This window comes from Pseudomonas sp. UM16, from assembly GCF_050312595.1.
GTDB lineage: Bacteria > Pseudomonadota > Gammaproteobacteria > Pseudomonadales > Pseudomonadaceae > Aquipseudomonas.
This window is the reverse complement of sequence record NZ_JBNPJT010000012.1, coordinates 55321-106045: the sequence shown is the minus strand read 5'-3', so window position 1 is coordinate 106045 and position 50725 is coordinate 55321. Positions and strand designations below refer to the sequence as shown.

Annotated in this window: 76 protein-coding genes and 1 tRNA gene (2 of these 77 running past the window's edge); 24 read left to right on the top strand and 53 right to left on the bottom strand. The window is 59.0% G+C overall.

Annotation, left to right across the window (positions count from 1 at the left end):
• The 21 genes from ACQRAX_RS16070 to ACQRAX_RS15970 form a co-directional block, all read right to left on the bottom strand.
• Positions 1-349, bottom strand: partial view of a C40 family peptidase gene (locus tag ACQRAX_RS16070; protein WP_412039448.1) — the start only. Its footprint begins 416 nt before the window's first position; only the first 349 of its 765 coding nucleotides appear in the window; it begins with the start codon at positions 347-349; its stop codon lies off the left edge, out of view.
• A gap of 8 nt (positions 350-357) precedes the next feature.
• The gene (locus ACQRAX_RS16065; RefSeq protein ID WP_412039449.1) at positions 358-1056 is read right to left on the bottom strand and encodes a phage minor tail protein L; all 699 of its coding nucleotides are present in this window, start codon (positions 1054-1056) and stop codon (positions 358-360) included.
• Complete coding sequence (locus ACQRAX_RS16060; RefSeq protein WP_412039450.1) at positions 1056-1394, bottom strand: phage tail protein; 339 nt, start codon at positions 1392-1394, stop codon at positions 1056-1058. Before ACQRAX_RS16060 ends, ACQRAX_RS16065 begins: the two co-directional genes overlap by 1 nt.
• A gap of 20 nt (positions 1395-1414) precedes the next feature.
• A complete protein-coding gene (locus tag ACQRAX_RS16055) occupies positions 1415-4390 on the bottom strand; it encodes a phage tail tape measure protein (protein WP_412039451.1) in 2976 nt (991 codons plus the stop codon).
• Between the two features lie 35 nt (positions 4391-4425).
• On the bottom strand, positions 4426-4638 hold the full coding sequence (locus ACQRAX_RS16050; RefSeq protein ID WP_203585062.1) for a phage tail assembly protein T: 213 nt from the start codon (positions 4636-4638) through the stop codon (positions 4426-4428).
• Positions 4635-5060, bottom strand: a complete 426-nt coding sequence (locus ACQRAX_RS16045) for a phage tail assembly chaperone family protein, TAC (protein WP_412039452.1) — start codon at positions 5058-5060, stop codon at positions 4635-4637. The genes ACQRAX_RS16050 and ACQRAX_RS16045 overlap by 4 nt, the downstream gene beginning before the upstream one ends.
• Positions 5061-5069: 9 nt before the next feature.
• Positions 5070-5798 (bottom strand): phage tail tube protein, encoded by a 729-nt coding sequence (locus tag ACQRAX_RS16040; protein ID WP_412039453.1) that lies wholly within the window; start codon positions 5796-5798, stop codon positions 5070-5072.
• Between the two features lie 63 nt (positions 5799-5861).
• Positions 5862-6230, bottom strand: coding sequence for a DUF3168 domain-containing protein (locus tag ACQRAX_RS16035; RefSeq protein WP_412039454.1), 369 nt, complete (start codon positions 6228-6230; stop codon positions 5862-5864).
• Entirely contained in the window at positions 6230-6715 is a 486-nt protein-coding gene (locus ACQRAX_RS16030; RefSeq protein WP_412039455.1) for an HK97-gp10 family putative phage morphogenesis protein, read from the bottom strand. Before ACQRAX_RS16030 ends, ACQRAX_RS16035 begins: the two co-directional genes overlap by 1 nt.
• Positions 6708-7046 (bottom strand): phage head closure protein, encoded by a 339-nt coding sequence (locus tag ACQRAX_RS16025; RefSeq protein ID WP_412039456.1) that lies wholly within the window; start codon positions 7044-7046, stop codon positions 6708-6710. The genes ACQRAX_RS16030 and ACQRAX_RS16025 overlap by 8 nt, the downstream gene beginning before the upstream one ends.
• Positions 7043-7372 (bottom strand): head-tail connector protein, encoded by a 330-nt coding sequence (locus ACQRAX_RS16020; protein WP_412039457.1) that lies wholly within the window; start codon positions 7370-7372, stop codon positions 7043-7045. Before ACQRAX_RS16020 ends, ACQRAX_RS16025 begins: the two co-directional genes overlap by 4 nt.
• Entirely contained in the window at positions 7369-7623 is a 255-nt protein-coding gene (locus tag ACQRAX_RS16015) for a hypothetical protein (protein WP_427867745.1), read from the bottom strand. The genes ACQRAX_RS16020 and ACQRAX_RS16015 overlap by 4 nt, the downstream gene beginning before the upstream one ends.
• Positions 7624-7659: 36 nt before the next feature.
• Positions 7660-8826, bottom strand: coding sequence for a phage major capsid protein (locus ACQRAX_RS16010; RefSeq protein WP_412039459.1), 1167 nt, complete (start codon positions 8824-8826; stop codon positions 7660-7662).
• A gap of 11 nt (positions 8827-8837) precedes the next feature.
• Positions 8838-9503: an HK97 family phage prohead protease gene (locus ACQRAX_RS16005; protein WP_412039460.1), complete on the bottom strand. Its 666-nt coding sequence runs from the start codon at positions 9501-9503 to the stop codon at positions 8838-8840.
• Between the two features lie 18 nt (positions 9504-9521).
• A complete protein-coding gene (locus ACQRAX_RS16000) occupies positions 9522-10793 on the bottom strand; it encodes a phage portal protein (protein WP_412039461.1) in 1272 nt (423 codons plus the stop codon).
• Positions 10793-12514 carry a terminase large subunit gene (locus ACQRAX_RS15995; RefSeq protein ID WP_412039462.1) on the bottom strand — a complete coding sequence of 574 codons (1722 nt, stop codon included), beginning with the start codon at positions 12512-12514 and terminating at the stop codon, positions 10793-10795. The genes ACQRAX_RS16000 and ACQRAX_RS15995 overlap by 1 nt, the downstream gene beginning before the upstream one ends.
• Positions 12514-12999, bottom strand: coding sequence for a phage terminase small subunit P27 family (locus ACQRAX_RS15990; protein WP_412039463.1), 486 nt, complete (start codon positions 12997-12999; stop codon positions 12514-12516). Before ACQRAX_RS15990 ends, ACQRAX_RS15995 begins: the two co-directional genes overlap by 1 nt.
• 150 nt (positions 13000-13149) lie before the next feature.
• A complete protein-coding gene (locus tag ACQRAX_RS15985) occupies positions 13150-13527 on the bottom strand; it encodes an HNH endonuclease (RefSeq protein ID WP_412039464.1) in 378 nt (125 codons plus the stop codon).
• Positions 13518-13697, bottom strand: a complete 180-nt coding sequence (locus ACQRAX_RS15980) for a hypothetical protein (protein ID WP_412039465.1) — start codon at positions 13695-13697, stop codon at positions 13518-13520. Before ACQRAX_RS15980 ends, ACQRAX_RS15985 begins: the two co-directional genes overlap by 10 nt.
• Positions 13698-13762: 65 nt before the next feature.
• A complete protein-coding gene (locus ACQRAX_RS15975) occupies positions 13763-13945 on the bottom strand; it encodes a hypothetical protein (protein ID WP_412039466.1) in 183 nt (60 codons plus the stop codon).
• Positions 13932-14264: a phage holin family protein gene (locus ACQRAX_RS15970; RefSeq protein ID WP_412039467.1), complete on the bottom strand. Its 333-nt coding sequence runs from the start codon at positions 14262-14264 to the stop codon at positions 13932-13934. The genes ACQRAX_RS15975 and ACQRAX_RS15970 overlap by 14 nt, the downstream gene beginning before the upstream one ends.
• A 417-nt stretch (positions 14265-14681) precedes the next feature.
• On the opposite strand from ACQRAX_RS15970, the gene ACQRAX_RS15965 reads away from it, so the two are divergent.
• Positions 14682-14942 (top strand): hypothetical protein, encoded by a 261-nt coding sequence (locus ACQRAX_RS15965; protein ID WP_412039468.1) that lies wholly within the window; start codon positions 14682-14684, stop codon positions 14940-14942.
• 244 nt (positions 14943-15186) lie between these two features.
• On the opposite strand, the gene ACQRAX_RS15960 is transcribed toward ACQRAX_RS15965, so the two are convergent.
• The 9 genes from ACQRAX_RS15960 to ACQRAX_RS15920 are packed head-to-tail and all read right to left on the bottom strand — an operon-like array spanning position 15187 to position 19326.
• On the bottom strand, positions 15187-15750 hold the full coding sequence (locus tag ACQRAX_RS15960; RefSeq protein ID WP_412039469.1) for a hypothetical protein: 564 nt from the start codon (positions 15748-15750) through the stop codon (positions 15187-15189).
• Between the two features lie 11 nt (positions 15751-15761).
• Positions 15762-16079: a hypothetical protein gene (locus ACQRAX_RS15955; protein ID WP_412039470.1), complete on the bottom strand. Its 318-nt coding sequence runs from the start codon at positions 16077-16079 to the stop codon at positions 15762-15764.
• Positions 16076-16276, bottom strand: coding sequence for a hypothetical protein (locus ACQRAX_RS15950; protein ID WP_274071672.1), 201 nt, complete (start codon positions 16274-16276; stop codon positions 16076-16078). Before ACQRAX_RS15950 ends, ACQRAX_RS15955 begins: the two co-directional genes overlap by 4 nt.
• A gap of 16 nt (positions 16277-16292) precedes the next feature.
• A complete protein-coding gene (locus tag ACQRAX_RS15945; RefSeq protein WP_412039471.1) occupies positions 16293-16724 on the bottom strand; it encodes a VRR-NUC domain-containing protein in 432 nt (143 codons plus the stop codon).
• A complete protein-coding gene (locus tag ACQRAX_RS15940; protein WP_412039472.1) occupies positions 16721-17017 on the bottom strand; it encodes a DUF1364 domain-containing protein in 297 nt (98 codons plus the stop codon). Before ACQRAX_RS15940 ends, ACQRAX_RS15945 begins: the two co-directional genes overlap by 4 nt.
• The gene (locus tag ACQRAX_RS15935; RefSeq protein WP_412039473.1) at positions 17014-17217 is read right to left on the bottom strand and encodes a hypothetical protein; all 204 of its coding nucleotides are present in this window, start codon (positions 17215-17217) and stop codon (positions 17014-17016) included. Before ACQRAX_RS15935 ends, ACQRAX_RS15940 begins: the two co-directional genes overlap by 4 nt.
• Entirely contained in the window at positions 17214-17882 is a 669-nt protein-coding gene (locus ACQRAX_RS15930; RefSeq protein WP_412039474.1) for a replication protein P, read from the bottom strand. Before ACQRAX_RS15930 ends, ACQRAX_RS15935 begins: the two co-directional genes overlap by 4 nt.
• Positions 17879-18649, bottom strand: a complete 771-nt coding sequence (locus ACQRAX_RS15925; protein ID WP_412039475.1) for a helix-turn-helix domain-containing protein — start codon at positions 18647-18649, stop codon at positions 17879-17881. Before ACQRAX_RS15925 ends, ACQRAX_RS15930 begins: the two co-directional genes overlap by 4 nt.
• Before the next feature lie 11 nt (positions 18650-18660).
• On the bottom strand, positions 18661-19326 hold the full coding sequence (locus ACQRAX_RS15920) for a phage antirepressor KilAC domain-containing protein (RefSeq protein ID WP_412039476.1): 666 nt from the start codon (positions 19324-19326) through the stop codon (positions 18661-18663).
• A 218-nt stretch (positions 19327-19544) separates the two neighbouring features.
• Between ACQRAX_RS15920 and ACQRAX_RS15915 the strand changes: the two genes are divergently transcribed.
• The 12 genes from ACQRAX_RS15915 to ACQRAX_RS15860 all read left to right on the top strand — a co-directional run bounded on the left by ACQRAX_RS15915 (position 19545) and on the right by ACQRAX_RS15860 (position 25802).
• Positions 19545-19790, top strand: coding sequence for a hypothetical protein (locus tag ACQRAX_RS15915; RefSeq protein ID WP_412039477.1), 246 nt, complete (start codon positions 19545-19547; stop codon positions 19788-19790).
• A 20-nt stretch (positions 19791-19810) separates the two neighbouring features.
• Positions 19811-20170, top strand: a complete 360-nt coding sequence (locus tag ACQRAX_RS15910) for a hypothetical protein (protein ID WP_427867744.1) — start codon at positions 19811-19813, stop codon at positions 20168-20170.
• A 43-nt stretch (positions 20171-20213) separates the two neighbouring features.
• Positions 20214-20870, top strand: coding sequence for a LexA family protein (locus tag ACQRAX_RS15905; protein WP_412039479.1), 657 nt, complete (start codon positions 20214-20216; stop codon positions 20868-20870).
• A gap of 35 nt (positions 20871-20905) precedes the next feature.
• A complete protein-coding gene (locus ACQRAX_RS15900) occupies positions 20906-21169 on the top strand; it encodes a hypothetical protein (RefSeq protein ID WP_412039480.1) in 264 nt (87 codons plus the stop codon).
• Entirely contained in the window at positions 21159-21479 is a 321-nt protein-coding gene (locus tag ACQRAX_RS15895; RefSeq protein ID WP_412039481.1) for a hypothetical protein, read from the top strand. The genes ACQRAX_RS15900 and ACQRAX_RS15895 overlap by 11 nt, the downstream gene beginning before the upstream one ends.
• A gap of 126 nt (positions 21480-21605) precedes the next feature.
• Positions 21606-21860, top strand: coding sequence for a DUF1654 domain-containing protein (locus ACQRAX_RS15890; RefSeq protein WP_412039482.1), 255 nt, complete (start codon positions 21606-21608; stop codon positions 21858-21860).
• Positions 21861-22187: 327 nt separating this feature from the next.
• On the top strand, positions 22188-22964 hold the full coding sequence (locus ACQRAX_RS15885; protein ID WP_412039483.1) for a hypothetical protein: 777 nt from the start codon (positions 22188-22190) through the stop codon (positions 22962-22964).
• Between the two features lie 206 nt (positions 22965-23170).
• A complete protein-coding gene (locus ACQRAX_RS15880; RefSeq protein WP_412039484.1) occupies positions 23171-23554 on the top strand; it encodes a response regulator transcription factor in 384 nt (127 codons plus the stop codon).
• 20 nt (positions 23555-23574) lie between these two features.
• A complete protein-coding gene (locus tag ACQRAX_RS15875) occupies positions 23575-23844 on the top strand; it encodes a hypothetical protein (protein WP_203585092.1) in 270 nt (89 codons plus the stop codon).
• A 226-nt stretch (positions 23845-24070) separates the two neighbouring features.
• A complete protein-coding gene (locus tag ACQRAX_RS15870; protein ID WP_412039485.1) occupies positions 24071-24529 on the top strand; it encodes a hypothetical protein in 459 nt (152 codons plus the stop codon).
• A gap of 88 nt (positions 24530-24617) precedes the next feature.
• The gene (locus ACQRAX_RS15865; RefSeq protein ID WP_028941592.1) at positions 24618-24965 is read left to right on the top strand and encodes a hypothetical protein; all 348 of its coding nucleotides are present in this window, start codon (positions 24618-24620) and stop codon (positions 24963-24965) included.
• A 21-nt stretch (positions 24966-24986) separates the two neighbouring features.
• Complete coding sequence (locus ACQRAX_RS15860) at positions 24987-25802, top strand: DUF2303 family protein (RefSeq protein ID WP_412039486.1); 816 nt, start codon at positions 24987-24989, stop codon at positions 25800-25802.
• Positions 25803-25849: 47 nt separating this feature from the next.
• Here ACQRAX_RS15860 and ACQRAX_RS15855 read toward each other — a convergent pair whose 3' ends face one another.
• Positions 25850-26374, bottom strand: coding sequence for a hypothetical protein (locus ACQRAX_RS15855; RefSeq protein ID WP_412039487.1), 525 nt, complete (start codon positions 26372-26374; stop codon positions 25850-25852).
• A 59-nt stretch (positions 26375-26433) separates the two neighbouring features.
• Here ACQRAX_RS15855 and ACQRAX_RS15850 point away from each other — a divergent pair, with 59 nt between their 5' ends.
• Entirely contained in the window at positions 26434-27357 is a 924-nt protein-coding gene (locus ACQRAX_RS15850) for a DNA cytosine methyltransferase (RefSeq protein WP_412039488.1), read from the top strand.
• On the opposite strand, the gene ACQRAX_RS15845 is transcribed toward ACQRAX_RS15850, so the two are convergent.
• Positions 27358-27534: a hypothetical protein gene (locus tag ACQRAX_RS15845; RefSeq protein ID WP_280042054.1), complete on the bottom strand. Its 177-nt coding sequence runs from the start codon at positions 27532-27534 to the stop codon at positions 27358-27360.
• A 35-nt stretch (positions 27535-27569) separates the two neighbouring features.
• Here ACQRAX_RS15845 and ACQRAX_RS15840 point away from each other — a divergent pair, with 35 nt between their 5' ends.
• Together ACQRAX_RS15840 and ACQRAX_RS15835 are read left to right on the top strand one after the other, a co-directional pair.
• Complete coding sequence (locus tag ACQRAX_RS15840; RefSeq protein ID WP_412039489.1) at positions 27570-28223, top strand: hypothetical protein; 654 nt, start codon at positions 27570-27572, stop codon at positions 28221-28223.
• Positions 28224-28329: 106 nt separating this feature from the next.
• Positions 28330-28689, top strand: a complete 360-nt coding sequence (locus ACQRAX_RS15835) for a hypothetical protein (protein ID WP_412039490.1) — start codon at positions 28330-28332, stop codon at positions 28687-28689.
• Between the two features lie 30 nt (positions 28690-28719).
• On the opposite strand, the gene ACQRAX_RS15830 is transcribed toward ACQRAX_RS15835, so the two are convergent.
• Entirely contained in the window at positions 28720-29430 is a 711-nt protein-coding gene (locus ACQRAX_RS15830) for a hypothetical protein (protein WP_412039491.1), read from the bottom strand.
• A gap of 111 nt (positions 29431-29541) precedes the next feature.
• Between ACQRAX_RS15830 and ACQRAX_RS15825 the strand changes: the two genes are divergently transcribed.
• Complete coding sequence (locus ACQRAX_RS15825; RefSeq protein ID WP_412039492.1) at positions 29542-29754, top strand: hypothetical protein; 213 nt, start codon at positions 29542-29544, stop codon at positions 29752-29754.
• Positions 29754-30860, top strand: coding sequence for a phage integrase Arm DNA-binding domain-containing protein (locus ACQRAX_RS15820; protein ID WP_412039493.1), 1107 nt, complete (start codon positions 29754-29756; stop codon positions 30858-30860). The genes ACQRAX_RS15825 and ACQRAX_RS15820 overlap by 1 nt, the downstream gene beginning before the upstream one ends.
• Before the next feature lie 90 nt (positions 30861-30950).
• Here the strand turns inward: ACQRAX_RS15820 and ACQRAX_RS15815 are convergent.
• From ACQRAX_RS15815 to thrS, 9 genes are all read right to left on the bottom strand, one after another.
• Positions 30951-31027 (bottom strand) — tRNA-Pro (locus tag ACQRAX_RS15815).
• A gap of 106 nt (positions 31028-31133) precedes the next feature.
• Positions 31134-31490, bottom strand: coding sequence for a MerR family transcriptional regulator (locus ACQRAX_RS15810; RefSeq protein WP_010222411.1), 357 nt, complete (start codon positions 31488-31490; stop codon positions 31134-31136).
• Positions 31471-31773, bottom strand: a complete 303-nt coding sequence (gene ihfA / locus ACQRAX_RS15805) for an integration host factor subunit alpha (RefSeq protein WP_412039494.1) — start codon at positions 31771-31773, stop codon at positions 31471-31473. The genes ACQRAX_RS15810 and ihfA overlap by 20 nt, the downstream gene beginning before the upstream one ends.
• 3 nt (positions 31774-31776) lie before the next feature.
• Positions 31777-34152: a phenylalanine--tRNA ligase subunit beta gene (gene pheT / locus ACQRAX_RS15800; RefSeq protein WP_412039495.1), complete on the bottom strand. Its 2376-nt coding sequence runs from the start codon at positions 34150-34152 to the stop codon at positions 31777-31779.
• Positions 34153-34188: 36 nt separating this feature from the next.
• On the bottom strand, positions 34189-35205 hold the full coding sequence (gene pheS, locus ACQRAX_RS15795) for a phenylalanine--tRNA ligase subunit alpha (protein WP_045184202.1): 1017 nt from the start codon (positions 35203-35205) through the stop codon (positions 34189-34191).
• Between the two features lie 104 nt (positions 35206-35309).
• Positions 35310-35666: a 50S ribosomal protein L20 gene (rplT, locus tag ACQRAX_RS15790; protein ID WP_045184205.1), complete on the bottom strand. Its 357-nt coding sequence runs from the start codon at positions 35664-35666 to the stop codon at positions 35310-35312.
• A gap of 29 nt (positions 35667-35695) precedes the next feature.
• Positions 35696-35890, bottom strand: a complete 195-nt coding sequence (rpmI, locus tag ACQRAX_RS15785; RefSeq protein ID WP_197874860.1) for a 50S ribosomal protein L35 — start codon at positions 35888-35890, stop codon at positions 35696-35698.
• Between the two features lie 60 nt (positions 35891-35950).
• Positions 35951-36502: a translation initiation factor IF-3 gene (gene infC, locus ACQRAX_RS15780; protein WP_177327787.1), complete on the bottom strand. Its 552-nt coding sequence runs from the start codon at positions 36500-36502 to the stop codon at positions 35951-35953.
• Complete coding sequence (gene thrS / locus ACQRAX_RS15775; protein WP_045184218.1) at positions 36502-38424, bottom strand: threonine--tRNA ligase; 1923 nt, start codon at positions 38422-38424, stop codon at positions 36502-36504. Before thrS ends, infC begins: the two co-directional genes overlap by 1 nt.
• A gap of 383 nt (positions 38425-38807) precedes the next feature.
• Between thrS and ACQRAX_RS15770 the strand changes: the two genes are divergently transcribed.
• Together ACQRAX_RS15770 and ACQRAX_RS15765 are read left to right on the top strand one after the other, a co-directional pair.
• Entirely contained in the window at positions 38808-39107 is a 300-nt protein-coding gene (locus tag ACQRAX_RS15770; RefSeq protein ID WP_412039496.1) for a hypothetical protein, read from the top strand.
• Positions 39108-39266: 159 nt separating this feature from the next.
• Positions 39267-39479: a cold-shock protein gene (locus ACQRAX_RS15765; RefSeq protein WP_003179963.1), complete on the top strand. Its 213-nt coding sequence runs from the start codon at positions 39267-39269 to the stop codon at positions 39477-39479.
• A 96-nt stretch (positions 39480-39575) separates the two neighbouring features.
• Here the strand turns inward: ACQRAX_RS15765 and ACQRAX_RS15760 are convergent, their stop codons facing one another.
• Together ACQRAX_RS15760 and ACQRAX_RS15755 are read right to left on the bottom strand one after the other, a co-directional pair.
• Entirely contained in the window at positions 39576-39887 is a 312-nt protein-coding gene (locus ACQRAX_RS15760; protein ID WP_412039497.1) for an I78 family peptidase inhibitor, read from the bottom strand.
• Positions 39888-40031: 144 nt separating this feature from the next.
• The gene (locus tag ACQRAX_RS15755; RefSeq protein ID WP_412039498.1) at positions 40032-40334 is read right to left on the bottom strand and encodes a hypothetical protein; all 303 of its coding nucleotides are present in this window, start codon (positions 40332-40334) and stop codon (positions 40032-40034) included.
• 190 nt (positions 40335-40524) lie between these two features.
• Between ACQRAX_RS15755 and ACQRAX_RS15750 the strand changes: the two genes are divergently transcribed.
• Entirely contained in the window at positions 40525-40731 is a 207-nt protein-coding gene (locus ACQRAX_RS15750) for a hypothetical protein (RefSeq protein WP_412039499.1), read from the top strand.
• Here ACQRAX_RS15750 and ACQRAX_RS15745 read toward each other — a convergent pair.
• The 7 genes from ACQRAX_RS15745 to ACQRAX_RS15715 all read right to left on the bottom strand — a co-directional run bounded on the left by ACQRAX_RS15745 (position 40703) and on the right by ACQRAX_RS15715 (position 47618).
• On the bottom strand, positions 40703-41677 hold the full coding sequence (locus ACQRAX_RS15745; RefSeq protein ID WP_412039500.1) for a nucleoside hydrolase: 975 nt from the start codon (positions 41675-41677) through the stop codon (positions 40703-40705). The two genes, ACQRAX_RS15750 and ACQRAX_RS15745, sit on opposite strands and share 29 nt — an antisense overlap.
• Before the next feature lie 78 nt (positions 41678-41755).
• Positions 41756-42160, bottom strand: a complete 405-nt coding sequence (gene rbsD / locus ACQRAX_RS15740) for a D-ribose pyranase (RefSeq protein ID WP_412039501.1) — start codon at positions 42158-42160, stop codon at positions 41756-41758.
• Entirely contained in the window at positions 42157-43065 is a 909-nt protein-coding gene (gene rbsK / locus ACQRAX_RS15735) for a ribokinase (RefSeq protein ID WP_412039502.1), read from the bottom strand. Before rbsK ends, rbsD begins: the two co-directional genes overlap by 4 nt.
• Before the next feature lie 13 nt (positions 43066-43078).
• A complete protein-coding gene (locus ACQRAX_RS15730; protein ID WP_412039503.1) occupies positions 43079-44101 on the bottom strand; it encodes a LacI family DNA-binding transcriptional regulator in 1023 nt (340 codons plus the stop codon).
• A 3-nt stretch (positions 44102-44104) separates the two neighbouring features.
• Positions 44105-45097, bottom strand: a complete 993-nt coding sequence (locus ACQRAX_RS15725; protein WP_412039504.1) for an ABC transporter permease — start codon at positions 45095-45097, stop codon at positions 44105-44107.
• Positions 45094-46644: a sugar ABC transporter ATP-binding protein gene (locus ACQRAX_RS15720; protein WP_412039505.1), complete on the bottom strand. Its 1551-nt coding sequence runs from the start codon at positions 46642-46644 to the stop codon at positions 45094-45096. Before ACQRAX_RS15720 ends, ACQRAX_RS15725 begins: the two co-directional genes overlap by 4 nt.
• A gap of 17 nt (positions 46645-46661) precedes the next feature.
• On the bottom strand, positions 46662-47618 hold the full coding sequence (locus ACQRAX_RS15715) for a sugar ABC transporter substrate-binding protein (protein WP_412039506.1): 957 nt from the start codon (positions 47616-47618) through the stop codon (positions 46662-46664).
• 333 nt (positions 47619-47951) lie between these two features.
• On the opposite strand from ACQRAX_RS15715, the gene ACQRAX_RS15710 reads away from it, so the two are divergent.
• From ACQRAX_RS15710 to ACQRAX_RS15700, 3 genes are all read left to right on the top strand, one after another.
• Positions 47952-49040, top strand: a complete 1089-nt coding sequence (locus ACQRAX_RS15710) for an asparaginase (RefSeq protein ID WP_412039507.1) — start codon at positions 47952-47954, stop codon at positions 49038-49040.
• Between the two features lie 168 nt (positions 49041-49208).
• Complete coding sequence (locus tag ACQRAX_RS15705) at positions 49209-49478, top strand: DUF1654 domain-containing protein (protein WP_045184252.1); 270 nt, start codon at positions 49209-49211, stop codon at positions 49476-49478.
• Positions 49479-49484: 6 nt separating this feature from the next.
• Complete coding sequence (locus tag ACQRAX_RS15700; protein WP_412039508.1) at positions 49485-50177, top strand: endonuclease; 693 nt, start codon at positions 49485-49487, stop codon at positions 50175-50177.
• Between the two features lie 3 nt (positions 50178-50180).
• On the opposite strand, the gene ACQRAX_RS15695 is transcribed toward ACQRAX_RS15700, so the two are convergent.
• Positions 50181-50606, bottom strand: coding sequence for a bifunctional (p)ppGpp synthetase/guanosine-3',5'-bis(diphosphate) 3'-pyrophosphohydrolase (locus ACQRAX_RS15695; protein WP_045184318.1), 426 nt, complete (start codon positions 50604-50606; stop codon positions 50181-50183).
• Positions 50607-50619: 13 nt separating this feature from the next.
• Positions 50620-50725: the end of a GNAT family N-acetyltransferase gene (locus ACQRAX_RS15690; RefSeq protein ID WP_045184320.1), read on the bottom strand. 410 nt of this gene lie beyond the right edge of the window; only the last 106 of its 516 coding nucleotides appear in the window; its start codon lies off the right edge, out of view; its stop codon occupies positions 50620-50622.

Genomic DNA, 50725 nt, shown 5'->3' with positions numbered 1-50725 from the left:
GGTACCCGGTTGGCTCGTGCACCAGGTGCGTCACCGGTTCACCTTCGCGCACTTCGATGATCACCCAAGGCAAGGCCGTGGCCTCCATCGCTGCACGATCGGCGGCGCTCAGCCGGGCAGGCTGACCGGGGTGGCTGTGCACCACGGCGACGATAGCCCCTTGATCCTCGGTGTCGGCCCAGTCTTCAGCGCAGATGCGGAACTCCTGCTCAGGCTTTACTGCTGTGTTGGCCAGTGGCAGGTAAACCAGCTTCCGCCCGACCCGTACCAGCAACCCGCAGCATTCCTCCGGCGCCCTTTCACGGGCGTGCACGTACATGGCCGCAATGACAGCCTGCGAAATTTTCATGGGAAACCTCAGTTGCCTGCGGAAGGGTAGCTGCCATAGCGCAGCGGGTTGTTCGCGCCGAATCGCAACTTGCAACCGGTCAAAGTCCCAGAGCACATATCCCGCTCAGGGTCGTCAGTTGCAACATCCTTATCGGTGGCGTAGTTGGAGCCGGTGTAGCCGCAGTAAACTCCGCGGTAGCCACCGATGGTCAGCCACTGGCAGCAGTTCGCCACAATCTGTCGGCCAGGAAGCTTTCGATCCGACGCGATCAGTGGTGACTTCAAGACGAACACAACCAGCTCCCCGTCAGCCGACTGTTTCTGGTCGATGGTGTATATGTCGTCTGCGAAGTGCTCCTGAGGGTCAGCCTCTGGGTTTCCGTCAGGGAAGTTCGCTGCATCGAGAAACCGCCCCAACGTTCGGTGCCGGACGATTTTGCCATCGACAAGATCGTCGTAGATCCGGCACAGCGCGGTGAGCAGGCCTGACACGTTGCCAACTGACAGCGTCGGACTGTTCTGCTGACCCTCGCCTGTCATGCCCATCCCCTCCACCTTGATCGGCCAGGGAGAGTACTCCTTACCCTGCCACAAGACAGGCCCAACCTGGGTATAGCCGTGGAAGTAATAGACATCGCCGCCCAAGGCGCTGAGGTCCAACTCGAACAACTCGACGTACTGGCCCGGCGCGAGCTTCTGGATATCCTCGTAAATGCTCTCGGCCATCAGGCTGCCCCAAAATATTGTTCGAATGTCGCGGTCAGGGTGAATATCCCGGCGCCGTGCGGGGTGACGCCCCAGGTTGTGCAGGTGAACAGCGATGCCGAGCCAAGCGGCGGGGTCCAGACAAAGGGGGTGAATCCCTTACGGCCCCGGAGAAAGCTCAGGATCTGCTGCACATAGGCCTCTCGCCCGCGAAAGGTGAGCGGCCAGCTCTGCACTTCATTATTGATGCCGTCCCCAGCGACCTGTCGGTAGCCGTTGCCGAACTGCGCGCTGCGAACGCGGAAGGTCCCAGTGCCCGTCGGTTCGATGTACGGGCACCAGTGAAAAGTGTCTGCCATGATTTCGCTCTGTCATTGTTTCAGCGGACGGGTCGATTGATGGCACTCCAGATCATGCCGCCACGTTGAAGCTGTTTGGCGATCTCCTGCTGCGCACCGTCCTTCGCTGCTTTCGCATAGGCCTGAGCTACTGCGCTCATATCGCTAGAGGCGGAGCCGCCTTGCCCGCCCGCCCCGTCAACCGATATATCCTGATGGATAGTCACCGACGAGCCGCCCCGAACTTGCCCTACCGCTTGCATTGCAGCGCTCGGATAAGACTTGCCAGCGGGGAGTACAAAGCCTCCATCCGCGTAACCTTTTGCGTTCAGGCCCTCTAGGAATGCGCGCATGCCAGGCTGGCCCACCACTTCCTTGCGCAGCACGAACTCCCCGGCATGGACGATCCCAGCTGGGTCAAATTTTCCGCCTGGGCCGGTGTACCCGCCATCCGAGAACCCGGAAGGGTTGTAAGTCATGCCTGATGAAGCGCCACCCAACCCGTAGTCGAAACCGCCAGGACCAGCTGCGGATGCATACGATCCGGCAGCGGCAGTGGCAAGGCTTGGGAAAATACTGGAGAACACGTTGGAAGCCGCTGCCTGCATTGCCATCTTTGCCACCATTTTCCCGAAGCTAACGGCCACGTCGCTGAATTTCTGATCAGCGCCAAATGCCCAATCAACAGCCGCATCGGTCAATCCGTCGAATAGCGAGGTAAACGCGCTGCTCATTTGGCCGGTGATGTCTTTCGCATGATCCATGTAGTTGTGCAGCGCATCGCTTGCGCCTGCTAGCCAATCCGATTGCGCTTCATCCAACTGGGAATAATAGTTTTGCTGGTCGGAGAGTCGCTCGGCCAGCGACGCTTTGAGCAAGGCTGTCTCTTTGCGAAACAACGATTCGCTTATATCGCCAGCGTTTCTCTGCGCCTGGAGATCGGCGAGTTTGTCGTTGTACTCCTGCTCAATTTGCAGGTTCTGGCGGAGGCGTTCCCTGGTTTTCTCACCTAACCCAGCGCCAGCAAGATCAATAGAAAAAGCGGAGCGGGCAGAGGCATTAGATGCAGCCAATGTCGCGGCGTAAGATGCAACCTTGGAATTTTCCTCATTCGCCTGTTTTAGCTGTTGAAGACCGTCCAGTTCGGCGGCAAGACTTTTGAGCCGCTCCTGCTGCTTCGCGTTGATTCCCACTAGCTTGCCGGACTCAATGTCGAACTGGAGCTTGGCGACCTCCGTCGCTTTCTTCCGGGCATCTGCACTGGTATTGATCAGCGCGATCTGCCGCTGATAATCGGTAACGGCATCCTCTCCCCGCTTGCGAGTTGCGGCTTCAGCGCTCGCCGCAGCTTTCTCAGCGCTTTTCGCAGCCTCCCCCCGCTTCTTCTCTGCATCAGCCGCAGCCTCGCTCGCGTCGAGGGTTTTGGCCTTGGCGATGAGTAAATCGCCCTCGCCCTCTTTAAGGCCGGTTACCAGGCCCGCGCCAATGCGCGCGGCCAGCTTGTCGGCATTTGTCTTCTTGTCGGCCAGGAGGATCTGCTCGTCGAGCGTCTTCGCCAGGTCCCGGTAGGCCTTGGACTGCTCCACGACTGGAGCAGCGGAGAGGATGCCGTTCAGGATGTTGATCTGGTCGCCAAAGGCCTCAACCTTTTGGCGGGCCGTATCGAGTTCACCCTGGGCGGCAATCAGCGATTCATTCCACTCACGTTGCCGTGCGTCGGTTGGGTGCTCGCGGAGCAGCCGCTGGTACTGATTGACCGCGCTTTCGGCATCGATTGCCCGCAACTGGGCGTCAAGCAGGTCCTTGTTTATGTCTTGAAGCGCGGCAGCGGCCTGGTTGCGTGTAAAGCCGTCAAAGGACTGGCTGAGCAAATCAACCTTGTTGCTCAGGGTCGCGGCCGACTCCTCCGCGTCATCGCCGCTGAGGGCAAAATAAGCGAGCGCGCTCGCTGCGAGTAGCGCCACCCCGGCAGGTCCGCCCAGCAATGCCATGGCGGCCGATGCGCCACGGGCGGCAACGCCGACACTGACAATACCCGCGGCTGCGCCAGGCGCGATGCCTGCCATGCGCGCCAGCGCCAGCTGGTACCGAACAACCTCTATCTGCCCAGCCACGAACGCCGCAGACGTGCCCAGCACGCTAGCGGCAAGCCTGGTGGCCAGGACTACTGCCAGCGCGGCAGCCGCTTGAGCAGTAAGATTGAGCGCCGCTTTTGCCTTCGGATCGGACAGAACTGCATTCAATCCTTCGATTGCAGCTTTGGCTGAATCGAGGCTGCCTTCGCCAGTCAGCAGTCCCGAGACGGTGTTGCGCAGGCCATCGAGCGCCCCTCCAAAGGTATCGCGCGCAGCTGCGGCAGCACCGTTGTACGACTCTTCCAAAGCATTGAGGATAATTCCCTGAGCGCCTGCCACGTCGCCGGTGGACTCAAACGCCAGAGCAAGTTTCTTCTGTTCCTCGGTGAAGCGAAAGCCCTGCTTGGTTAGTGAGCTCAGGCCTTGAGAGGGCACGTCCAAAGCCCGCCCGATTGTCTCGGAGGCCTGCTGAACAGTCATTCCGGTTCGCGCAGCCATGTCAGCTGATGTCTGCAAAGCGCGCGTGAACTGGTTGCCAACCACGCCGGTGAATGCAAGCAGCGCTGTCTGGGCCTGGTTGATGTCCCCGCCGGAGAAGGTGGTCGCCTTCTCCATGGCATCGGCCATGTCGTTCAGCTGGTCGCGACTGAAGCCTGCGGCCTCGCCAGTCGAGCGCAGCACGGCCGCCAGCTGGGCCTGCTCCTTCTCTGCTGCTTGGGTCTCGGCAATGAATGCGGTGAAGATTGCACCCACAGAAAGCCCGGCCAAGGCCCCCGCTGCCACTTCGCCCAGCGCCTCCCAAGCAAGTGCCGCCACGTCAGCCGACTCGGCGATAGCTTTGCCGGACTTGCGGGCCACTGCCTCGGCCTTGTCCATCGGGCCAGTGAATCCGCCAATCCTGGCGATGAGGTCGAGCGTGAGCGTTCCGAGTGTTGAAGCCATGGGCTACCCCAGCATTACTATGTTGATGGACAGCCTCAAGCCCAGCTTGCCATCGCTTCCTCAAGGGTCATTTCAGGTTCAGACTCGTGCGGCATGAAATCGAAGATCTTGTACTTGACCTTGTCTGTGTGGGTGTTGGCATAGAGCGTTGCCAGCAGTGCACACCCGCGCTCGATGCGCAGCCCCCAATTGAGCGAGCCGCGCTTACGCCGGTACTCCACCCAACGGCGGAACTCAGGAAGACTCAAGCGCTCTTGGGCTTCCGCGATCGTGCAGGAGAGCGTGATGGCGATTTCGTGCCAGACTTCGTCGAAGTCGCTGAGTTCTGGGTCTTTCCCAGATTGTTCACCTCACCGATGGCGGTGAGCAGCGCCGTAGTCAGGTTACGGTCCAGGGAGCCGCGCTCCGGATCGGCATCGCCAGTGATGTCGGCCACGGTGAAGACCGGCTCGCCTGCCTCGTTGCAGATGCTGGCCGCGATCCGCCCGGCAATGCCGTCCTGCATTCCCGCCGACGCGATCAAGTCGCTGACAGCGGCGCGGTAGCCCAGCGGGCGAACAAACACCTCGCCCTGAAGCTCCTCGCCTCCCTGCTGCCACTTGATGGTCTTTTTGACCGGGGCGCCGGTGAAGGCGCCCATTTCTTTGAGACTCTGGATGCTGAGGTTCATGGCCTGTCCTTACGCAGTCTTGCGGATCCAGGCGGAGCCGCCCGAACGTTGGATGGTCGCGGCGGTGGTCACCACGGTGTTAGCGGCGAAGTCGAACGGGAAGTCCGAAACATAGCCATCGAAGACGAACCAGGTGCGAGTGGGCGGCAACACGAAATCGTCACCATCACCGAGCACAGCAGCGGCAGAGGCATCAGCACCGCCACCGCCAGTCAGGGCAATGGTCGGCGCCGTGGTGTAGCCAGAGCCTGGGTTGGTGATGTTGAAACCGGTCACCTCGCCCCCGGAGACGATTGCAGTAGCAGCGGCCCCGGAACCGCCGCCGCCCGTGATAGCGACTGCCGGCGCACTGGTGTAGCCGCTGCCGCCATCGGCGAGGCTGATCGCCGCGAGCGAGCCCGAGGTGCCCACGGTGGGGGCAATGCCCTTGCCGTCTGACCAACCGACAACCCAGCGAATGCTTTCGATCGAATCGTCTTCGGAGAGCTGGTGCAGACGAACGTGCGAAGCGTTGCGCGGGTCAGCGTTCAGGCTGAGGGTTGCCTGGCCAGGGGTTCTCAGACCTCGCATGTAGCTGCGAACTGTCTCGCTGAGACAGGTGGTCTCGATCTGGTCAGCGGGGTTGCCGCCAGGACTGAATGCGGTAGCGCACTCGATCTCCATAACTTCAAAGATCGACGGGTTACCAGAAGTAGGCACCAGAGCGTAGATCTGGGTCCCTTGGGACAGAATCGACATGGCGTTCTCCAAATGTCGGGCAAAAGAAAACCCGCACTTGGCGGGCCTTGGTCGGGGTGGCAGTCAGCGCTGGACTATCCAATCGGCATCAAAGCCGGCTCGATAGTTCTTGGTAGTAGGGTCACGGCCTTCGACACCCCAGCGGGTGATGTAGGCGTGAGGCTCGATCGCATCACGCAAAGCATCGCGAACACGCCGGGCGGTGGTGCCCGTTGTTGCGTAAACGTCGACCTGCAGGGTGAAGCCGTCGACATCAGGGCGCCCAGCAAGGTAGTTCTCTGGGCTGCCAGCGATGACTTGCCAGACCGCGTAGGGCTTAACCACGCCATCAGGCGCTTCCCCGAAGGAATAGAGCCTGGTATCTACCCCGGTTCCTAGCAGAGCACCGACGCCTGCGTCCTTCGAGCAGATTTCGAAAATGGGAGCGCTCATCAGGCAGTTTCCCCTTTCTTCAGAGCTCGCTTGATGGCGCGATCAATAGCCTTTTCGTACTCGGTGATAAACGTGCCGGTTACCTCGCTGATGTTGTCAGTCAGTGCCGGACGCATGAAGGGAGCCGCGGGCATTTTCTCGGTACCGAACTCAAGCAACCGCCAGTGCGGGGTAGGCGCGTTCGGGCTCAGGTCACCGCCGTCGGCAAGTACCGCGCCATGCAGAACGCCAACCCGAAACCCAAGGTCTCCGCTGCGCTTGAATAGACGGCCATTCCAACGTACTGCAATGTTGTCGGATATCGCCCTGCCCGTCTCTTTGTTGTCGAGACGCTCAGCCCCTTGCTTGGCTTTTTCGGCGACTACGTTAGCAGCGCGCCGAAGTGCAGCCCGACCGCCTTTGCGCTTTGTTTCGTACTTCACAGCCTGGATCTTGCCGAGCAGGCTATCCAGCCCCAATAGGCTGAACTCGACTGTTTCAGCCATCCTTCACCCCCATCGAGACAAGGATGGTCAAGTAGTCGCGCCCGGACTTGGGGTCCTCCAGTGGTGGGCCTTCGATGCTGTACAGCTCGCCGCGGTGGACGATACGCATCGTCGGCAGCACGCCGGACCGGTAACGGATGACGACCCGAGCCGTCGCCTCTGATTGCGCCGCCTGGGCAGCAATAAGGTCACGTGCCGAGAGCGGCTCAACGGCAGCCCAGGTGCTAGCGAATGGCTGCCAGGATGGCTCGCCGAATTCGCCCGACCCTGGGTCGCGGATGGCAACTTTGTGCTGGATTTCAATCGGGTGGCGCAGATCGCCGGCCTTCATGGCATCACCTCATCTGGCGGGCCGCGCCAATCACGAGACGACCACAGCAGAGAATCAACGGCCAAGGGCAACTCCGTTGCAATGGTGCCGGTGACGATCGCCTCTCGGTTGGCATAGGAATGGCCGATCAGCAAAAGCAGAGCCGCCTTGAAGCTGGCCGGGAAATCGCCCGACTCCACCAGCTTCGGGTTGTCGCAGAACCACAATGCCCAGGCCAGCGCAGACTCCGCGTAAAGTTCAATCAGGTCGTCTTCTCCAGCATGGTCGACACGCAGGTGCTTCTTGATCGTGTCGATCGGTAGTAGCCCCAGCGCCGTCACGGTCATTTTTTCTTGCCTGCCTTCAGTTCAGTGACTGGCTCTGGCTCTGGCTCTGGCTCTGGCTCTGGCTCTGGCTCTGGCTCTGGCTCTGGCTCTGGCTCTGGCTCTGGCTGATGCTCGGGGTCGTGTACTTCCACGGCAAGCTCCATACCGATGAGAGCCTCGGCGTATTCATCTGGCACCGTGCGCACTTCATGCTGATCGAAGGTGCCTGCGTGATAGTGAGAGAACTGGCGTAATGCGCGAATCTTCTTCATGCAATCGATGGGGCAGTTGCCTGCCCCGCCCCTTTGTTATGGTGTCGGTACGGTGAAGGCACCCTTGATGATCGCCGTCGGCCGGTAGTGGGTAACCGCCAGGCGCTCTTCGCAGAGAATGGTGAGCATGTTCTTCACAAAGTTGTCGCGATCCTGGTTACTGATCTCGATGGTTGCATCCATACGATCCCAAATCTGCGAAGCCAGATCGAAGCCGCCAACGGTGAAAGTGCCCTGGGCTTGCGCCTTGGTTGCAACCACAGGCAGCCCCCACATGACTTTGGCTGCAAAAGCTGCAGGGCCACCGAAAATGTAACGGCCGTCAGCGTCCTTGAGCAGCGCGATGGCGTGCCAATCGCGAGGGTTCAGGATCAGACCAGACGCCTCGAACTCCGACTCGCTGGTCTGGAAGATTGCGTGAGCGATTTGGTCGGCGCGGGTGTCGCCGGTCGCATTAAGCGCGGTGTCGTAGGCTGTGGCGACTTTGTTCAAGCCAATGAGGTTGTCCCCGGTGCCGTCGCCATTGAGTAGCTGGCCTTCTTCCACCAGATCCAGACCGAACAGCAGGCGACCATTCACATAGGACTCAAGCATCGGCGCATCGTCCATGATTTGGCGCGATGCCTGAATCCAGTGAGCGATGGTTTTGACGTTGGCTGTTTCCTTGGTGAAGGTCAACTGCGACTCAGGCTTGAGGTTGCCCTCGGCCACAGGTGCGGCACTATTGGTGAATACGTTCTCGCGAACGTAATCAATGGCGTTGGAAACAGTTCGCCCCTGAGCCATCAGGTCACGGATGGTCAAGCGGCGCAGGCCTGGCATCAAGATGCCGGGATTCATTTGCGGCTGAACCAGTACGCCTGCCGAGGCAGCACCGGAGCCCAGCGCCTTACTGAAGCTCTTCACATCCACCTTGCCAGTAGAGGAACCATTCCAGCCTTTTTTCAAGTCTTCAGCAGCCTGCGCAGCGAACGACGTCTTGCTTTCCGGGTTATCGAGGTTGCCAGAGGCGAGCTTCGACTCAAGGTCAAACAGACGGGTACCGGCGGCTTTCAGCTCTTCCTGCACGGTAGTCAGGTCGGACTGCAGCTTTTTGCTAACAGCGCCGGTGTCCTGGATTTCTTTTTTCTGTGCGTCGAACAGCTCCTGCATGCGTGTTTGAGCGGTTTCGATCGCTTTCTGGATGTTGGCCAGATCAGACATGGTGTGGTCCTTTAGTTCAGGAGTTTGGGGAAGGTATTGAGGCGCTCAATGAGCGCGGCGATGTCGTCGCCGCCTTCGGACTCACTCCGAACCGCGGACTTGATGCGGGCGATGAACGCCTGCGCTTCCGACTTGGAGACGCCGGCTACATCCCGCAGCCAATGCTCCGCGTCACGAATACTGGTGATGGTCTCTAGGCTCTTCAGCGAGTCCACAGTCGCCAGTTCGTTGGCAGGCTGAGTGCAAATGCTGATCTCGTTGAGGCTGGCCATACTTTTGAATGAGCGCCCGGAGGCAATCAGGTCGAAATCGTCCTTGCGTGCCGAGAACCCGACGGACATACCCTGCACGGTCTGGTGCTCCATCGCAGCCCGGAGGTCCGCGGCACCGGAATGCCCCTTGGTCAACTCGCCTCGCACGTGCAGGCCTTTACTGTCTTCGGAGATCTCCATCCACTTGCCTACTGGGATCTCCCAGGTGCGATGGTTGAAGAACATGCCGACCTGGCGAGTTTGCATTTCAAGCGCCTTTTTGTAGGCGCCCGGCAGAATGATGTCGCCGTCACCATCGATGACATTAAAAACGCTGGCATAGCCCTCGAAGACGCCCTGGGTTCCACCCGCCGCGAACTTGATCTCGGCCAGATCGAAGGCCAAGGTCTTTTTGATGCTTGGCATTTGCTGCCTCCAGAAAAACTAAACCCCGCTAGGTGCGGGGTTGGTTTGGCCAAGTTGAGTGAGCGGAACGTTCTGCGACTGCCGGGTTGCGACATCGCCCCCGGGTAGCGGTGGCCTGTTATTCACGCGACGCCCCTCGTTAATCGTGAGAAGGCCAGTGTCAACAAGCGTCTTCATGTAATTCGCCCTTGCCGTCGAGTCGCCACTCAGGAGCCCGTCGCGATTGTGTTCCGCGTGAATGCGCCCCAGATCTGCTGGCTTAACGAGCCAGCGAAGGATGCAGCCTTCCCATATTTCTAAGTACGCATCCAAGCTGTACTGGAGGAAGCCGAGGTTTTGCTGCTCAATACCCGAACCCCAGCTCGTGGATTTCTCGACATCACCCACCAGGTGTGGTGGAACACCGAAGAATCGCGCCAGCTCGCTGACCTGGAACTTCCTGGCAGCCATCGTTTCGGCATCCTGCGGGCTGACGCCGATAGCCTGCGTGGTGAAGCCGCCTTCCAAAATCCACAGCCGCTTCTTCACGGGTCCACCGGAGATCTCCTTGAAGTTCTCCTCAACTTGGGCGCGCTGGTCCTTGTTAAGCACTTTCCCCTCGCCGGTCATCAGCAACTGCGGAGACTTCGCGCCGTTCGCGTAGAAGTCGCGCTGCTGGTCCTCCATCGCCACAGCAACGCCAGCAGTCTTTGCGGCGAAGGCAATAGGGGACAAACCGACCAATCCGTTGAAGCCGAACCCCTTGAGGTGGAAGATATCGCTCTGCTTGAAGTCCGCGTACTCATTGTCCCGGCGGTAACGGTAGATGATGCGTTTGCCCTCGAGCCTCACATCCATGTTGACCGACATGAGAGGGACAAGACTGATCACGTCACCGACGCTGTTTCGCTCGATCAACGCATAAGCATTCCCGTAGTAGCAAAGCTGCATCGTCATCGAAACGCGAAAGTCGAACGCGGTCATGAACTGGTTTGGGCTGTACCGCAGCAGCCGGGCCAAGGGATTGTCCAGCCCGACTTTGTTGCGGTCGTCTCCTTTGGTTTCAAACACGTCCAAAGGCATGCACGCGGTGACGCTCGAAATCAGTCTCACACAAGCAAATACAGTAGAGATTTGCAGTGAGCGCTCATCATTAACGGCTGAGTCACCCACCACACCGGACGCCGAGACTGGCCCTGTTTGCGATCCCTTTTCGGGAGTAACCAGGCGCCCGCCGACAAAGAAACTGGCCATGCGCGCCCAGAAGGGACTGCGCGTGCGCAGGTCAATGCTGTAGTCGGTGTCTGCCATTACATACTCATCGGTCTAGAGAGGAAGTCATCGACAGAGCCCTGAACATCCGCATTCGCGAGAATTCGGCCTATCGCCATGATTAGCGCCACGGCGCCATCGATCTTGTTGTCGTCGCCCTGCTTGATGGGCCGCACAACGTCATCGTTGCCGGGCAGGTATTTGCCGATCACATTTCGGATACACCACGTCATGATCGGGTTGCCGTCGTGATGAAAACGCCCCGCTTCGATCGCAGCCTCGAGCTCCTTCATGCCGTCCGACATGTTGGTGTAGTTCTGGGTAATGGTGATCGGGTTGAAGCCTTCATCGTCTAGTTGATGGCCAAGGCCTGTTGCGCCGTGCGGGTCAATTGGACTCCATCGAATAGGTGCGAGCTTGTTGGCCTCCTTGGTGTCTTCAAGAATTTCCCGGTAGTCGACCTCGGCGCCGCTGGTGGCTATCAGGTGTCCCGAATTAAGCCAGGCCTGAAATCGCTCGGTCATACGCTGGTTGTCCGGGTCGTTCGCCGTGTCCTCTGGCACCCAGAAGGCCGGGGCAACACAGTAGTAGTGGATGCGCCCGTCAATCTCGCGCCAGAACAGGCGCGCCCTGGAGTTCATGTCGAGCTTCCGGGCCAAGTCGAAGGACGCAACCCACTCCTGCCCCTCGAACCGCTGAAGCGTAAGCGTGGTGTCTTCGCAGGCTTTCCAGCTCTCCATATTGAAGAAGGCAGCTTTGGCGCTCACCCAAAGGTTGAGATGCTTGGTCTTGAATGTGTTGGTAAATCGCGCCGAGCGGATAGCCCGGGCCAGCTGGCTTTCCAGATACTCCTGGAACACCGAGACCCCCATGCAGGGATTGGCCTTGGCCAGGTTCTTCGGGTCAGTCCAGTCATCCCCCTCGTCCAGCGTCCAGATGTAACCGAACAGCTCATCGTCTGGAACAGTGCCTTCGAGCATCTCGATAACTTGGCGACGCTTGTCGTAGCAAGGGCCCTCGATGTTCGCCCCGGCGGTGGTGATGATGAACATCAGCGGCTGCCGCCGGGCGCCCATGCCGGTGAGCATCGTGTCGTACTGGGCCGCGCTGTCGTGCTCGTGGTATTCGTCGATGATCGCGCAAGACGGCGATGCACCGTCGCCAGGGTTGCCAATCAACGGCTCGAAGCGGCTGCCGTTGGAAGGAATGTTCAGGTTCGAGGCGTTGACCTCGATGCCCGCGGCCTTGATCAGCTTCTTAGAGCGACTGACCATCAAACGGGCTGGCCGGAACACCTCCCAGGCCTGCTTCTCTGTGGTTGCCCCGGAATACACCTCGGCGCCGAACTCGTTGTCAGCAGTAAACATGCTGATGCCGACGCCGGCGGCGATCACTGACTTACCGTTCTTGCGCGGCACCTCCCAGTAGCTTTCACGGAAGCGCCGGTACCCGCCCTTCTTCCGAACCCATCCGAACGTACAGGCCAAGCCGAATAGCTGCCAAGGCTCAAGGGTGATAAACTGCCGCTTGAACGCCCACTCTCCCTTCGTGTGGGGCAGCAGCTGCATGAGCCGCAGTTTCTTCTCTGCCTTGGCCGCGTCGAACTTGTACGGGTAATCCTTTGAGCGGCTGGACGCTACGTTTTCGAAGTGGCGCTCGATCGCCTGATGGATATACCGGCAGGCAGGAAACTTGCCCCTGAGAACGGACCTTGCCCACACCATTGCCTTGTCGACATTGGTGTACTTGGCTCTGGCCATCAGCTACTCAGTAGGTCTGCAAACTCGTTGGTTTCGTTGTCCTCCCTGCCGCCGATAATTCGGGTCCGGCTGGCTGGGTCCAGGCCTAGCATCGATCCAAAGGTGACCATCTGGCGCATGGCCTCATTGGCGGCTGTAAGGGCCGGGTTCTTTATCGGGCTGCCCTGCGAGGACTGGACGACGATGCCGAAAGCCTCAACTGAATCTTGAGCCAATCGCCAGTTGCTGTATGCCGTGCAGAAGGCCTCGACGTTGTGCAGGTCGGTCAGAGCTAGCACGTTCTCGCGCAGCAACTCCGGAACCACCATGCGCCAGACTACTGCAGCACGAGCGGTTAACCAGGCCGGCGGATCTACATCGGTGATACGGGAAAACTCGGGTTCGGCCTTATTCAAGGCCCGCTTGCCGGGGTTTCCGGCGAGCTGTTTCTTGGCCGTGGGCTTGGGTTTGCGACCGCGGCCGGCGACCGTGGCGGTGCCTCCCATCGCGCAACTCCTGAACTTTTAATTTCGCGGGTGTAAAAAAACGATTGAGGGCGCGGTCTAGAATCGAACAGGTCGAAACTTTCGACCCTCCCCCTCCCTTGCTGGCCAATTCCGGCTCATTTCGCCCGCTTTTGGTGCGCTTTCGGGCGGTCAGCGCCGCGCATTGCCGAAACCACCGTCCTCGGCCGCTGTCTTGGCCGAATGACACGGTGCGCACAGGCTCTGCCAATTCGACCTATCCCAGAACACCGCCATGTCACCCTTGTGCGGCACGATGTGATCGACATCGGTGGCCACCACGACCAAGCCTTTGGCCTGGCAGTGCAAACACAATGGGTGCTTGGTCAGGAAGCCTTCCCGGGCCTGCTGCCACTTGTAACCATATCCGCGTGCGGTTGAGCTCTCTCGCGGCTTCTCCCTGACAAAGCTCTTCACCTGATCGGCGTGAGCATCGCAGTAGCCGTTAGCGTTGCGGTGAAGGGCTCGACAGCCCGATGCACGGCATGGGCGTTGCGGCCTCATCGGCATGGCTGGCCATTCAGGTAGGTGAGCGGCGGACCATCTTCATCCAAGCCTTGGTCTTCACCCAGCGCCTGGATCAGCGCCGCCTGGCTGTTTGCAATCTGCTGAAGCAGGTCGGTCTGCTTCATCTGTTCGGCCAGCATCCGTTCCAGCAATGAGGCTGCGTGCTCGCTCATATGCCACCTTTGTCCATTTGTTGATCCACTCGCGCCGGGCGGCGCATCCGCTGCAGGCCATCAGCCTAAGCCTCAGCTGCGATCTTGGTCATCGCCATCAACGCGCCAATCAGCGCCTTGTCAGACCGCCTGGCTATCGCGATCACTTCAGCCTCGGCTTTCATGACCTCTGCCTGATCCTCTGGTGACATCTCGCTGACCATGCCCTTCATCTGGTAGTACTCAGCCTTGCTATTAGGTTGGGTCATTACGCTCTCCACTGATGCCGGCCTTCTTGGCCAGGAACTGTGTATACAAGCCGCCTGCAACGTCGGCGCCGATCACCGCAATGACGATGCCCAGGCCAGCAGCCAAGTAGAGGTTGCTCCAGAGCGCCAGGGCTAGGAGCAGCGTGGCCATACCCAGCAAGCCAGACGCTAGGAAACGCAGCGCCACACGCTGAAGGATTTGCCGTAGCCCCAAGTCAGTACCTGAAGCCCTCAACATCTCCCCGGACAGGCCCGCCATGCTCAGCAGTACCAGCAGCCAGAGCGGCACATCGGTGAGTGCCTGGTGTTCTGTATTCATCAGCAAATCCTTAGCGAGACGGTATGCCTTTGTCCCGCAAGGGACTGAGTAATAGGTCCGGCAGCCAATGCAATGCAATCCGCCTGGGAGCAAGGAAGCAGGCATGGAGGCCGGAAACGAAAAAGCCCCGGCAAATGCCGAGGCTCGAATGGGTGCGGATGGCCGGAGCATCCCCGGCTTGGTGGTCTGGATCGCTGGGTCACGTACCCCAGACTCTCATCGCGTTACCGATCAGGGAGCGCACGGCTTTGATCGACGCCACTACCGACTTAGCGCAGCTGCCTGCGCGCGTCATCTGCATAAACACAAAATCGCACCGAGGTAGTCAGGCTTTGGATAAAAAGCCAGCTACAAGGTGATATCGGCTGGAGGCTACTATCGATGCTCCACCAACGAAGTAGCCTATAAGGACATCGCATGAGCGCTGACGAAAAGTTTTCCCAGCAAGCGTCATTCAATATGGGGGTTGTGACTGCACTTCACGCACTGAAGACCGCACTGCAAGCGTCACCTGGATTCAACAATGACGCTCTCGTTCAAGTAATCAAATCTATTCTGAACAACCCAAGCAGCCAGGTTCACGCGGAAGAGTTCAATGCACCGCTGATCGCTCTTCTGCACGACCACATCCTCGACGAGAATGGAAACCTCCGGACTGAAGAGGTCAGCCTTAACTAGCGTTGAAGGCTGAGACGAAATTCGCCAGTGGCGAAGTTGATAACCCACTTCCCATTGGCGGACCGAAGTACTGCTGTGGCTCCGCTGGAGGCCGCAGGCTGCTGCCGCTCTTTCGATGCATTTCTCATTGCATATCTCCAGAAACGAAAAAGCCCGACACAATGGTCGGGCTTTGACTGGTCGAATCTCATAACGCGCAAGATCGACATGATGGGGTTAATTTACGATCATTCCGCCATCATGGTCAAGCAGCATCAATGAATATTTCTTCCCGGTCGAAGATCTCGGTGGCATGCACCACTGCGGCCTCCTCCAATACCTCCAGGCATTTACCGATCCCGGTCTTCCAGCGGCGGCGCGTCGACTCCGGCTTACCCTCCACGTCCCAGGTGTTCATGTCGTAGAACTCGGGCGGCAGCACGATCATGTCAGTGGACCGCTTGCCGACCTGCATCCCGCGCAACTTAGGGATGGCCCAAGCGGTGACCGCTTTATATATAAACAGCTGAGGCGCCGGAGAGCTCATGCGGCTGATCAGGCGACCGATCGCGACAACCTTGTTGGCCTTATGCGTCGAGTACTTGGCAATCAACACATCCCACTGAGCAGGTGCCAGCTCTCGGTGCAGGAGCGCATGCAGGCAGCAGTCATAGTCAAACTTGTCGCGGACCGAGATGGTGCTGGCGGTGCCACCCACGCGCAGGTCGGCATCAATCAGCTTTTGCCAGTGCTGCTTGGTTGAGTTGTCGATGTTGTCGGCAGCCAGTACGCGGACCAGCGTGCTCATTACGTCTCTATAGATACCCATGTCCTTCCCCCTCAATCTCCAGTGAAGTTGGTACCGCCGCCCCCGCGCCGATTACCGTTCAGATACAGCGCCTCCGGCCCACTGGCCCGAGGGTGTTTCAATTCGTTGATGAGTTGCTGTGCGGCCTGCAGGCGCAGGCTCAATTGGGTTACCAGCTCATCCAGCGGCAGGGCTTCCCCCGTATCCGCCGCCACCCACCCCGAAGCATTGCAAGCAGTACAGGCCATTTCGTGGAACAGCCCTTTTGTTACCGCCCTGCCACGGCACGCCGAGCATTGAACCAGCTCGATCACTTCCTTCCTGAAGGCCGGGCCATGGCTCTTTCTCATACGCTCAGCAGCCGCTCATGCACCTTTGCGATGTTGGTGCCGTCGCGGTAGCCCGAGGTGTCTTTAATGTGCATCACCTGCCCATCCACAGTGCGGATCTCTAGGCAGGGGTCGCCGTTGTACTTGGTCTTTTTCATCGCAACGATGTGGTCAGGGTTCACGGCCAGGCCGGTGACTTCATCAACCAGAATCAGCATGGAAGGTCCTCTTCGATCAGGCGGCTGCGCGGGTTTGCGGTTGTAGGAGGTAGGCGCGGATTGCTTCGATCGCATCGATGGCGCCACGGCAGACAATCGCCAGATAGCCTTGGTCGAGCAGCGCCTGAATGTAGGCGTCTTGGCTCGGCGACACGGCAGCGTCGAATGGCGGCTTGGCCTTGAACTCGATGTACAAGCCGAAGTGGCCACCGCGCGCCATTGGCAACACCAGGTCAGGAACACCGGCCTTCACGCCCTGTTCTTTCAGCTTGAGTGCCACCAACTTGTGCCGGTGCCCGCCATTCGGGACGTGGTAGATCAGCTTGGCAGCGGCCGGGAAGCGCAATGCGACTTCGTGCATCAGCGAGGCTTGCTCTAGGCCTTCGCGATCGATGGGCTTGGCGCGGGTTTTCTTTGTGCCGAACAGGGCTGGCTTGGCAGTTTTCATGCAGCAACAACCCCCTCTCGGATCAGAATGGCCTGGGTGCGCATAACGCCCTCGGCGTGGTGCTGACGGGCCTCGGCGCGACCGATCAACTGACTGCGCCCGTCACAGGCGTCATGGCAAGCGCTGCACGCCCAGGCTCCCTGCAGATCGTTCGGTTTCATCCCGACGCCACAGGTTCCGGACATCCGGTAGTGGGCCAGCACGGTGGTTTCAGGGTTGCCGTTACAAACACCCGGAATGCGCACCTGGCATTCCCGGCCGCGCGCGGCTTTGGTCAACTTGGATTGCTTCATGGGCGGTCGTCCTTGTGTAGGTCAACAACGGTGAAGGTGGATGGCCACATATGCAGGCCGTGCAGGTTCGCCGACTGCTCGTCGCGATACAGGCCCACGGGCGGATGTGGCTGGCTGGTGAGGTCCAACTGGTGCCCGCAGGCGTAAAGAGCCCAGCGGTATTCGGTGAGGTCTGGTGCAATCAACTTCGGATCGATCACGGGCGGACACCTCGAGCAGAGCGCAATGCCTCAAGGGCAGCACGGCCAACATCCAGCGAGCGCGGCGCAGCCGGAGCGGGAAGCTCGGCAACCGGTACCGGGCCCAGGCTCTCGCCCTTCCAGATCTTCCGGCACTGCACCAGGTAGTGCTTCTCGAAGCAGCTCATCCCGAGGTCGCGCGACATCAGCGGCAGGCTGTGGAAGCCAGCGGCCGCGGTTGCGTGGTAAACGGCTGGGTGCATCCACTTCGCTGAAGCGCGCATGGCTGGGTGGCAATTACGCAGGCCTTGGGCATAGGCCTTTTCGGTGCTGGGCAGGCCCAGGCCTTCCGGAGCAAAGCACCAGCTCACGAACACGCCCGGCGCCGGAACGAACGGCGATTTGCTCGCACTCAGCACGCGCATGCCGTGGTCGATCTGCTCAAGACGGGTGATGCTCGAGCGCAGAAACTCGCCGAGCCATTCCAGCTTGGCCGCATCCATCACCGCAGGGGTCGGCCAGGACTGCCGCCAGGCGCCACAGGCACCGCGCAGTCGAAGGAACAGGTCTTCGACCACCTGGCGGGTAGCTGGATCGATTGGCATCGCGCCGTGCTCTACCGGTGGCTGGTAGGTCGGATCGGTTTGGCGATTGGCCAGAAGCTGCCGAACGCTGGTTGCGGTCATACTCGAACTCCCTTCGCGGTCCAGTCGGTTTGGGTCTCGTCCTGCTCGGCCTCGCTCGCGCTCCTGGCCTTCTCGCCCTTGAGCCACTTGGCCAGCCGGAAGCACCAGCCGCCACTGCTGTCGAGTAGCCGGGGCTTGGCGACGTAGTAACCCAGGAAGCTCTTGAGAGATTCCTCTGTGATCGCTTCAAGGGTCAGCCCTGCCAGGGTCAATTGGGCGGTCACCTTGTCGACCGGCGGATTCCACTCAGCGAACATGGCGAAACGCTGCAGGTCATCCTGCGACTCCAACGCCTGACGATCCTGCTCGGCAACCAGCTCAGAAATCTCGCGCGGCTGCTGCTCTTCGGTTCCTTGATGGTTCACTGACGGATTGGGTGCAGCTGCTGCACCCCGTTCTGCGTTTTCCTGCACCCCGTTCTGCTGTGAGCTGCACCCCGTGCGGTTATCTGCACCCCGTTCTTTACGAGGTGCAGCATTTGCACCCCGTTTCAGTTGGAGGTCATAAACAACTGGGCGACGGTCACGGCGGTCGATATAGGCGGCAGCAATTGCCTGATTGCCTTCAGCGATCCACCCTGCCTTCTCCAGCTCATCCAGTTTCAAGCGCACAGTGCGCTCGGACAGGCCGGTGTCTTCGGAGAGGGTTCCTGCAGACGGGAATGCACCGCGGCCGTCACTACCGGCGTAGTTGGCCAGGCAGAGAAGGACATGGCGCGCAGCGGGGTTATCCAAGGCAGCCTTTGGAATGGCCAGAGCCCAGGTCATGGCTTGAACACTCACAGCGATCCCTCAGCTTGCAGTTCTGCCAGGCGAGTGATGCCCTTCGGGGTCACCAGCACGTCAAACGCAGCGCGCTCAGCACCGGTCTCTGCATCAGGCTTCAGGCCGGTCACCTTGTGCTTCATCAGGCCGGCAGTGATACGTGGCTGATAAGCGATCCAGCGACGAGAGCCCTTGCGGCGAAAGATCCAGCGGTGCTGCTCCAGCCAGTCGAACAGCTTCGAAGGTGACAGCTGCAGGTGTTTGGCGGCATCGGTGATGCAGATCGCGCCACCAGCAGCAGCCAAGCGCTTGATGGCGGCTACCTTGGGGGCCTGATGCTCAATAACCTGCTGTAGCTGTTGGTTCTTCTCGACCTGTTCGGCTGCCAGACGCAGAGCTTCCGCGAAGGTGGACGGCACCTGCAGGTGAGCAACCACCCTACCCTCCAGTTCCTGCCAGCGGTCGATCACTCGGGCACGGTGCTCATCGCTATACCCTGCAACCACAAGATGGGTATCGCGCTCAATCAGGTCGTAAACCTCCACTGGGCGCCCGCCAGTAGCCTCGCGACGGGTTTTACGAGGAGATCGTAAAAGCCCCTTGGCGAAAAGACGCTCGATAGTGGCGATCACATCGTTATGGCGGGCCTCCACCAGGTCGGCAATCTCCCGCGAAGACATGACCTGACGCGTCAGATTTGACGCAATTGCAGAACCTGACGCGGGAGGGTGGGAGTTGCTTGTATCGAGTGCGGTATGCATAATCCACCTCGTTGAGTGTTTTGAAGAAGCCGGTCTAGCCACCGGCTTTTTTGTGCCTGCGATTCAGGCGTTATGGGTGTCCGGTGCATCCGTGGTAGCTTTTTGCTTCCACACAACAAGGTCCAAGGAGACCGGACATGTCAGACGATTTGGTGTTGAACCCCGTTGCCGGGTGGGATGTGCGGACGGTTGAGTCCATGCAGCTGGTTCTGCTTGAACTCGGGTTCATTTCGACTCCCTTTCAGCGACCAGAAGAGGCTCAGAAAAGCCCGATCTACGCGCTGACTCTTGAGCAGACGAAACAGCTGATCGACGTACTGCAAAGATCTGTGCAGGCCGTGGAACGCGCTGGGATATCGTCTCCCCCAGGGCCGAAGCACTGACCCAAAATGGAGCGAGCGCAATGCTCGCTTCTTTCTTGCCCCGATCTGCCTTCATCTGCGCTTCCTTACTGGCTAAATTCACAGGTGTTTTGGTCATCTACTGGCGCAATGCCAGGAGCTGGATAATTCAACTCACCGGACTAAGAGCACTTGGGGTCGACTTGGAAGTGCCCTTTGGAAAGAACCTGGATCTGGTACTGGCGAGATTGAGGGACGTTTTCCCCCCACATGGTTACCGCGCTGGGCTGAATGCCCAGGGCGTCCGCCAACTTCTTCTTGCTGCCGAAAAAATCGGCTACTTCACGCGTTTTCATTGCGCATCCTCATTCGTGCGTGAGGCAATTTCAGCATGCTTAAGTTACCACGTCAACGAAACGTGAATCTGACTGCATACTTAAATTCAGTTAACTTAATATCGGTGCCATGGAAAGACATGAGCGGATAGCCAAAGCCATCAAGGCCAGCGGCAAGAAAAAGGGGGAGATTGCGACTGCATGCGGTGTCGCAAACTCGGCTGTTACTCAATGGATCTCAGGCGAAAGTAAGAGCTTGAGGCCGGAGAACCTCTACGCCCTTGCGAAAGCGACAGGCTTCCGGGCTGAGTGGCTTGCCATTGGCGAAGGGCCTGAGACCGATAGCGTCGAACCCAGCAACATTGCACCCGCAATGCAGCCAAAGATGTCTTATCGCTATCCAGTCATAAGCTGGGTTGCGGCAGGCGCCTGGGCTGAGGCGGTTGAGCCCTTCCCTCCTGGCTTCTCAGATCGATATGAGATTTCTGACTACAACTCGAAAGGTGCAGCGTTCTGGCTGGAGGTTCGCGGCGACTCGATGACCGCTCCGACAGGGACCAGCATCCCCGAGGGGATGATGATCCTGGTAGACACCGAGGCGGACGTTACGTCGGGCAAGCTGGTGATCGCTAAACTGGCCAATAGCGGCGAGGCAACCTTCAAGAAGCTGGTTGAGGATGGTGGAAGGCGCTATCTCAAGCCGCTGAACCCAGAATATAAAATGGTTGAGTGCGGGGAAGACTGCCGGATTATCGGTGTGGCTGTTCGAGTCATGGGAAAACTCTAAGGGTCACCCTAGAGCACCTTTCACCTGGAGATAATATGAGCAACAAAGAAGATCCAATGTCCGCCATGGGCAATTTGATTGGCAATCACTTTGGCAGCTTGTATGTGCTCGCCATGCATCAAACTCGAGCCATAATGGAGCTATCCAGCGCCCTGTCTAAGGAGCCGAACATCAGCCCAGAGACCAAAGCCAAGGCGCTCTATACTCTTGAGCTGTGCGATGAAATGATCGGACAAATAGAGGAAGGCGTGGGCGAACACGCCAAGAAAGACGTGAAGGGATTCTTCAATGGAGAATAAAGTAAACACTGAATTTCTCCTTCGTCAGATGGCTACCCTCAAGCAGGCGCATGACAGGCTGACTCAAGAAGGCCATACTGGTGGCGGAAATCCCCCAGGAGGTGGAGACGTGGAAGCTCGCGTAGCTAAACTCGAGACTCATGTTGAGTACATCAGACGCGACTTGGATGAAGTGCTCGCGGATGTGCGCACAATCAAAAGTAGGCTGTCCTACTTTGCCGGCGCCGCTTTTGTGATCGCAGGTATTGCAGCATGGATTGTGAACAATCGATTTGACCAGGTGCTTGGTCTGCTCACTAAAGCATCCTGATCGAAGCACATCAAACAAGCCCGGCCCAGCGCCGGGCTTTTTCATTCTGGGGAACCCGCAGGATCTTGCCAAAGGCGCTTACGTCAAATACTGTATATTCATACAGCATTCAAGGAAGTCCCCGACGTGGTCCCAGGCAATTCAGAGACAGCAATACCTCCCTCCTCTTATGAGCTTCTCGGTCAGCGCGTGCAGCGACTGGTTTCATCACCGCACGTGCAGAAGCTCCAGGCAATCACCGTGCTTCCTGAGCCAGGCGACAGGGCGGAAGACTGGGATCGGCTTGTCGATGAGCTGGGCAATACCGATGGCATCCGTATTGACCGGCTTGAAAGTGGCGCTTATCGCATCGGATGGCGCGAGTACATCGACGTAATCTGAAAACGGCCCGCCAATTAGCGGGCTTTTTTACGCCCACAGAATTCAGCATTCTGAAATTATTCCTTCAGCATGCTTGACTCGTTAATTTCAGTTTGCTTAAATTTATCTCATCGCCGGATCACCACCGGCCAGAAACGAAGGCAGCGATGGACAGGCCTCAACAGTCCAGAGGGTTGGCAACTGACCCAGGCGTGCAGCGTAAAGCGCCAAGAACAGTTATCCGGCGGACCAGGGTCGCGGTCGGAGAGAAAGAAACATCAGATTTCACTGGCTGGCCTTGGTGACAGGGCCAGACGGGAAATCACCCGATCAAGCACGGAGCACCACATGAGCGAGCAAACCCTTCAAGCGCTCCTCGCCGAGCGCGTAAGCGCATACGCCCAATCCGATCGCCCTCGCGAGCTGATCGACGAAGGTATCGAGAAGCTGTTCAAAGAAGTTGTGAATGATGCATTCCGCTCCTACGGCGACTTTGGCGGGGCTATCAAAGAAGCGGTGAAGGCCGCGCTGCCGGCCAACGTATCCGATGTTTTCGAGCTTCAACGCTACAACGCTCTGGTGGCCAATGCCCTGCGCGAGCGCTGGGAGGCAGCCGCCGTGCACTCGACCATCATCGAGCAGGCAGAAAAATCCATCGCCGAAGTGCTAGACGGCAAAGGCCTGATCACTGGCGAAGTGTCGCTCTATAAGCTGCTCACAGAGTTCATCAACGACCACAAAGACAAGGCCGCCGAAGAACAGTGGGAGCGCCCCGAAATCCGCATCGAAGAGGGCGATAGCTACGGCACCGGCATCAAGTTCCTGCACATCTACTTCGATGAAGAGCCAGAGGATCGGGTCAGCAGCCACCGCCGCCGTGAGAACTACTCGTTGAAGCACAGCATGCACGTGAAGATCACAGGCCAGCGCGATGCGGCAAACCACTGGCGCAAGTGCGACGAGTTCGGCGAGGTCTATTCGGCCAAGCTCGACGACAAGAAAGTGGCCATCAACATGTCGATCCGTTCTGACTGGGAGCGCATGTTGGCGTCCCTGTACTTCGGTAACGCCATTCTGGTGATCGACTGTGACCCGGATGACCTGAGCTACGGCCTGTACGACTGAACAACCAGCGCCACGTCAGCCTGACGTTAACTGCCCGATCACCTGGTTCCCCATCACCAGGCTGCATCGGAGTGTGATCTGAAGCCAAGTCTCGGGCAGTGGTCGTGCCAACAGGCAGTCTTGAGGGCTGCCCCTTCCACCCAATGCCGGTTGAGCACCGGCCAGATCACCCCCCCCCATGCAGCCAACACCCGAGGTTACTCATCATGGAAACGATCACCAGCGGCTCATGGAAGGGCTTCCTCGGGCGCGGCCTGGCCCCGCGTGAACTTGAAGCACTCCTTGCGGTAGCTCAGGGCATGACAGCCAAAGAGATTGCCCGCCTGATGCAGATCACGCCAGGCACCGTGGCCAACCGCATCGAAAACGCGATGTACAAGCTTGGCGTTCACCGTCGTGCCGCCCTGGTCGCCGAAGCCATGAAGCGCCAGATCATCAGCCCTATGTGTTTCGTGCTTGCCGGGTTGATGGCTATGCACGCCGTCGTGGGCGACACCGACCCGATGCGCCGTGATCGCCGCGTGCCTGAGCGACGTATTGCCCAGGTACGAATCATCCGCAAGGCCGAATCGTTCGACCTGCACGCCTGATCCCAACTGAGGAAGACACCATGCAGACAGCAATGCACCCTGCTTTCCAGCAGAAGATTGCCGTGCTCGCGGCCCTGCTCGAGCGCAGCAAGGCAGTAAGAGCCGAGGCGCGCACCAAGATCGGCGATTCGGCCCCGCGCTTCCAGGCTGCCAACAAGGGCAGCACCTGGGATGTGATCGAGATCGCCAGCGGCGAGAAGAAGGGCCACGCCTACAGCTATCACGCGGCAATGCAGTTTGTGGATGTGATGGAGGCAGCTGCAACGCGCAAGCTGGTCGGGCGGCAATGATCGGCGGCCCTATCCCAGACCCGCGCATCCAAGTGCTTGAGCAGCTGAATGCGAGCATCGACAAGTTCTTCGCCACCGGCGGCCAAGCCACTGAAGTCGAAGGCTACCAGCGCACTCCCCCGCCAGCACGATCCGCAAAGATCGACCCCGAAACCATCCTGAAGCGTCGGCGCCGCCGGCCAAGCACCACAGAGCGTGCTGTTCTGCGGAAGCTTGCGGAGGACCTATGAGCAAGCGCAAACCGCACAACATGCGGGCCCGGATGGAGCGTGCTTGCCGGGCGCTGCTGGGCACCAACCATGCGGCCGTGGTGAACATCGATCCCAGCGGCCAGCAGTGCCTGGTCAACTGGAAGAACTGCAGCCGCATCCGCAGTCGCCAGATCGTCGACGCGGTGTGCGATATCCCGCACCGCTGGACCATCTACCTGAGCGTGATGTGCCAGAAGGCCAATGGCGAACAGTACTGCAAGTCCATCGAGGTCGCGCCCCAGGGCAACTACCTGGCCGCGCACCTAACAGACGTGATCGAAGCGACCTATACGGACCTGCGCGCTCAATGCAACCAGCAGCATGTTTCAGCCTCGGGCTGGATCGCTATTCCTAGCGAACTGACGCTCGACGAGACGCAGGCTGCCCGGATCTTCGAAGCCGTGGGCGCCTGGAACCAACAGATAGCAGCATGAAGCGAATTTCTAATCGCGTCCGGCATGGCCGGCGCCAGCAGCACATCACATTGCCGCCGAGCGGCATCCTGCCCACGGAGAAGAAGCTATGCCAACCCCAACCAATACAGCCGAGTTCCTTGAGGAGCTGAACGGCGGAGCGTTCGCCAGCCAGATCGGCCACGCCATTTCCGAAGTCGCTGGCGGCGTCGTTGACTTCGACAAGGCCGGGAAAGTGGTTATCACGCTGGACTTCAGCCGTATCGGTGAGTCCAGCCAAGTAAAGATCAAGCACAAGCTCGACTACAAGGTGCCGACCAAGCGCGGCACACGCAGTGAGAACACCAGCCTGGATACGCCCATGCATGTCGGCACCGGCGGGCAGGTCACTCTGTTTCAGGAGAAGTGCGATCAGCTCTTCAGTCGAGACGAAGCCCCTATCACCCCCCGCACCTAACTCTCCATCAAGGAAAAGCGCATGTCCCTCAGCAAAGAAGCCCTCGAACTTATCCAAGAAAACACCATCGCCGCAGTTGGCCGCGAACTGCCCGCCCTGGGCCAGGTGGCTATTGTCCCGCAGAACTTCAACGTCGTGGATCTGGAGCGCTACCAGGAAGGCCGCAACCGCTTCCGTGGCACTTACTCCACCCACTCGCTGGCGGACTACAGCGCCTATGTGGTCGAGCGTGCGGCGCCAGCAGCTCGCGGTTTCATCGATCAGGACAACATGAGCTGCATCGTGCTGTTCAACATCGGCACCCCGGATGAACCAGGCCACGCTGATGACCGTGCCGTGCTGCGCCTGAAGGCCTCGGCCGCCTTCGCTGCTGTGCAGGCCGTATGCGGGCAGAGCCTGAACCAGAAAGCCATGAGCGACTGGATCGAAGACTGGCATCAGCACCTGGTAGCCACCGCCGAAGATGGCACCTGCATGTCGATCGCGAAAGCAATCGCCGCAGTACGCACCATAACCGTGAAGGCCTCGTCGGAGAGCGATCACGCCGTTGGCGAGACCCGCGCCAGCCGGAGCACCATGGACCAGATCGAAGCCAGCAGCAAAGAAACCCTGCCGGCCTGGCTGGACTTCAAGGTCATTCCGTTCGAAGGCCTGGGCGAGCAGGTGATCCGCCTGCGGGTATCAGTCATCACCGGCGGCGCGCAGCCTGTGCTGAAACTGCGCTGGATCGGCGAGGAAGCCCAGCGCGAAGAAATCGCCCAAGAGTTCAAAATAGTCCTCGGCGCCAAGATTGAAATTGCCGCTAAGCTGACTTTGGGCATATTCGACGCGAAGTAACAATTTGGGCGGTTCTTTTTTGCTGAGAACCGCCCGCCGTAACAAAGTCAATCTTGTCCAATCCTAACCGTGTTTAGTTCATTTACCACTGTGCGACTGGGCTCCATGTAAGGGCTGAAAATTTGAATTTTGGACGGTGCACAAGTAGCTGGCGTGGAGTTAAGCGCCATCACTGCTGCCACCATACTACCTATCGACGCAAGCGCCGCAACGATAGCGACGAAGACCGCCGCCCCGGCATTCTTGTTGCAAAAGTCCAAGGCTTTATCCAGTAGTTTCATAGCGCCACGCCTACACCCTTCCTCTGTCAGGAAAAATGCAAGTCCCTGACGGTCATGCCGCACAAGACATTTTGATTCAAGCTCCTTCATAAGCGGAAGGTACAAAGAAGAGGTCCTCAGCCCCTCCACTACCCTCAGCTCCGGCATATCCTTAAGAAACATCGCCTCTCCACCGATAGAAAATGCACACTCGTCAATGTTTCGTATTCCATGGCCAAACTTAGTCACATACCGCTTATAAAGAAGACCGAGCAATTTTTCTTCCATACCCTTTTTAATATGCTCGGACACAAAGACACCTCCAACAGTTAAAAAGTTTAATCATACCAGTAGTTTCTTGGGGGCACTTCATGACCACAGCAATCGACCTGTTCGCCGGGCTCGGCGGATGGAGCGCCGGCGCGCGCGCCGCAGGCGTCCAGGTTCTCTGGGCGGCCAACCATTGGCCTGAAGCCGTGAAGTGGCATTCGGCCAATCATCCGCATGCCGAGCACGTCTGTCAGGGCTTGCATCAGGCCAGGTGGGAGCTGGTACCAAAGCATGACCTGCTGCTGGCCTCTCCCTGCTGCCAGGGCCATTCGAAAGCCCGAGGCAAGAAGTCCGGCAACCCGCAGCACGATTCCTCTCGCTCGACAGCCTGGGCCGTCGTGTCGGCGCTGGAGTTCCACCAGCCTGAAGCCGGAGTGATCGAGAACGTTCAAGAGTTCATGGATTGGGCTCTATACCCGGCCTGGTTTGCCGCAGTGCAGGCCCTCGGCTACCAGGTCGCCCCGCATATCGTTGACTGTGCCGACTTGGGCGTACCGCAGCACCGCGTGCGGCTGTTCCTGGTCCTGACCCGAAGCAAGGCGCCCCTAATGCTCGAGCTGCACCGGCGCCAGCACGTACCGGCCGCCAGCTTCCTCGACTTCGACGCTGGCCGATGGTCGCCGGTCGAGAAGCCGGGCCGGGCCCAGGCCACGCTGAATCGCGTGCGCAATGGCCGGGAACGCTTCGGTGAGCGATTCATCATGCCCTACTACGGCAAAGGCTCGGGCACCACCGGGCGCGACATTAACCGTCCGATCGGCACTATCACCACACTGGACCGTTGGGCCCTGGTCGACGGCGACCGCATGCGGATGCTCAGCGCCAGCGAGGCCCTGGCCGCGATGTCATTCCCGCCTGACACCCTTCGCCCTGACAACCACCGGCTGACCATGCACATGGCTGGTAACGCAGTTCCACCACTGGCTGGTCAACGGGTGATCGAGGCCCTACTGCAAGCGGCCTAATCAACCCGTCTCGTCGATGTTTTTTGTGTGCAGGTTCTTCACGTCGAACTTATGAACGTGCGCAACAACATCACCATTTTCGTCGAATAGCACGTACTCGTGCTTTGAATCAGCCACGCGCACTGCGTTCTCGTACTCAACAGAACGCCCATCGTGGAACTCGATCTTCACGCCCATAGCGATCACTCCTATTGGAGGAATGACTATGGCACATGGACTTCAACCTTCAAGGTATCCCCATGCCCACAGAAAACCGATCCAGCAACACCGAACAGATGGTCAGCGAATTGCTGCCCTGCCCGTTCTGCGGACAGAAGCTTGAGCTTTCAAACCGCAAGTACAACCACTGGGCGCGGTGCGCTACAGATGGGTGCAAGGGCGGGCAACTACCGCTGTTGAATACCGAGCTTGCCGCAGACATCGTGAGCTGGAACACCCGCGCCCAGCACCAAGGCGATCCGGTTGCGGTCATGTACGCTGACGGCATGATGCTTACCAAGGCAGACTGCGGCCCGGCGTTTGAAACGGTTTGCAAGGTTGAGATCCCGCTCTACCTCCACCCACCAACCTCCGACGGCTTCAGCGCCGGTGACATGGCCGACCAGGGTGCCAAGGCGTTCAGGGATGGGCAACGGTCGATCGCTGAGCTTACCGATGATCTGCGCGAGATCCTGGGTCGCCCCAATTTCACCTGCCATTACATCGCGCAGGCGCTGCGTCAGATGGGCCGCACGATTGCCAAGAAGTCCGAAGACGAGCAGGCAACAGTGATCCACTGGATGCTGGGGCACTACCTGAAGTACGGCGCTGACTGGCGCCAGCACGCTTCGGACGAACTGAAAGCAGCCAGCCAAAACGCCGAATAGCTTAGGAGTACATTTGTACTCTTTCTGATTTAACCCCTCTCCCCTCTATTGAACAGCCGCTATATGGCGGCTTTGGAGAAGTCATGCCTGAAGAAAAGGTGATGCCATGAAGGCCCGCATCGAAAAGAAGCTGAGCAAGCGCTTGCTCGAGATTGCCCCTTCGCAATTCCACGGCGCATGGATCGACAAGGACGAGCCGAGCGAATTGGCCTACGAGCAGAACACCCGGGTCAGCCACGTTTGGAGCGTTGGCGGTGGTGTCGACTACTGGGGTGAAGGCTGCGATGCCTACACCGTTTGGAAAATCTGGAAGATGAACTGGTGCTGGCATGGCTCGTTCAAGGCCTACCCGGAAGGTCACCGGCTGGAAGGCTACCCAAACACTGATGGTTTCCGCGCCACCACCATCAATCTGCTGAGGCTGGCCGCTGATTGCGAATGCGCAAGAAAGGAGGCACGCCGATGACCCGCCTCGCCCTCTGCCTCCTGCTGCTGGTCACCAAGGTTTAAGAGGAGACTTACTCGTTTGGATCATCCACATGAGAAACTCTTTCCCTTTGGTGGTTAATGTATATCCCGCAGAGCCAGTCGACACCAAATTGTTAAAGGTAAGAAAATTCATGTAATTATCAAGAGTCCAGACATCGAGTTGCCCGTGAAATTTTGCCTTGTGAGAGTTCCACAAGCCTTCGAGCTCTAATCTTGGAGCTAAGTTAAAGGTTTTCTGATTAAGATAATTCAGAAGCTCAATCTGACCACCATAAATACCAATGTAGAGAGTTTCGAAATCGTATAGGACTCGACAGAAAGCCAATCTCTCCTTCAGATATGGAAGCTGCTCTTCTCGTGAAAGCCCAGCAATTTCAGTATCCAAATTGCTGGCAGACACACTCAATGTGTACGGAAAGGCCACAGGAGGTAATGGTATACCTTTTAATCCTGAGACTGGTTGCTCCGCCACCTCGTCAACCCCAGCACCCAATACGGCCTTAGCCGAAGCGTCCAAGGGGACAGGTGGATGAATAAACTCCACCGGGCCAACTTTGTTCAGCCGGGATATCGCCGTTGAAAGCTCATCCTTGAACTTATAAACAATAATAACTGTAATAACCAGAACGGCGTGAGGCCATGCAAATCCTGTCCATACCCCTTGAACAGTAGAAGAAAAAACCTCCCAAAACATTACCCAAAAACCTTTGCCATCCATTTTCTTATCCTTGTTAAACCAATAGGGTTTCCGTAGAAATTGAGCATGCATGATAGCGGAATGCCTCTACACCAGACATCACCAGCCGCTATGCGCAGCGTGGAGACAATCATGAAGAAAGAACTGATCAAGATCAGTGTGTTCCAGCGACGAAAATGGGGTGAGAACGGCACCCCGCTGTGTGCACAGGCCATCCGCAATTACCTGCGCGATCGCAAACTGCCTGGCGAGCGTATCGGCAACATCTGGTACGTTGACTGGGCCGCCTACCAGCGGACCACCGGTAATACACTGGTCGACATGGTGCTGAAAGGAGCTGCGTAATGGTTCCTCGACCAAGGAACAAGGCCAACAAAGGCCTGCCCCAGAACCTCTACTTCGATGCTCGCCGGGGCACTTACCGCTACCGGCGCCCAACGGATGGCAAGTGGTTTCAGTTCGGCAATGATCGCTGCAAAGCTATCGACGCTGCCTCGCAACTGAATACTGCTTTCCTGCGCGGCGGTGACTTGGTGGCCGCAGTCCTGGGCGAAACATCGATCACCATCGCCGAATTCCTGGTCACATACGAGCGGGACGTACTCCCCCCGCGGGAACTGGCAAAGGCCACGCTGGATCTGTACGCAGTCAGGTTCAAGCAGATCAGGGCTGCGCTCGGTGAGCGCCCCGTGGACCAGATCACCATCCGGATGGTTGCCGAGTTCCTCGAGCCACTGACCGCCCGCGCCAGCAACCAGGCTCGGGCAATCCTCATTGACGTGTTCAACCACGCTGCGGCGAAGGGCCTGTGCCCGGACAACCCAGCGGCCAGCACCATCCCCAAGATCGAGAAGAAGCAGCGCAAGCGACACACCGTCGAAGGTCTCAAGGCCATCCGCGAGAAGTCCCCGCGCTGGCTACAGAACGCGATCGACCTGGCACTGATCACCGCACAGCGCCGCGGCGACATCCTCAACATGAAGTTCGAAGACGCGCGAGAAGGGTTCTTGTACGTGGTCCAGAGCAAGACCGAGAAGGCATCGGACGCGGGTTGGCTGAAAATCAAGATCACCGACCAGCTGGGCGAAGTGCTGACCAGGTGCCGGGACGACATCCTGTCGCCGTATCTGGTGCACCGCCGGCCGGAACGAAAGAAGAAACGCGAAGGAAAGGATCACTGGACGAAAGTGGACGAGAGGTTTCTCACCCGTGCCTTCAAGGATGCGAGGGATGCCGCCGGCTGCTACAACGACCTCAAAGAGGAAGAGATGCCGGGGTTTCATGAAGTGCGCGCCCTATCGCTTCACCTGTACAAACGAGCAGGCAAAGACGGACAGAAGATCGCCGGGCATGCTACCGAAGGCATGACCAGGAACTACCAGAAAGGGCACGAAGATGTGGTGTGGTCCGAGGTCGAGGCTGACCTGGATATCGGCGATTTCGCCGGGTAGTTTTGCGCGAGTTTTGCGCATGTTTTGCGCGGGCACAAAAAAGCCGGTTCAGATAACCGGCTTAACTGCCTGATTTTACTCAGTAAATAATGGTCGGGACGGAGTGATTCGAACACTCGACCCCTTGCACCCCATGCAAGTGCGCTACCGGGCTGCGCTACGCCCCGACTGGGCTTGAAGCATGTTCCCCTAGTTACTGAGAACGTTGAAGAATGTACCCTAACCTTTTGAATTTTGGAAGCATTTTTTCCAAAATTCCCGGCCCGATACGGGCTACTTCTTCAGCACCACCAACACATCTTCCAACTCGACAATCATCTGCCGAATCAGCTGTTTGTACTGGGTGGTGTCGTCCTTGGCTTCATCGCCAGAGAGGCGCAAACGCGCCCCGCCGATGGTGAAGCCCTGGTCGTACAGCAGCGCGCGGATCTGGCGGATCATCAGCACGTCTTGGCGCTGGTAATACCGCCGGTTACCGCGGCGCTTCACCGGGTTGAGTTGGGGGAATTCCTGCTCCCAGTAGCGAAGCACATGCGGTTTTACCGCACAAAGCTCACTCACTTCACCAATGGTGAAGTAGCGTTTGCCTGGAATCGGCGGAAGCTCGTCGTTATGACTTGGTTCCAGCATAGGCCTCAACTCGGGCTTTCAACTTCTGCCCTGGACGAAAGGTGACGACTCGACGCGCCGTGATCGGGATCTCTTCCCCTGTTTTGGGGTTGCGGCCCGGCCGCTGGCGTTTGTCACGCAGGTCAAAATTGCCGAATCCGGACAATTTGACCTGCTCGTTGCCTTCTAGAGCGTGCCTGATTTCCTCAAAGAACAGTTCAACCAATTCCTTGGCTTCACGTTTGTTCAGGCCCAGCTCCTCGTACAGCCGTTCGGCCATCTCAGCTTTCGTCAGAGCACCCATACGCTATTTCCTTAACGTGGTGTTCAACCTTTGTTCGAGCGAGGTGAGGATGTTTTGCGTTGCAGTATTCACCTCTTCATCGTTAAGAGTGCGCGATGGATGCTGCCAGGTCAAGCCAACGGCCAGGCTTTTTCTATCAGGATCAATGCCTTTACCCTGATAAACATCAAACAGCCTGAGGTCCGTGAGCCATTCGCCTGCATTGTCACGAATTACTTCAAGCACCGAGCTCGAAGCAACATCACGTCCTGCTACCAAGGCCAGGTCACGACGCACTTCCGGGAATTTCGACAGTTCGCTGAACTTTGGCAGGCGGCCATCGGCCACTTCACCCAGTACCAGCTCAAAGACGAACACCGGACGGTCGAGGCCGAGGGTCTTGGCCAGCTCTGGGTGGATGGCACCCAGGTAGCCGACTTCGCGACCATCACGCTCGATGCGTGCGGTTTGGCCCGGGTGCAGCGCCGGGTGTTGGCCCGATACGAAGCTGAACTCGGCCAGGGAGCCGGAGAAGCCCAGCACCGCCTCTACGTCAGCTTTGACGTCGAAGAAGTCGATGGTGTCGCGACCGTTTGCCCAGCCTTCTGGCAGGCGGCTGCCGCAAACGACACCGGCGAGCATTGGCTCTTGCTTGAGGTCGCCCAGCTGGCCGACGAAGCGCAGGCCGCTTTCGAACATGCGCACGCGGTCTTGCTGACGGTTGAGGTTGTGTTGCAACGACTTGACCAGGCCAGGCCACAGGGAGGCACGCATGGCCGCCATGTCGCTGGAGATCGGGTTGGCCAACAGCAGCGGCTCGACGCCAGGGGTGAACAGTTCGAACAGTTTCGGGTCGATGAAGCTGTAGGTGATCGCTTCCTGATAGCCACGGGCAACCAGCAGACGGCGCAGGGCCGGCAGTTCGCCACGGGCTTCGGCCTTGGCCTGTGGGGCCAGGCGCGCTTGCGGGTAACGTACCGGCAGGCGGTTGTAGCCGTACAGGCGGGCCAGTTCTTCGATCAGGTCAACTTCCAGGCTGATGTCGAAGCGGTGGCTAGGTACTTCGACCTGCCACTGCCCTTCCCCAGTGGTGGTTTTCAGGCCCAGGCCGTTGAGCAGTTGCTCGACTTCGGCGCTGGCCATTTCCATGCCCAGCATCTGGGTAAGGCGCTCGGCGCGCAGGGTGATCGGTGCAACCTCCGGCAGGTGCGCTTCGCTGGTGACGTCGACCACAGGACCGGCTTCGCCACCAACGATGTCCAGCAACAGGCCAGTGGCGCGCTCAATGGCTTCGCGGGCCAGCTGCGAGTCAACGCCACGCTCATAGCGGTGCGAGGCATCGGTGTGCAGGCCGTAGGAACGGGCCTTGCCAGCCACCGAGATTGGCTCGAAGAAGGCGCTTTCGAGGAAGATGTCGCGGGTGCCAGCAGCTACGCCGCTGTGCTCGCCACCCATCACGCCGGCAATGGCCAGGGCGCGGGAGTGGTCGGCGATCACCAGGGTGTCGGGGCGCAGGGTAACTTCCTGGCCGTCGAGCAGAACGAGCTTCTCGCCCTCCTCGGCCATGCGCACGCGGATACCGCCGTTGATCTCGGCGAGATCGAAGGCGTGCATCGGCTGGCCCAGTTCGAGCATCACGTAGTTGGTGATGTCGACGGCAGCGTCGATGCTGCGCACGTCGGAGCGACGCAGGCGCTCAACCATCCACAGTGGCGTTGGGCGCGACAGGTCGACGTTACGGATAACGCGGCCCAGGTAGCGTGGGCAGGCCGCTGGGGCCAGCACTTCAACCGGACGCACTTCGTCGTGGGCAGCAGCAACGGCCGGCACCGCCAGGCGGGTCACCGGTACGTCGTACAGGGCACCGACGTCACGCGCAAGGCCAGCCACCGACAGGCAGTCGCCACGGTTCGGGGTCAGGCCGATTTCGATGCTGGCGTCGTCCAGGTCCAGGTACACGCGAATATCTTCGCCAACCGGGGCGTCGGCAGCCAGCTCGAGCAGGCCGTCGTTTTCTTCGCTGATCTGCAGCTCGGCCGCCGAGCACAGCATGCCGTTGGACTCAACGCCACGCAGCTTGGCTTTCTTGATTTTGAAGTCGCCCGGCAGTTCGGCGCCGATCATCGCGAACGGGATCTTCAGGCCAGGGCGCACGTTGGGCGCGCCGCACACTACCTGGAACGTCTCGCTGCCGTTGCTGACCTGGCACACGCGCAGTTTGTCGGCGTCGGGGTGCTGTTCGGTGCTCAGCACCTCACCGACGACGATGCCGCTGAATTGACCCGCTGCTGGCGTTACGCTGTCGACTTCAAGGCCGGCCATCGAAAGACGGGCAACCAGATCGTCTCGGGATACCTGCGGGTTGACCCAACCGCGCAGCCATTTTTCACTGAATTTCATCCTGCTCTCCTGAAAGATTCGTTACGGGTGCGCGACCTAGCGAAATTGCGCAAGGAACCGCAAGTCGTTGTCGAAGAACAGGCGCAAATCGTTGACGCCGTAACGCAGCATGGCCAGGCGCTCGGCGCCCATGCCGAAGGCAAAGCCCTGGAACTCTTCAGGGTCGATGCCCGACATGCGCAGCACGTTCGGGTGAACCATGCCGCAACCCATGACTTCCAGCCAGCCGGTCTGTTTGCACACACGGCAACCTTTGCCGGTACAGATCACGCACTGGATGTCGACTTCAGCCGATGGCTCGGTGAAGGGGAAGAAGGACGGACGGAACCGTACCGCCAGTTCCTTTTCGAAGAACACCCGCAGGAATTCTTCGATGGTGCCTTTGAGGTCGGCAAAATTGATGTCGCGATCGATCAGCAGGCCTTCGACCTGGTGAAACATCGGCGAGTGGGTCAAGTCCGAGTCGCAGCGATAAACGCGGCCCGGGCACACAATGCGGATTGGCGGCTGGCTGGACTCCATGGTCCGCACTTGCACAGGCGAGGTGTGAGTGCGCAGCAGCATGTTTGCATTGAAGTAGAAGGTGTCATGCATTGCCCGTGCCGGGTGGTGGCCGGGAATGTTGAGGGCTTCGAAGTTGTGGTAGTCGTCTTCGACCTCAGGGCCTTCGGCAATGCCGTAGCCGATATGGGTGAAAAACTGCTCGATGCGCTCCAGGGTGCGGGTGATCGGATGCAGACCACCGGAGGTCTGGCCACGGCCCGGCAAGGTCACATCAATGCACTCGGCCGCCAGACGGGCGCTGAGTTCGGCTTCTTCGAAGGCCGCCTTGCGCGCGTTAAGCACCTCGGTGACGCGTTCCTTGGCGTCGTTGATCAGCGCGCCAACTTTTGGCCGCTCTTCGGCAGGCAGGTTGCCCAGGGTCTTCATCACCTGAGTCAGTTCGCCTTTCTTGCCAAGGAATTGAACCCGGATCTGTTCCAGGGCATTGATGTCTTCAGCGCGTTCCACGGCCTCCAGGGCTTGGGAGACCAGCGCGTCCAGGTTTTCCATGTACAGACTCCAGATACGAAATAGGGGAAGAGCGCAGGCTCTTCCCCTATTAAGACGTTTAACACCTGGCGCCGGAAATGACGCCAAGTGATTGTCGGGGGTACTTAAGCCAGCGTGGCTTTAGCTTTCTCGACAATCGCAGCAAACGCCGCTTTTTCGTTCACTGCCAGATCAGCCAGAACCTTACGGTCGATTTCGATCGACGCTTTTTTCAGGCCAGCGATCAGGCGGCTGTAGGACAGACCGTTGACGCGAGCACCAGCGTTGATACGAGCGATCCACAGAGCGCGGAACTGACGTTTTTTCTGACGACGGTCGCGGTAGGCGTATTGGCCTGCCTTGATGACCGCTTGCTTGGCAACACGGAATACGCGCGAGCGTGCACCGTAGTAGCCTTTAGCCAGTTTCAGAATTTTCTTGTGACGCTTACGAGCGATGACGCCACGCTTTACACGAGCCATGAGTAACTTCCTCTATCTAGAACCAAAAATTAACGAAGGCGCAGCATGCGCTCGACTTTTGCCACGTCCGACGCGTGCAGCATGCTGCTACCGCGAAGTTGACGCTTACGCTTGGTCGACATTTTGGTCAGGATGTGGCTCTTAAAAGCGTGCTTGTGCTTGATGCCGTTAGCAGTTTTCAAGAAACGCTTGGCTGCACCGCTTTTGGTTTTCATCTTTGGCATGTTCGGATACTCCGCATTCAGTTGATAAACATAACCGCAAGGCCTGCCGTGCCCTGGTGGTTATTTCTTTTTCTTGGGGGCGATGACCATCAAAAGCTGGCGTCCTTCCATCTTAGGATGCTGTTCGACGGTTCCGTATTCGGCGAGATCAGCTTCGATCCGCTTCAACAGTTCCATACCCAGCTCCTGGTGGGCCATCTCACGACCACGGAATCTCAGAGAGATTTTGGTCTTGTCCCCATCACTAAGGAAACGTACCAGGTTGCGTAGTTTTACCTGGTAATCCCCTTCCTCCGTCCCTGGACGAAACTTGATTTCTTTGATCTGGATGATCTTCTGGTTCTTCTTCGCCGCAGCCTGCTGCTTTTTCTTCTCGAACAGGCTCTTGCCGTAGTCCAAGACTTTGCAGACAGGGGGTACGGCGTCAGCAGAAATTTCTACCAGATCCAGCTTCGCTTCTTCAGCGATACGAAGCGCTTCTTCAATCGAGACGATGCCCAACTGCTCGCCGTCAGCGCCAATTAACCGAACCTCACGTGCCGAGATATTCTCGTTGATTGGGGCCTTCGGTGCAGCTCGTTTATCGTTTCTCATTTCACGCTTAATAGTAATTACTCCGAATCTTGGCGACCACGCCGGGAAACCGCTTGCGCGAGCAAGTCCGCGAACTGGGCGACGGGCATCGAGCCCAGGTCTACACCTTCGCGGGTACGCACAGCGACAGTTTGCGTTTCGACTTCCCGATCCCCGATAACCAGGAGATAAGGAACCTTGAGCAAGGTATGCTCGCGGATCTTAAAGCCAATTTTCTCATTTCTCAAGTCGGACTTGGCACGGAAACCGCTTTCGGCCAGAGTTTTTTCCACTTGCTGAGCAAATTCAGCCTGTTTGTCGGTGATATTCATGATCACCGCCTGGGTTGGCGCCAGCCAGGCCGGGAACGCACCTTCGTAGTGCTCGATCAGAATTCCGACGAAACGCTCGAACGAACCGAGGATTGCACGGTGCAGCATCACGGGGTGCTTGCGGCCGTTATCTTCGGAGACGAATTCTGCGCCCAGGCGGATCGGCAGGTTGAAGTCGAGCTGCAGGGTACCACACTGCCAGACGCGACCCAGGCAATCCTTGAGCGAGAACTCGATCTTCGGACCGTAGAAGGCGCCCTCGCCCGGCTGCAGGTCGTACGGCAGGCCAGCGCTGTCGAGTGCGGCAGCCAGTGCGGCTTCGGCGCGATCCCACAGCTCATCGGAACCCACACGCTTTTCAGGGCGAGTGGACAGCTTCATTACCACGTCGGTAAAGCCGAAGTCGGCGTAGACGTCCATGGTCAGCTTGATGAAAGCGGCGGATTCGGACTGCATCTGCTCTTCGGTGCAGAAGATGTGCGCGTCGTCCTGAGTAAAGCCACGTACACGCATGATGCCGTGCAGCGCACCCGACGGCTCGTTACGGTGGCAAGCACCGAACTCAGCCAGACGCAGCGGCAGCTCGCGGTAGCTCTTCAGGCCTTGGTTGAACACCTGCACGTGGCATGGGCAGTTCATTGGCTTGATGGCGTAGTCGCGGTTTTCCGACTGGGTGGTGAACATGTTGTCGGCGTAGTTGGCCCAGTGGCCCGACTTCTCCCACAGCGAACGGTCAACAACCTGAGGGGTCTTGATCTCCTGGTAGCCGTTGTCACGCTGCACCTTGCGCATGTACTGCTCGAGCACTTGGTACAGGGTCCAGCCGTTGGGGTGCCAGAACACCATGCCCGGCGCTTCTTCCTGGAGGTGGAACAGGCCCAGGCGCTTGCCGATTTTACGGTGGTCGCGTTTTTCCGCTTCTTCGATGCGCTGAATGTAAGCCGCCAGCTGCTTTTTGTCGGCCCAGGCGGTGCCGTAGACGCGCTGCAGCTGCTCGTTTTTAGCATCGCCGCGCCAGTAGGCGCCGGACAGCTTGGTGAGCTTGAAGGATTTCAGGAAGCGAGTGTTCGGCACGTGCGGACCGCGGCACATGTCGACGTATTCTTCGTGGTAGTACAGGCCCATGGCCTGTTCATCCGGCATGTCTTCGACCAGGCGCAGCTTGTAGTCTTCGCCACGGGCCTTGAACACTTCGATCACCTCGGCGCGCGGGGTGACCTTTTTGATGACGTCGTAGTCCTTTTCGATCAGCTGCTGCATGCGCTGCTCGATGGCCGCCATGTCATCAGGGGTGAAAGGACGCTCGAAGGCGATGTCGTAATAGAAGCCTTCGTCAATGACCGGACCGATGACCATTTTTGCGGTCGGGTACAGCTGTTTGACCGCGTGGCCGACCAGGTGGGCGCACGAGTGACGGATGATCTCCAGCCCCTCTTCGTCCTTGGGCGTGATGATTTGCAGGCGAGCGTCGTGTTCGATCAGGTCGCAGGCGTCGACCAGCTTGCCGTCGACTTTACCGGCGACGGTGGCCTTGGCCAGGCCGGCACCAATGGATGCGGCGACTTCAGCTACGGATACGGCGTGGTCGAAAGAACGTTGACTGCCATCGGGAAGAGTAATAATGGGCATGGCGCCTCCTCTCCTAGTGGTGACCCCTACCAAAGGTCACGTGGGTTGGGATGAGCCAGTACGCGATCCGCCCCTGTCTTTGCCTAAAGCAAAGCCTGCCTCACAGTGGCAGAAGCCCGAAAGCCTGCCAGGGAACGAACCAGAGTGACTGGAATAGTAAAAGTAAGTGCTGAGCTGCAAGCCACTAGCTGCAAGAAAAGCTGGCGGCGAACTCAAGCCAAGCATGCTAGCACAAAGCTTTGCGGCGATTGCGGGCAGATTGACCGAGAGGGCAGAAAAATTCGGAAATTGCGCCGCTGGGGTGAACTTGCGTGGTTTTTTTCCGCTCAGAGTGGGTGAAGCGTCCTACTCTTGTGAGACTCGACCCCAAGGAGTGTTTGGTTATGCGACTTCAGTCTCTTCTGGCCCTGGCAGCTGCTTCTGCCCTGATGCTGCCGCTTGGTGCACACGCCGGCAAGCTGCCCCCCGAATACCAGTCCACCTGTGTTGCGCAAGCGCAACAGCAGAACCCAAAGATGGCAAAGACCACGGCCGAAGAGCACTGCGGTTGTGCAGGTAAAGTGCTCGAAAAGGAGTTCAGTGATGCCGAAATCAAGGATCTGGACAGCGCAGATGGCATCGATGCGAACACAATGAAGCGCGCACAAGAAAAGGTTAGAGCGGCCTGCGCCCCGAAAAAATAGGCCTTTGGCCGGGTTATCCATCGCTATTTTGCTCCAGATCAGCAATCTGCGAAGGTAAAAGGGGCTACAAGCCCATAATTAGACTATGATGTCTTGGTGCAACCTGTTGGCCTCGGCAACACCGCACTACTGAAAATCATGTTTCTTGGAGATACACCCATGTCTAATCGCCAAACCGGCACCGTAAAATGGTTCAACGATGAGAAAGGCTTCGGCTTCATCACTCCACAAGGTGGCGGCGACGACCTGTTCGTTCACTTCAAGGCTATCGAATCCGACGGTTTCAAAAGCCTGAAGGAAGGCCAGACTGTCTCCTTCGTTGCCGAAAAAGGCCAGAAGGGCATGCAGGCTGCACAAGTTCGTCCAGAGTAAGCTCTGACCGAATAAAAAAACCCGTCCATGTGACGGGTTTTTTTGTGCCTGCTTTTTGGCTTTTCTCAGTACCCGTGGGACTGATGCGCCCAAGGATCAGCCACAGTTGACGCGGGTGACTACCCCCTGAGCATCGGTGTTGATATTCAAGCGCTCGGAGCGGTACTCCAGGGTCACCACATCACGCGGGCCAAGGGCACGGGCCATTTGTGCACCGCTGGCCTTGCGCGCCTGCTCGACCAGCGCCGGAGTGATCTGCTTGCCGACGGCGAACTCAGCCCCGCGGGCCTCGCAACGACCATCGTTGTTCGCCGCTGCCTCTGGCGCCGTCGACGACGAACCACCCGTGTTGCTGCAACCGGCCAGAACGGCGACCGCCAATAGGCTCATCAATGATGCACGGAACATGAATCCTCCTTTGAATACGGGAATACTGCTGCCCATCGGACAGCCTCGCTGGTTTTTCGTTGCAAAACCCGTCAAGTCTGCCTGAGCCAGCGCACTCAGGTAAAAACCAATCGTCACGGGATTTTGCACAACAGCCAGTACAGCTCAGTACAGATCGATGTAGTCGCTCGAAGGTTTTGGCCAATTGGTCTTCAACACGTTGAACACCTGCAACACCCAACGCTCGTCCGCTGCCGCCTGTTCGCCAACGCAACCAGAACCGGCCGACCAGGTTTCCAGACGAAAGGCCAGGCCCTCCAATTCACGCCCGCCGACCACTTGCGACAACCAGGCGACACCACCACGATTGACCCGCAATTGGTTGTGCACGGCATTGCTGCCAGCCGCGAGCAAGGCACGCACTGCCTCAAGGGTGAATTGTTCTGGGTTGTTCAAATCGATCTGCACAGCACTGTTCCAACAAACTGGAAACCGTTAGTTTGCCACGACCCCTGCCCTTATGCCTAAGTCGCAGTGCCCTGGCCGCCATCGACATGATTTACTGCAGCCTTGGGCGGAGCGCAATCAGGCCTCCCCTTCAAACGCCAGGGCCCGGCATTTGAACCCACAGCGCGCGCAGTTTTATCCGGAATAGTTTATGACCAGCCACATCATCGATGCCGACATCAAGGTCAAGTGGCCCGAAGGCCAAAGTGCCTACAGCCCTGCCAGCGCCGAAGAATTGATACTGATTGCCGTCGACCTGCTGGTCAAAGACCTTGGCTACGAGGCTGCACGCAGCTTTGTCGCCCAGGTCTTCGAACACCACAAGCAGGCTACTTCAGACGCGCAAGCCGCGCACTGAGCAGGTCGAAAAAGCCCTGGGCATCGCCACTGTCGATCCACATGACGTTGCTTGGCTGTTCCTGGGTGTTGTACCAGTCAGCAATGGTCTGGCCATAGGTCGGGCCTTCACGACTGTCGACCTGCATGTTGATCTGCCGCCCGCTGAACAGCTCGGGCTTGAGCAGATAGGCGATGACGCTGGCGTCATGCACCGGGCCTCCCGGCATGCCGTAATGTTCCATGTCAGCTTTGACATAGGCATTGAGGATATCCACCACCAACTTGCTGGCCTGATTGTCCACCGCTGCCAACTGCTTGAGCCGCGCTTCGCTGGTGAGCACCTTGTGGGTGACATCCAGTGGCAGGTAAGTGAGTTTTACGCCGCTGCTGAGCACCACTTCGGCGGCTTCAGGGTCGGCATAGAGGTTGAACTCGGCCACCGGGGTGATGTTGCCGCCATTGAAATGAGCGCCGCCCATGACCACCACTTCCTTGATGCCCTGGGTGATTTCCGGTGCCTGGATCATGGCCAAAGCGAGGTTGGTCTGCGGGCCGAGCATGGCCACAGTAATACTGTGCGGCTCAGCCTTGCTCAGGGTATCGATCAGGTACTGTACGGCATTGCCTTTGGCCAGGCCTTGCTTGGGTTCATGCACCGGGACACCCGGCAAGCCCTCCTCGCCATGGATATTCGCCGCGTAGATCGGCGTGCGTAGCAACGGCTTGGGCGCACCGGCGTACACTGGAATGTCTTCGCGCCCGCCCCACTCTCTGGCCAGACGCGCATTACGCGAGGTCTTGTCCAGACGCACGTTGCCAGCTACCGCGGTGATGGCGCGAATCTTCAGTTCATCCGGTGAGGCCATGGCCAACAGCAACGCCACGACATCGTCGGCACCCGGGTCGGTATCGATGATCAGGTCGATCGGGGCGGCCTGAGCGACACCCGCCGAGAGCAGAGACATAAAAAAAATTCCTTGAAGCAAACGTTTGGCAGGTTGAATCAATTCAATCATCGGACACGTCCTTGTTGAGGCAAGAATCTAGAAAGTGACGCCAGCGATCAAGGCAATATTGCTGTAGGGCTGGCACTCACCGGTGCGCACCACCGCGCGGGCGCCACGGCTGAGCTGTTTGAACTCGGCATGGCTGAGCTGATTGCGCGAACCGAGCTGGCCGTGGGCAAAACTTTGTTCGATGGCGGTCAGGCCAGGAGGATTGGCTTTGAAAATTTCCTCGGCAAGCACATGGCTTTCCACCTGCATCTCGCTCAGCACAGTACGCAGTACGCTGGCAAAGTCGGGGATCCCAGGGGTGAGCGCCAGATCGATCAGCTCGACGCTTGGCGGTACCGGCAAGCCGGCGTCGCCGATCACCAGGATGTCGCCATGGCCCAAGGAGGCAATGACCCGAGACAAGGCGATATTGAGCAAGGGCGTCTTCTTCATGGCTGCAGCTCGGCCAGATAAGGAATCGACGGTTGCGCGCCAGCACGCGTGACCGACAGGGCCGCGGCGCGCTGGCCGAAGGCGATTGCCTCGCCCTCCTCCATGCCCCGCGCCAGCGCGGCAGCGAAACCACCCACAAAGGTATCACCAGCAGCCGTGGTATCGACCGGCTGGACCACTGGCGCCGGGAAGTGACGCACGCCTTGGGCACTGGCAAACAATGCGCCTTGTGCACCAAGGGTGACAATCACGTTGTTAACGCCGAGGCTGCGCAGGTGACTGGCGGCAACCTCGGCACTGGTCAAGTCAATCACCGGAAAACCCGTCAGCGCCTGCGCTTCGCTTTCATTGGGGATCAGGTAGTCGATGGCGCTGTACCAATTCAGCGGCAATGGCCCGGTGCACGGCGCCGGGTTGAGGATCACCGTCTTGCCCAAGGCACGACCACGTTCCAGGGTATGGGCCACCGTCTGCGGCGGCACTTCCAGCTGGCAGATAATCACCTCGGCGCCCTGCAGCAAGGCATCAAACGCCTGAACCGACTCTGGCAGCAACTGACCGTTGCCACCGGGAATGATAACGATGGAATTCTGGCTGCTGGCATCGACCACGATCAGTGCCAACCCGCTCGAGACCCCCGGGCACACCGCCACTCCCTGGCAGTCGATCTGTTCGTCCAGCAAGGCCTGGCGCATTTGCTGACCATAGGCATCGTCGCCAACGTTGCCGATCATCGCCACCGGCGCGCCGAGCCGCGCGGCAGCCACTGCCTGGTTAGCACCCTTGCCGCCCGGCACCGTGGCAAACGACTCACCCGCCAAGGTCTCGCCGGCACGCGGCAGGCGCTGGGCGCGGGCGACCAGATCCATGTTGAGACTTCCTACCACTACAACCTTGGCTTGCATGTGTGTGTCGCTCTTAGCGGTAATCATTGAAAAGATCGGGTCGTGGCGCGGTGGACTCGCGCAGGACGATTTTCGGCGCGACAATGCGTTGTTCCGGCGCACCGCGCAGGGGCTGAGCGATACGTGACAGCAACAATGCTGCGGCACTCTCACCCAGTTCGCGAATAGACTGACCGACCGTGGTCAGCGCCGGGAACACATAACGGCTGAGCTGAATGTCATCGAAACCAATCACCGACAGTTCGCCAGGTACACAGATATTGCGCTCGGCAGCAGCACGTAACACACCAATACCGATCATATCGTTGCCGGCGAAAATCGCTGTCGGGCGCTGCCCTTCGAGCATCTGCGCGGCAGCGGCGTAACCGCCAAGGCTGGTGAAATCGCTGGTGGTGATACGCTCGTCGGCCACCGTCAACTGCGCCTCGCGCAACGCCCGCTGAAAACCGGCCAGGCGCAGCTGGGCGACGCTGGTGCTGGCCGGGCCGCCGATGTAAGCGATGTCCTGGTGACCCAGTTCGAGCAAATGCCGGGTCGCCAGGTAAGCGCCCAGCTCATGGTCAATGCGCACCAGGTCCGCTTCAACGCCTTCCAGGGCGCGGTCGACGATGACCATCGGCGTGCGCACATTGGCCAGGCTGCCCTGCAGGTCGCTGTCCTCACCTACCGAAGCGACAATCAAGCCATCGATGCGCTTTTCCAGCAGCACGCGCAAATAGCTGCGCTGCTTTTGCGGGTTGTCGTCGGAGTTACACAGGATCACGCAGTAGCCGTTGCGCTCGCAGGCATCCTCGATACCCCGCGCCAGCTCGGCGAAGTACGGGTTGACGCTGTTGGGCACCAGCAGGCCAATGGTGGCGGTGCTCCGTGCCTTCAGCGAGCGCGCCACGGCGCTTGGCACATAGTCGAGCTCTACAATGGCCGCCTCGACTTTCAGGCGCACTTGCTCGCTGACCGGACGGGTCTTGTTCAGTACATGCGACACGGTGGTGTAGGAAATACCCGCCAGTGCCGCGACATCTTTGATCGTTGCCATTGTTCAGTTCCGCCGACTTGCACGTCGGCTACGGTAGGTGTCGAGGATCACAGCGATGACAATCACCGCCCCGGTAATAATGCGTTTGGTCGGTTCCGATGCGCCGATCTGGGCCAGGCCTGCGGCTAGCACGGAGATGATCAGTACGCCGAAGAAGGTGCTGATCACCGAACCGCGCCCGCCCATCAAGCTGGTGCCGCCGATCACCACAGCGGCGATAACTTGCAGCTCAAGGCCGGAGCCGGCATTGGGGTCAGCGGCCTCCAGGCGGGAAATCTGGAACAGCGCCGCCAGGCCGGCCAGCAGCCCCATCAGCGAGAACACCAGGATCTTGTACGGGCGCGGGTCGATACCGGCCAGGCGCACCGCTTCTTCGTTGGTGCCGATGCCGATCAGGTAGCGACCGAACACGGTGCGAGTCAGCACCAATTGGGCGAGGATGATCACCAGCAGCGCGATGATGAACGACGGCGATACGCCAAATGCCAACGGGTTGGACAGCCAGGCAAAGGCATCACCGATGTAGGCGGTGCGCGAATCGGTCAACTGATAGGCCAGGCCGCGGGCCATCTCCAGTACACCGAGGGAGACAATGAACGATGGAATGCGCCAGGCCACGGTAATCGAACCGGTGATGCTCCCGGCCAGCGCTGCCACACCCATACCGAGCAAGGCCGCTGGTAGCACACTCCAGCCCCAGCCGAGCATCGCCACACTGACCGCAGACGCGGCCAGGGCCAGCACCGAACCGACCGACAGGTCGATGCCGCCGATGATCAGCACGAAGGTCATGCCCACCGCCAACACCATCAGGTCGGGGATCTGGTTAGCCAGGGTGCTGAAGGTGCCGTAGGACAGGAAGTGGCTGCTCAAGAATGAGAACAGCACGATCATCGCCAGCAAGGCGCCGGCCAGGCCCAGGTAGGTGCCGAGGCCGAAATAGGTGGCGCTGCGCTTGGCGCTGGGGGCTGCAGTGTCCAATGGAGTGGTTTTCATGGGGTTGTCCTGGGGGCTGCTTCATGCAGCAACGCATCACGTTTCTGATAGCCAGCGAAGGCCGCGGCAAGTAATTGGTCCTGGCTCCAGTGCTCGCGCTCAAAGGTGTCGATCAAGCGTCCAGCACTGAGCACCGCGATGCGGTCACAGATCAGCATCAGTTCACGCAAGTCACTGGAGACCACCACCAGCGCCTTGCCCTGGCGCGCCAATTCGGCGAGCAGGCCGTAGATGTCGAACTTGGCGCCGACGTCGATACCGCGCGTGGGTTCATCGAACAGCAGCACCGCGCAATCACGCTCTAACCAACGGCCAATCACCACCTTCTGCTGATTGCCACCAGACAGCTCGCCGACCACCTGCTCGGGACTGGAACTGCGAATGCGCATGGCCGCGATCTGACGCTGAGCCAGCTCTCGTTCGGCGCTGCTGTCGAGCACACCCGCGTGGGAAATAGCCGGTAAGTTACCCAAGGCGATGTTGGCGCTGATCGATTGCGACAGCAGCAAGCCTTCACCCTTGCGGTCTTCGGTGATCAGCGCGATACCCTCACGCACGGCGGCCGACGGCGAATCAATCCGCACCGGCCGCGACGGATTGCCCAGCTCGATACTGCCGCTATCGGCTCGGTCCGCACCATAAATCAGCCGCAGCAACTCGGTACGACCAGCACCGATCAGCCCGGAGATACCGAAGATTTCGCCGCTGCGCACCTCGAAAGACACATCACGCACCTTGTCAGCTCGGCTCAGGCCATTGACCTTGAGGATCGGCGCGCCGATCTGACGCTGCCCCAAGTCAATGTGCTCAGCCAATTCGCGACCGACCATCAGGTTGACCAATTGCCCACTGCTGTAGCGCGCCATAGGCTCGACACACACCAGCTTGCCGTCGCGCAGTACGGCGATGCGCTGGGCGATACGCTTGAGTTCTTCCAGGCGGTGAGAGATGTACACGATGGCCACCCCGCGCTGCTGCAGACGATCGATCTGCGTAAACAGCAACTCGACCTCGCGCGCCGTGAGCATGGCCGTGGGCTCATCGAAAATCAGCACATGGCAGTCGCCAATCAGGTTGCGGGCGATTTCCACCATCTGCTGGTGACCGATGCCCAGCTCGCCGACTGGGGTGTCGGGGTCGATGGCTTCCAGGCCGACTTGCGCCATCGCCGCCTGGGCCAACTGGCGCAGGCGCTTGCGGCTGATCCAGCCAGCACGGCTGGGCAGGTTGTCGAGAAACAGGTTCTCGGCCACGGTCAGGGTCGGCAGCAGGTTGAGCTCCTGCATGACCATACGCACGCCAAGGCGCTCGGCAGCGGCGCGGCTGCCGGGCTGATACGACTGGCCCAGGTAGTGCATGTGCCCGGCGCTGGGCAGCTCAAGGCCACCAATGATTTTCGACAAGGTGCTCTTGCCCGCGCCATTTTCACCGGTCAAGGCCAAAACCTCACCGCGATGCAGACTCAGGTCAATATCGCCCAGCACCGGCTGGGCGTAAGTCTTGCCGATTGCACTGACTGAAAGTACGACATCCGCGGTCGCTGACATTGCTGTGCTCCTGGCGTCTACGGTTTGGTAACCAACTCAACCGGAGTCTGGATGACATTGTCGGCGTCGACTTCAGGCTTTTCGCCGCTGAGCATCTTCAGCGCCGCTTCGATACCGAACACCGCCTGCTTGGCGGCGTACTGGTCGGCGGTAGCGAGCACGCGGCCGTCTTTGAGCATCGGCTTGATTGCGTTGATGTTGTCGTAGCCCACCACCTGCACCTGGCCAGCCTTGCCCGCCGCCCGCACCGCCGAGACCGCGCCCAGGGCCATGCTGTCGTTACCGGCGAGCAGCGCTTTGATCTCGGGGTGAGCATTGAGCATGGAAGCGGCAACGGCGTTGCCCTTGGCAATCTCCCAGTCGCCCGATTGCACCGAGACAATCTTGATCTGTGCGGCCTCCATCGCATCTTTGAAGCCGGCAGTACGTTGCTGCGCGTTGGTGGTGGTCGAAACGCCTTCGATAATGCCGACCTGATCACCGGCCTTGAGCTTCTCCTTGGCCAGGTACTCACCCACCAGGCGTGCGCCCTTGCGGTTGTCGGGGCCTACGAACGGCACGCTGAGGTTTTTGCTCTTGAGCACTTCGGGGTCGAGGCGATTGTCGATGTTGACCACGGTAATACCGGCATCCATGGCCTTTTTCACCACCGGCACCAAGGCCTTGGAGTCGGCAGGCGCAATGACCAGGGCGTTGACCCCGGAGACGATCATCTGCTCGACGATGCGAATCTGATTGCCCGAGTCGGTCTCGTCCTTGATGCCGTTGGAGACCAGGTCAAAATCGGCGGCGTGTTCTTTTTGGTAAGCCTTCGCGCCATCTTCCATGGTCAGGAAAAATTCATTGGCGAGGGATTTCATCACCAAAGCAACCTTGGGCTTTTCGTCAGCCTGGGCCTGGGAGAGAGGCATAGCGAGGGGCAGCGAGGAAAGTACGGCGACCGCCAAGAGGCGTCCTGCGAACGGCAGTTTCATGAATTTACTCCGGATCTTGTGATTTTTATCGGGGTCGCAAACGTTTGCGTTAACTCACTATGCGAATGCCATCTAACTTTGTCAAATTCACAGCCGGAAACACTATCGACGCAACGTGTCGGAATTATCGTCAAAACCACCGGAAAACCGAACACCATTTACAAGAATATTCGGCACCCCGAACACTCTCTGGCCCAATGCGCGTTTCTAACTAAATTAATACTCATAAAAATCAATGGGTTGAAGATGAAACGCGACGAACGGCAGAGCTGGCCCGTTTTCTGCTCCCTCTTGCGTGTTCACAGCGAACTCCATTAATAAGAGAGATCAATAATGAAAGCTGCGCTTAACTCCCTCCTTCCGGGCGCTTTGGCCCTGATGCTGCTACTGCCCGCTGGCGTCAGCGCCAAAGAAGTCGAAAACCAACAGAAACTGGCCAACGTGGTAATCCTCGCCACCGGCGGCACCATCGCCGGTGCTGGCGCCAGTACTGCTAACAGTGCGACCTATCAAGCCGCCAAAGTAGGCGTGGACAAGCTGATTGCAGGCGTTCCGGAACTGGCAAGCCTTGCCAATGTGCGCGGCGAACAAGTGATGCAGATCGCCTCGGAAAGCATCAGCAACGACAACCTGCTGCAACTGGGCAAGCGCGTTGCCGAGCTTGCCGACAGCAAGGACGTCGACGGCATCGTCATCACCCACGGTACCGACACCCTGGAAGAGACCGCCTACTTCCTCAACCTGGTCGAGAAGACTGACAAGCCGATTGTTGTTGTCGGTTCGATGCGCCCAGGCACTGCGATGTCCGCTGATGGCATGCTCAACTTGTACAACGCTGTCGCTGTGGCCAGTAACAAGGATTCACGCGGCAAAGGCGTTCTGGTAACCATGAACGACGAGATCCAGTCGGGTCGTGACGTCAGTAAAACCATCAACATCAGGACCGAAGCCTTCAAGAGCCCATGGGGCCCGCTGGGTATGGTAGTGGAAGGCAAATCCTACTGGTTCCGCCTGCCAGCCAAGCGCCACACCCTGGATTCGGAATTCGATATCAAGAAGATCGACAGCCTGCCAGCGGTGGAAATCGCTTACGGTTACGGCAACGTCTCCGATACCGCCTACAAAGCGCTGGCACAAAGTGGCGCCAAGGCGATCATCCATGCCGGTACTGGCAATGGTTCGGTATCTTCGCGCGTCGTGCCCGCCCTGCTGGACCTGCGCAAGCAAGGCGTGCAGATCATTCGCTCCTCGCACGTCAACGCCGGTGGCTTCGTGCTGCGCAACGCCGAGCAGCCTGACGACAAGAACGACTTCGTCGTGGCCCACGACCTGAACCCGCAAAAAGCCCGCATTCTGGCCATGGTCGCCCTGACCAAAACCCAAGACAGCAAAGAGCTGCAGCGGATCTTCTGGGAATACTGAGTCCAGTTCCCGGCAACGCTTGCCCGCCCTGTAGGACGGGCAAGCGCACCTCCCCCCCCACCCTCAGCAAAAAAACTTTAAACAGGCCGCAGCAAACAGCGCGGTTTGCGGTCACATGCGCTCTTTCACTGACAAGCTGTTGCGAAAACGCCTACAGTAAAATACTGTATGCGCATACAGCTAAATAAGGAACGTTTCGTGGCCACCACTTCCGCCCCTGCCAGCAGTTACGAGCAACTGGGCATCCGCATCCAGAAAATCATCAATTCGCCCACCGCACAAAAGGCGCGGGCCGCACTGATCTTCCGCCTGGAGCATGAATCGCCTGACGATTGGGCGACCCTGCTTGAGGAAATCGCCGAGAACGACAACGTCACCCTCGCCTACCGCGATGACGGTGGCGTGCAGATTTTCTGGGTTGTGCCAAAGGAAGATTGACCGCGCATGAGAGTTTCGTTTTTTGCAGTCGCTTGCCTGCTATTCAGTGTTACCGCCGCCCACGCCGATGCACCCCGCACCTTCAGCGAAGCCAAGAAGATCGCCTGGCGCCTGTATGCGCCGCAGTCCACCGAGTTTTACTGTGGCTGCAAGTACAACGGCAACAAGGTCGACCTTGCGGCATGCGGCTATATTCCGCGCAAAAACGCCAACCGCGCTTCGCGCATCGAATGGGAGCACATCGTTCCGGCCTGGCAGATCGGCCATCAGCGCCAGTGCTGGCAGAATGGTGGGCGCAAGAACTGTACGCGCAATGACAAGACCTTTCAGCGTGCCGAAGCCGACTTGCACAATCTGGTGCCTAGCATTGGTGAGGTCAACGGTGATCGCAGCAACTTCAGTTTTGGCTGGCTGCCCGAGCAACGCGGGCAGTATGGGTCATGCCTGACCCAGGTGGACTTTAAGGCCAAGAAGGTCATGCCGCGGCCGTCGATCCGCGGGATGATTGCGCGTACCTATTTCTATATGAGCAAGCAGTACAGCCTCAAGCTGTCGAAACAGGACCGCAAGCTCTATGAGGCCTGGAACAAGACCTACCCGCCGCAGCCCTGGGAGCGCCAGCGCAATCAGCGCGTGGCCTGCGTGATGGGCCACGGCAATGAGTTTGTCGGCCCGGTCAACCTTAGCGCCTGCAGCTGAGGCTCAGGCCAGCGCCTGCAGGTAGGCGCTGGCCTGCTGGTAGCGGGCCAGGCGTGCCATGTCTTCCGGGCCAGGCATGGCGATGCGCGAGAGGTCACTGTTGTCGGCAAGGTCGGCAAGCTTGACCACCCGCGCCAAGGGATCGCCACCCAAACGGATGACGAATGCCTCATAGCTCTCTTCGTCCCGACGGCTCAGCGCCTGCACCGCCGCCAGGATCTTCAGGGCAAAGCCCTCACGGGCCAGGTCCGACAAGGTCATGGCCGAATCTTCAAGCACATCGTGCAATACGGCGACGATGCGCTGTTCGGCAGTCGAGACCCGCAGCATCACCCGCAACGGATGCAGGATATAAGCGGCGCCGCCCTTGTCCTGCTGCCCCTCGTGTGCCCTGGCCGCCACTGCAATGGCCCGCTCCAGTGTAGACATAAGGCCCTCCTGCTCAACGTTCACGTCGTTTCAGACGTGCCATGCTGTAAACGTCGGTCAACCTGCCGTCCCGCAAAGCATAGTCAAGCAATTGTCCTTCGACATCAAAGCCATGGCGC

Excerpts from the sequence above, each read along its gene's own strand:
- ACQRAX_RS16065 (WP_412039449.1), bottom strand. The coding sequence starts at position 1,056 with ATGGCCGAGAGCATTTACGAGGATATCCAGAAGCTCGCGCCGGGCCAG.
- ACQRAX_RS16060 (WP_412039450.1), bottom strand. The coding sequence starts at position 1,394 with ATGGCAGACACTTTTCACTGGTGCCCGTACATCGAACCGACGGGCACT.
- ACQRAX_RS16055 (WP_412039451.1), bottom strand. The coding sequence starts at position 4,390 with ATGGCTTCAACACTCGGAACGCTCACGCTCGACCTCATCGCCAGGATT.
- ACQRAX_RS16045 (WP_412039452.1), bottom strand. The coding sequence starts at position 5,060 with ATGAACCTCAGCATCCAGAGTCTCAAAGAAATGGGCGCCTTCACCGGC.
- ACQRAX_RS16040 (WP_412039453.1), bottom strand. The coding sequence starts at position 5,798 with ATGTCGATTCTGTCCCAAGGGACCCAGATCTACGCTCTGGTGCCTACT.
- ACQRAX_RS16035 (WP_412039454.1), bottom strand. The coding sequence starts at position 6,230 with ATGAGCGCTCCCATTTTCGAAATCTGCTCGAAGGACGCAGGCGTCGGT.
- ACQRAX_RS16030 (WP_412039455.1), bottom strand. The coding sequence starts at position 6,715 with ATGGCTGAAACAGTCGAGTTCAGCCTATTGGGGCTGGATAGCCTGCTC.
- ACQRAX_RS16025 (WP_412039456.1), bottom strand. The coding sequence starts at position 7,046 with ATGAAGGCCGGCGATCTGCGCCACCCGATTGAAATCCAGCACAAAGTT.
- ACQRAX_RS16020 (WP_412039457.1), bottom strand. The coding sequence starts at position 7,372 with ATGACCGTGACGGCGCTGGGGCTACTACCGATCGACACGATCAAGAAG.
- ACQRAX_RS16015 (WP_427867745.1), bottom strand. The coding sequence starts at position 7,623 with ATGAAGAAGATTCGCGCATTACGCCAGTTCTCTCACTATCACGCAGGC.
- ACQRAX_RS16010 (WP_412039459.1), bottom strand. The coding sequence starts at position 8,826 with ATGTCTGATCTGGCCAACATCCAGAAAGCGATCGAAACCGCTCAAACA.
- ACQRAX_RS16005 (WP_412039460.1), bottom strand. The coding sequence starts at position 9,503 with ATGCCAAGCATCAAAAAGACCTTGGCCTTCGATCTGGCCGAGATCAAG.
- ACQRAX_RS16000 (WP_412039461.1), bottom strand. The coding sequence starts at position 10,793 with ATGGCAGACACCGACTACAGCATTGACCTGCGCACGCGCAGTCCCTTC.
- ACQRAX_RS15995 (WP_412039462.1), bottom strand. The coding sequence starts at position 12,514 with ATGGCCAGAGCCAAGTACACCAATGTCGACAAGGCAATGGTGTGGGCA.
- ACQRAX_RS15990 (WP_412039463.1), bottom strand. The coding sequence starts at position 12,999 with ATGGGAGGCACCGCCACGGTCGCCGGCCGCGGTCGCAAACCCAAGCCC.
- ACQRAX_RS15985 (WP_412039464.1), bottom strand. The coding sequence starts at position 13,527 with ATGCCGATGAGGCCGCAACGCCCATGCCGTGCATCGGGCTGTCGAGCC.
- ACQRAX_RS15980 (WP_412039465.1), bottom strand. The coding sequence starts at position 13,697 with ATGAGCGAGCACGCAGCCTCATTGCTGGAACGGATGCTGGCCGAACAG.
- ACQRAX_RS15975 (WP_412039466.1), bottom strand. The coding sequence starts at position 13,945 with ATGACCCAACCTAATAGCAAGGCTGAGTACTACCAGATGAAGGGCATG.
- ACQRAX_RS15970 (WP_412039467.1), bottom strand. The coding sequence starts at position 14,264 with ATGAATACAGAACACCAGGCACTCACCGATGTGCCGCTCTGGCTGCTG.
- ACQRAX_RS15965 (WP_412039468.1), top strand. The coding sequence starts at position 14,682 with ATGAGCGCTGACGAAAAGTTTTCCCAGCAAGCGTCATTCAATATGGGG.
- ACQRAX_RS15960 (WP_412039469.1), bottom strand. The coding sequence starts at position 15,750 with ATGGGTATCTATAGAGACGTAATGAGCACGCTGGTCCGCGTACTGGCT.
- ACQRAX_RS15955 (WP_412039470.1), bottom strand. The coding sequence starts at position 16,079 with ATGAGAAAGAGCCATGGCCCGGCCTTCAGGAAGGAAGTGATCGAGCTG.
- ACQRAX_RS15950 (WP_274071672.1), bottom strand. The coding sequence starts at position 16,276 with ATGCTGATTCTGGTTGATGAAGTCACCGGCCTGGCCGTGAACCCTGAC.
- ACQRAX_RS15945 (WP_412039471.1), bottom strand. The coding sequence starts at position 16,724 with ATGAAAACTGCCAAGCCAGCCCTGTTCGGCACAAAGAAAACCCGCGCC.
- ACQRAX_RS15940 (WP_412039472.1), bottom strand. The coding sequence starts at position 17,017 with ATGAAGCAATCCAAGTTGACCAAAGCCGCGCGCGGCCGGGAATGCCAG.
- ACQRAX_RS15930 (WP_412039474.1), bottom strand. The coding sequence starts at position 17,882 with ATGACCGCAACCAGCGTTCGGCAGCTTCTGGCCAATCGCCAAACCGAT.
- ACQRAX_RS15925 (WP_412039475.1), bottom strand. The coding sequence starts at position 18,649 with ATGACCTGGGCTCTGGCCATTCCAAAGGCTGCCTTGGATAACCCCGCT.
- ACQRAX_RS15920 (WP_412039476.1), bottom strand. The coding sequence starts at position 19,326 with ATGTCTTCGCGGGAGATTGCCGACCTGGTGGAGGCCCGCCATAACGAT.
- ACQRAX_RS15915 (WP_412039477.1), top strand. The coding sequence starts at position 19,545 with ATGTCAGACGATTTGGTGTTGAACCCCGTTGCCGGGTGGGATGTGCGG.
- ACQRAX_RS15910 (WP_427867744.1), top strand. The coding sequence starts at position 19,811 with ATGCTCGCTTCTTTCTTGCCCCGATCTGCCTTCATCTGCGCTTCCTTA.
- ACQRAX_RS15905 (WP_412039479.1), top strand. The coding sequence starts at position 20,214 with ATGGAAAGACATGAGCGGATAGCCAAAGCCATCAAGGCCAGCGGCAAG.
- ACQRAX_RS15900 (WP_412039480.1), top strand. The coding sequence starts at position 20,906 with ATGAGCAACAAAGAAGATCCAATGTCCGCCATGGGCAATTTGATTGGC.
- ACQRAX_RS15895 (WP_412039481.1), top strand. The coding sequence starts at position 21,159 with ATGGAGAATAAAGTAAACACTGAATTTCTCCTTCGTCAGATGGCTACC.
- ACQRAX_RS15885 (WP_412039483.1), top strand. The coding sequence starts at position 22,188 with ATGAGCGAGCAAACCCTTCAAGCGCTCCTCGCCGAGCGCGTAAGCGCA.
- ACQRAX_RS15880 (WP_412039484.1), top strand. The coding sequence starts at position 23,171 with ATGGAAACGATCACCAGCGGCTCATGGAAGGGCTTCCTCGGGCGCGGC.
- ACQRAX_RS15875 (WP_203585092.1), top strand. The coding sequence starts at position 23,575 with ATGCAGACAGCAATGCACCCTGCTTTCCAGCAGAAGATTGCCGTGCTC.
- ACQRAX_RS15870 (WP_412039485.1), top strand. The coding sequence starts at position 24,071 with ATGAGCAAGCGCAAACCGCACAACATGCGGGCCCGGATGGAGCGTGCT.
- ACQRAX_RS15865 (WP_028941592.1), top strand. The coding sequence starts at position 24,618 with ATGCCAACCCCAACCAATACAGCCGAGTTCCTTGAGGAGCTGAACGGC.
- ACQRAX_RS15860 (WP_412039486.1), top strand. The coding sequence starts at position 24,987 with ATGTCCCTCAGCAAAGAAGCCCTCGAACTTATCCAAGAAAACACCATC.
- ACQRAX_RS15850 (WP_412039488.1), top strand. The coding sequence starts at position 26,434 with ATGACCACAGCAATCGACCTGTTCGCCGGGCTCGGCGGATGGAGCGCC.
- ACQRAX_RS15845 (WP_280042054.1), bottom strand. The coding sequence starts at position 27,534 with ATGGGCGTGAAGATCGAGTTCCACGATGGGCGTTCTGTTGAGTACGAG.
- ACQRAX_RS15840 (WP_412039489.1), top strand. The coding sequence starts at position 27,570 with ATGGACTTCAACCTTCAAGGTATCCCCATGCCCACAGAAAACCGATCC.
- ACQRAX_RS15835 (WP_412039490.1), top strand. The coding sequence starts at position 28,330 with ATGAAGGCCCGCATCGAAAAGAAGCTGAGCAAGCGCTTGCTCGAGATT.
- ACQRAX_RS15830 (WP_412039491.1), bottom strand. The coding sequence starts at position 29,430 with ATGGATGGCAAAGGTTTTTGGGTAATGTTTTGGGAGGTTTTTTCTTCT.
- ACQRAX_RS15825 (WP_412039492.1), top strand. The coding sequence starts at position 29,542 with ATGAAGAAAGAACTGATCAAGATCAGTGTGTTCCAGCGACGAAAATGG.
- ACQRAX_RS15820 (WP_412039493.1), top strand. The coding sequence starts at position 29,754 with ATGGTTCCTCGACCAAGGAACAAGGCCAACAAAGGCCTGCCCCAGAAC.
- ACQRAX_RS15810 (WP_010222411.1), bottom strand. The coding sequence starts at position 31,490 with ATGCTGGAACCAAGTCATAACGACGAGCTTCCGCCGATTCCAGGCAAA.
- ihfA (WP_412039494.1), bottom strand. The coding sequence starts at position 31,773 with ATGGGTGCTCTGACGAAAGCTGAGATGGCCGAACGGCTGTACGAGGAG.
- pheT (WP_412039495.1), bottom strand. The coding sequence starts at position 34,152 with ATGAAATTCAGTGAAAAATGGCTGCGCGGTTGGGTCAACCCGCAGGTA.
- pheS (WP_045184202.1), bottom strand. The coding sequence starts at position 35,205 with ATGGAAAACCTGGACGCGCTGGTCTCCCAAGCCCTGGAGGCCGTGGAA.
- rplT (WP_045184205.1), bottom strand. The coding sequence starts at position 35,666 with ATGGCTCGTGTAAAGCGTGGCGTCATCGCTCGTAAGCGTCACAAGAAA.
- rpmI (WP_197874860.1), bottom strand. The coding sequence starts at position 35,890 with ATGCCAAAGATGAAAACCAAAAGCGGTGCAGCCAAGCGTTTCTTGAAA.
- thrS (WP_045184218.1), bottom strand. The coding sequence starts at position 38,424 with ATGCCCATTATTACTCTTCCCGATGGCAGTCAACGTTCTTTCGACCAC.
- ACQRAX_RS15770 (WP_412039496.1), top strand. The coding sequence starts at position 38,808 with ATGCGACTTCAGTCTCTTCTGGCCCTGGCAGCTGCTTCTGCCCTGATG.
- ACQRAX_RS15765 (WP_003179963.1), top strand. The coding sequence starts at position 39,267 with ATGTCTAATCGCCAAACCGGCACCGTAAAATGGTTCAACGATGAGAAA.
- ACQRAX_RS15760 (WP_412039497.1), bottom strand. The coding sequence starts at position 39,887 with ATGTTCCGTGCATCATTGATGAGCCTATTGGCGGTCGCCGTTCTGGCC.
- ACQRAX_RS15750 (WP_412039499.1), top strand. The coding sequence starts at position 40,525 with ATGACCAGCCACATCATCGATGCCGACATCAAGGTCAAGTGGCCCGAA.
- ACQRAX_RS15745 (WP_412039500.1), bottom strand. The coding sequence starts at position 41,677 with ATGTCTCTGCTCTCGGCGGGTGTCGCTCAGGCCGCCCCGATCGACCTG.
- rbsD (WP_412039501.1), bottom strand. The coding sequence starts at position 42,160 with ATGAAGAAGACGCCCTTGCTCAATATCGCCTTGTCTCGGGTCATTGCC.
- rbsK (WP_412039502.1), bottom strand. The coding sequence starts at position 43,065 with ATGCAAGCCAAGGTTGTAGTGGTAGGAAGTCTCAACATGGATCTGGTC.
- ACQRAX_RS15730 (WP_412039503.1), bottom strand. The coding sequence starts at position 44,101 with ATGGCAACGATCAAAGATGTCGCGGCACTGGCGGGTATTTCCTACACC.
- ACQRAX_RS15725 (WP_412039504.1), bottom strand. The coding sequence starts at position 45,097 with ATGAAAACCACTCCATTGGACACTGCAGCCCCCAGCGCCAAGCGCAGC.
- ACQRAX_RS15720 (WP_412039505.1), bottom strand. The coding sequence starts at position 46,644 with ATGTCAGCGACCGCGGATGTCGTACTTTCAGTCAGTGCAATCGGCAAG.
- ACQRAX_RS15715 (WP_412039506.1), bottom strand. The coding sequence starts at position 47,618 with ATGAAACTGCCGTTCGCAGGACGCCTCTTGGCGGTCGCCGTACTTTCC.
- ACQRAX_RS15710 (WP_412039507.1), top strand. The coding sequence starts at position 47,952 with ATGAAAGCTGCGCTTAACTCCCTCCTTCCGGGCGCTTTGGCCCTGATG.
- ACQRAX_RS15705 (WP_045184252.1), top strand. The coding sequence starts at position 49,209 with ATGCGCATACAGCTAAATAAGGAACGTTTCGTGGCCACCACTTCCGCC.
- ACQRAX_RS15700 (WP_412039508.1), top strand. The coding sequence starts at position 49,485 with ATGAGAGTTTCGTTTTTTGCAGTCGCTTGCCTGCTATTCAGTGTTACC.
- ACQRAX_RS15695 (WP_045184318.1), bottom strand. The coding sequence starts at position 50,606 with ATGTCTACACTGGAGCGGGCCATTGCAGTGGCGGCCAGGGCACACGAG.